This is a genomic window from Flavobacterium limnosediminis JC2902, from assembly GCF_000498535.1.
In the GTDB taxonomy this organism is placed as follows: Bacteria; Bacteroidota; Bacteroidia; order Flavobacteriales; family Flavobacteriaceae; genus Flavobacterium; species Flavobacterium limnosediminis.
Genome location: NZ_AVGG01000001.1, coordinates 1 through 57,671, shown reverse-complemented (window position 1 = coordinate 57,671; position 57,671 = coordinate 1). Strand labels below are relative to the sequence as shown.

Annotated in this window: 54 protein-coding genes and 1 riboswitch (1 of these 55 running past the window's edge); of the genes, 42 read left to right on the top strand and 12 right to left on the bottom strand. The window is 39.1% G+C overall.

The features are described from left to right. Nucleotides 1-570, top strand: partial view of a beta-mannosidase gene (locus tag FLJC2902T_RS00280; RefSeq protein ID WP_035676521.1) — the end only. 1,905 nt of this gene lie to the left of the window's left edge; 570 of the gene's 2,475 nt are visible here — the last part of the coding sequence; its start codon lies off the left edge, out of view; its stop codon occupies nt 568-570. Between the two features lie 59 nt (nt 571-629). On the opposite strand, the gene FLJC2902T_RS00275 is transcribed toward FLJC2902T_RS00280, so the two are convergent. The 3 genes from FLJC2902T_RS00275 to FLJC2902T_RS00265 form a co-directional block, all read right to left on the bottom strand. Beyond that, on the bottom strand, nt 630-995 hold the full coding sequence (locus FLJC2902T_RS00275; protein WP_023577770.1) for a hypothetical protein: 366 nt from the start codon (nt 993-995) through the stop codon (nt 630-632). Nucleotides 996-1,098: 103 nt separating this feature from the next. Continuing rightward, on the bottom strand, nt 1,099-1,713 hold the full coding sequence (locus FLJC2902T_RS00270; RefSeq protein ID WP_023577769.1) for a deoxynucleoside kinase: 615 nt from the start codon (nt 1,711-1,713) through the stop codon (nt 1,099-1,101). Beyond that, on the bottom strand, nt 1,713-2,504 hold the full coding sequence (locus FLJC2902T_RS00265; RefSeq protein ID WP_035676518.1) for a hypothetical protein: 792 nt from the start codon (nt 2,502-2,504) through the stop codon (nt 1,713-1,715). The genes FLJC2902T_RS00270 and FLJC2902T_RS00265 overlap by 1 nt, the downstream gene beginning before the upstream one ends. A 109-nt stretch (nt 2,505-2,613) precedes the next feature. Between FLJC2902T_RS00265 and FLJC2902T_RS00260 the strand changes: the two genes are divergently transcribed. After that, the gene (locus FLJC2902T_RS00260) at nt 2,614-3,501 is read left to right on the top strand and encodes a GLPGLI family protein (protein ID WP_023577768.1); all 888 of its coding nucleotides are present in this window, start codon (nt 2,614-2,616) and stop codon (nt 3,499-3,501) included. A 43-nt stretch (nt 3,502-3,544) separates the two neighbouring features. After that, the gene (locus FLJC2902T_RS00255; protein WP_023577767.1) at nt 3,545-6,319 is read left to right on the top strand and encodes a carboxypeptidase-like regulatory domain-containing protein; all 2,775 of its coding nucleotides are present in this window, start codon (nt 3,545-3,547) and stop codon (nt 6,317-6,319) included. Between the two features lie 355 nt (nt 6,320-6,674). On the opposite strand, the gene metK is transcribed toward FLJC2902T_RS00255, so the two are convergent. Beyond that, complete coding sequence (gene metK, locus FLJC2902T_RS00245; protein WP_023577765.1) at nt 6,675-7,925, bottom strand: methionine adenosyltransferase; 1,251 nt, start codon at nt 7,923-7,925, stop codon at nt 6,675-6,677. A 324-nt stretch (nt 7,926-8,249) separates the two neighbouring features. Between metK and FLJC2902T_RS15645 the strand changes: the two genes are divergently transcribed. The 11 genes from FLJC2902T_RS15645 (at nt 8,250) to FLJC2902T_RS00185 (ending at nt 22,947) form a co-directional block, all read left to right on the top strand. Continuing rightward, entirely contained in the window at nt 8,250-9,188 is a 939-nt protein-coding gene (locus FLJC2902T_RS15645) for a T9SS-dependent choice-of-anchor J family protein (protein ID WP_023577764.1), read from the top strand. Between the two features lie 478 nt (nt 9,189-9,666). Further along, nucleotides 9,667-9,843 carry a hypothetical protein gene (locus FLJC2902T_RS00235; RefSeq protein WP_155958835.1) on the top strand — a complete coding sequence of 59 codons (177 nt, stop codon included), beginning with the start codon at nt 9,667-9,669 and terminating at the stop codon, nt 9,841-9,843. Between the two features lie 42 nt (nt 9,844-9,885). Continuing rightward, nucleotides 9,886-10,326 carry an OsmC family protein gene (locus FLJC2902T_RS00230; RefSeq protein WP_023577762.1) on the top strand — a complete coding sequence of 147 codons (441 nt, stop codon included), beginning with the start codon at nt 9,886-9,888 and terminating at the stop codon, nt 10,324-10,326. A gap of 407 nt (nt 10,327-10,733) precedes the next feature. Beyond that, the gene (locus tag FLJC2902T_RS00225; protein ID WP_023577761.1) at nt 10,734-11,732 is read left to right on the top strand and encodes an alpha/beta fold hydrolase; all 999 of its coding nucleotides are present in this window, start codon (nt 10,734-10,736) and stop codon (nt 11,730-11,732) included. After that, nucleotides 11,729-14,146, top strand: coding sequence for a bifunctional aspartate kinase/homoserine dehydrogenase I (gene thrA / locus FLJC2902T_RS00220; protein WP_035676512.1), 2,418 nt, complete (start codon nt 11,729-11,731; stop codon nt 14,144-14,146). The genes FLJC2902T_RS00225 and thrA overlap by 4 nt, the downstream gene beginning before the upstream one ends. A 25-nt stretch (nt 14,147-14,171) precedes the next feature. Next, nucleotides 14,172-15,374, top strand: coding sequence for a trans-sulfuration enzyme family protein (locus FLJC2902T_RS00215; RefSeq protein WP_023577759.1), 1,203 nt, complete (start codon nt 14,172-14,174; stop codon nt 15,372-15,374). 109 nt (nt 15,375-15,483) lie between these two features. Next, nucleotides 15,484-15,586, top strand: a riboswitch (SAM riboswitch). A 233-nt stretch (nt 15,587-15,819) separates the two neighbouring features. After that, the gene (locus FLJC2902T_RS00210) at nt 15,820-16,806 is read left to right on the top strand and encodes a homocysteine S-methyltransferase family protein (RefSeq protein ID WP_023577757.1); all 987 of its coding nucleotides are present in this window, start codon (nt 15,820-15,822) and stop codon (nt 16,804-16,806) included. Then, complete coding sequence (metH, locus tag FLJC2902T_RS00205; RefSeq protein ID WP_035676509.1) at nt 16,806-19,484, top strand: methionine synthase; 2,679 nt, start codon at nt 16,806-16,808, stop codon at nt 19,482-19,484. Before FLJC2902T_RS00210 ends, metH begins: the two co-directional genes overlap by 1 nt. A gap of 49 nt (nt 19,485-19,533) precedes the next feature. After that, nucleotides 19,534-20,490 carry a methylenetetrahydrofolate reductase [NAD(P)H] gene (gene metF / locus FLJC2902T_RS00200; protein ID WP_023577755.1) on the top strand — a complete coding sequence of 319 codons (957 nt, stop codon included), beginning with the start codon at nt 19,534-19,536 and terminating at the stop codon, nt 20,488-20,490. 628 nt (nt 20,491-21,118) lie between these two features. Beyond that, on the top strand, nt 21,119-22,210 hold the full coding sequence (locus FLJC2902T_RS00190) for an acyloxyacyl hydrolase (protein ID WP_023577754.1): 1,092 nt from the start codon (nt 21,119-21,121) through the stop codon (nt 22,208-22,210). Further along, a complete protein-coding gene (locus FLJC2902T_RS00185) occupies nt 22,207-22,947 on the top strand; it encodes a head GIN domain-containing protein (RefSeq protein ID WP_051364214.1) in 741 nt (246 codons plus the stop codon). The genes FLJC2902T_RS00190 and FLJC2902T_RS00185 overlap by 4 nt, the downstream gene beginning before the upstream one ends. Before the next feature lie 226 nt (nt 22,948-23,173). Here the strand turns inward: FLJC2902T_RS00185 and gldA are convergent, their stop codons facing one another. Further along, nucleotides 23,174-24,073, bottom strand: a complete 900-nt coding sequence (gldA, locus tag FLJC2902T_RS00180) for a gliding motility-associated ABC transporter ATP-binding subunit GldA (protein WP_023577753.1) — start codon at nt 24,071-24,073, stop codon at nt 23,174-23,176. 285 nt (nt 24,074-24,358) lie between these two features. On the opposite strand from gldA, the gene FLJC2902T_RS00175 reads away from it, so the two are divergent. The 11 genes from FLJC2902T_RS00175 (at nt 24,359) to FLJC2902T_RS00125 (ending at nt 33,123) form a co-directional block, all read left to right on the top strand. After that, nucleotides 24,359-25,186 (top strand): prephenate dehydratase, encoded by an 828-nt coding sequence (locus FLJC2902T_RS00175; protein ID WP_023577752.1) that lies wholly within the window; start codon nt 24,359-24,361, stop codon nt 25,184-25,186. Then, nucleotides 25,183-26,328 (top strand): pyridoxal phosphate-dependent aminotransferase, encoded by a 1,146-nt coding sequence (locus FLJC2902T_RS00170; RefSeq protein WP_035676502.1) that lies wholly within the window; start codon nt 25,183-25,185, stop codon nt 26,326-26,328. Before FLJC2902T_RS00175 ends, FLJC2902T_RS00170 begins: the two co-directional genes overlap by 4 nt. Nucleotides 26,329-26,345: 17 nt before the next feature. Further along, a complete protein-coding gene (locus tag FLJC2902T_RS00165) occupies nt 26,346-27,212 on the top strand; it encodes a prephenate dehydrogenase (RefSeq protein ID WP_035676786.1) in 867 nt (288 codons plus the stop codon). Further along, nucleotides 27,212-28,291 carry a bifunctional 3-deoxy-7-phosphoheptulonate synthase/chorismate mutase type II gene (locus FLJC2902T_RS00160; protein WP_035676499.1) on the top strand — a complete coding sequence of 360 codons (1,080 nt, stop codon included), beginning with the start codon at nt 27,212-27,214 and terminating at the stop codon, nt 28,289-28,291. The genes FLJC2902T_RS00165 and FLJC2902T_RS00160 overlap by 1 nt, the downstream gene beginning before the upstream one ends. Nucleotides 28,292-28,407: 116 nt before the next feature. Further along, complete coding sequence (locus FLJC2902T_RS00155) at nt 28,408-29,400, top strand: hypothetical protein (protein ID WP_023577748.1); 993 nt, start codon at nt 28,408-28,410, stop codon at nt 29,398-29,400. 110 nt (nt 29,401-29,510) lie between these two features. Beyond that, entirely contained in the window at nt 29,511-30,491 is a 981-nt protein-coding gene (rsgA, locus tag FLJC2902T_RS00150; RefSeq protein ID WP_023577747.1) for a ribosome small subunit-dependent GTPase A, read from the top strand. Between the two features lie 19 nt (nt 30,492-30,510). Continuing rightward, the gene (gene dtd, locus FLJC2902T_RS00145; RefSeq protein ID WP_023577746.1) at nt 30,511-30,963 is read left to right on the top strand and encodes a D-aminoacyl-tRNA deacylase; all 453 of its coding nucleotides are present in this window, start codon (nt 30,511-30,513) and stop codon (nt 30,961-30,963) included. Between the two features lie 2 nt (nt 30,964-30,965). Further along, on the top strand, nt 30,966-31,184 hold the full coding sequence (locus FLJC2902T_RS00140; RefSeq protein ID WP_035676496.1) for a hypothetical protein: 219 nt from the start codon (nt 30,966-30,968) through the stop codon (nt 31,182-31,184). Further along, the gene (locus tag FLJC2902T_RS00135; RefSeq protein WP_023577745.1) at nt 31,181-31,507 is read left to right on the top strand and encodes a nucleotide pyrophosphohydrolase; all 327 of its coding nucleotides are present in this window, start codon (nt 31,181-31,183) and stop codon (nt 31,505-31,507) included. Before FLJC2902T_RS00140 ends, FLJC2902T_RS00135 begins: the two co-directional genes overlap by 4 nt. Nucleotides 31,508-31,537: 30 nt before the next feature. Next, nucleotides 31,538-31,900, top strand: coding sequence for a four helix bundle protein (locus FLJC2902T_RS00130; protein ID WP_035676493.1), 363 nt, complete (start codon nt 31,538-31,540; stop codon nt 31,898-31,900). Continuing rightward, nucleotides 31,897-33,123 (top strand): 3-phosphoshikimate 1-carboxyvinyltransferase, encoded by a 1,227-nt coding sequence (locus FLJC2902T_RS00125; protein WP_023577744.1) that lies wholly within the window; start codon nt 31,897-31,899, stop codon nt 33,121-33,123. The genes FLJC2902T_RS00130 and FLJC2902T_RS00125 overlap by 4 nt, the downstream gene beginning before the upstream one ends. On the opposite strand, the gene FLJC2902T_RS00120 is transcribed toward FLJC2902T_RS00125, so the two are convergent. Continuing rightward, on the bottom strand, nt 33,124-33,870 hold the full coding sequence (locus FLJC2902T_RS00120; RefSeq protein WP_023577743.1) for a LytR/AlgR family response regulator transcription factor: 747 nt from the start codon (nt 33,868-33,870) through the stop codon (nt 33,124-33,126). A 4-nt stretch (nt 33,871-33,874) separates the two neighbouring features. Further along, nucleotides 33,875-36,742: a sensor histidine kinase gene (locus tag FLJC2902T_RS00115; protein ID WP_023577742.1), complete on the bottom strand. Its 2,868-nt coding sequence runs from the start codon at nt 36,740-36,742 to the stop codon at nt 33,875-33,877. Between the two features lie 612 nt (nt 36,743-37,354). Here FLJC2902T_RS00115 and queA point away from each other — a divergent pair. The 4 genes from queA to FLJC2902T_RS00095 all read left to right on the top strand — a co-directional run bounded on the left by queA (nt 37,355) and on the right by FLJC2902T_RS00095 (nt 42,495). Then, a complete protein-coding gene (gene queA, locus FLJC2902T_RS00110; protein ID WP_023577739.1) occupies nt 37,355-38,404 on the top strand; it encodes a tRNA preQ1(34) S-adenosylmethionine ribosyltransferase-isomerase QueA in 1,050 nt (349 codons plus the stop codon). Between the two features lie 245 nt (nt 38,405-38,649). After that, nucleotides 38,650-39,945, top strand: a complete 1,296-nt coding sequence (kynU, locus tag FLJC2902T_RS00105; RefSeq protein WP_023577737.1) for a kynureninase — start codon at nt 38,650-38,652, stop codon at nt 39,943-39,945. A 14-nt stretch (nt 39,946-39,959) separates the two neighbouring features. Next, nucleotides 39,960-41,036, top strand: a complete 1,077-nt coding sequence (locus FLJC2902T_RS00100) for an agmatinase family protein (RefSeq protein ID WP_023577736.1) — start codon at nt 39,960-39,962, stop codon at nt 41,034-41,036. A 115-nt stretch (nt 41,037-41,151) separates the two neighbouring features. After that, nucleotides 41,152-42,495 carry an FAD-dependent oxidoreductase gene (locus tag FLJC2902T_RS00095; protein WP_023577735.1) on the top strand — a complete coding sequence of 448 codons (1,344 nt, stop codon included), beginning with the start codon at nt 41,152-41,154 and terminating at the stop codon, nt 42,493-42,495. A gap of 19 nt (nt 42,496-42,514) precedes the next feature. Here the strand turns inward: FLJC2902T_RS00095 and FLJC2902T_RS00090 are convergent, their stop codons facing one another. Genes FLJC2902T_RS00090 through FLJC2902T_RS00080 form a run of 3 tightly spaced genes read right to left on the bottom strand, consistent with a single transcriptional unit; the run spans nt 42,515 to nt 44,767 of the window. Then, nucleotides 42,515-42,877, bottom strand: a complete 363-nt coding sequence (locus FLJC2902T_RS00090) for a cupin domain-containing protein (protein WP_023577734.1) — start codon at nt 42,875-42,877, stop codon at nt 42,515-42,517. 4 nt (nt 42,878-42,881) lie between these two features. Then, nucleotides 42,882-43,250 (bottom strand): DMT family protein, encoded by a 369-nt coding sequence (locus tag FLJC2902T_RS00085; RefSeq protein ID WP_035676489.1) that lies wholly within the window; start codon nt 43,248-43,250, stop codon nt 42,882-42,884. Continuing rightward, nucleotides 43,250-44,767: a helicase HerA-like domain-containing protein gene (locus FLJC2902T_RS00080; protein WP_023577732.1), complete on the bottom strand. Its 1,518-nt coding sequence runs from the start codon at nt 44,765-44,767 to the stop codon at nt 43,250-43,252. The genes FLJC2902T_RS00085 and FLJC2902T_RS00080 overlap by 1 nt, the downstream gene beginning before the upstream one ends. 339 nt (nt 44,768-45,106) lie before the next feature. On the opposite strand from FLJC2902T_RS00080, the gene FLJC2902T_RS00075 reads away from it, so the two are divergent. The 9 genes from FLJC2902T_RS00075 (at nt 45,107) to FLJC2902T_RS00035 (ending at nt 52,267) form a co-directional block, all read left to right on the top strand. After that, on the top strand, nt 45,107-45,937 hold the full coding sequence (locus tag FLJC2902T_RS00075) for a MotA/TolQ/ExbB proton channel family protein (protein WP_023577731.1): 831 nt from the start codon (nt 45,107-45,109) through the stop codon (nt 45,935-45,937). 90 nt (nt 45,938-46,027) lie between these two features. Next, complete coding sequence (locus FLJC2902T_RS00070; RefSeq protein WP_023577730.1) at nt 46,028-46,642, top strand: ExbD/TolR family protein; 615 nt, start codon at nt 46,028-46,030, stop codon at nt 46,640-46,642. 19 nt (nt 46,643-46,661) lie between these two features. Further along, complete coding sequence (locus tag FLJC2902T_RS00065) at nt 46,662-47,231, top strand: ExbD/TolR family protein (RefSeq protein WP_023577729.1); 570 nt, start codon at nt 46,662-46,664, stop codon at nt 47,229-47,231. A 31-nt stretch (nt 47,232-47,262) separates the two neighbouring features. Then, nucleotides 47,263-48,084: an energy transducer TonB gene (locus tag FLJC2902T_RS00060; protein WP_023577728.1), complete on the top strand. Its 822-nt coding sequence runs from the start codon at nt 47,263-47,265 to the stop codon at nt 48,082-48,084. A 223-nt stretch (nt 48,085-48,307) separates the two neighbouring features. Then, nucleotides 48,308-49,225 carry a substrate-binding domain-containing protein gene (locus tag FLJC2902T_RS00050; protein WP_023577726.1) on the top strand — a complete coding sequence of 306 codons (918 nt, stop codon included), beginning with the start codon at nt 48,308-48,310 and terminating at the stop codon, nt 49,223-49,225. 28 nt (nt 49,226-49,253) lie between these two features. Further along, nucleotides 49,254-50,927, top strand: coding sequence for a tetratricopeptide repeat protein (locus FLJC2902T_RS00045; protein WP_023577725.1), 1,674 nt, complete (start codon nt 49,254-49,256; stop codon nt 50,925-50,927). A 25-nt stretch (nt 50,928-50,952) separates the two neighbouring features. Next, nucleotides 50,953-51,144, top strand: a complete 192-nt coding sequence (locus tag FLJC2902T_RS16160) for a hypothetical protein (protein WP_155958834.1) — start codon at nt 50,953-50,955, stop codon at nt 51,142-51,144. A 55-nt stretch (nt 51,145-51,199) separates the two neighbouring features. Beyond that, complete coding sequence (locus FLJC2902T_RS00040) at nt 51,200-51,832, top strand: 7-carboxy-7-deazaguanine synthase QueE (protein WP_035676485.1); 633 nt, start codon at nt 51,200-51,202, stop codon at nt 51,830-51,832. Nucleotides 51,833-51,859: 27 nt separating this feature from the next. Continuing rightward, nucleotides 51,860-52,267 carry a DUF2059 domain-containing protein gene (locus tag FLJC2902T_RS00035; RefSeq protein ID WP_023577723.1) on the top strand — a complete coding sequence of 136 codons (408 nt, stop codon included), beginning with the start codon at nt 51,860-51,862 and terminating at the stop codon, nt 52,265-52,267. A 72-nt stretch (nt 52,268-52,339) separates the two neighbouring features. Here the strand turns inward: FLJC2902T_RS00035 and FLJC2902T_RS00030 are convergent, their stop codons facing one another. After that, entirely contained in the window at nt 52,340-53,050 is a 711-nt protein-coding gene (locus tag FLJC2902T_RS00030; protein ID WP_023577722.1) for a class I SAM-dependent methyltransferase, read from the bottom strand. A 92-nt stretch (nt 53,051-53,142) separates the two neighbouring features. On the opposite strand from FLJC2902T_RS00030, the gene FLJC2902T_RS00025 reads away from it, so the two are divergent. From FLJC2902T_RS00025 to FLJC2902T_RS00015, 3 genes are read left to right on the top strand one after another with little or no spacing between them, the layout of a single operon-like run. Continuing rightward, nucleotides 53,143-53,640 (top strand): YkgJ family cysteine cluster protein, encoded by a 498-nt coding sequence (locus FLJC2902T_RS00025; RefSeq protein WP_023577721.1) that lies wholly within the window; start codon nt 53,143-53,145, stop codon nt 53,638-53,640. 34 nt (nt 53,641-53,674) lie between these two features. Continuing rightward, a complete protein-coding gene (locus tag FLJC2902T_RS00020) occupies nt 53,675-54,088 on the top strand; it encodes a PH domain-containing protein (protein WP_051364213.1) in 414 nt (137 codons plus the stop codon). Nucleotides 54,089-54,090: 2 nt separating this feature from the next. Beyond that, the gene (locus tag FLJC2902T_RS00015) at nt 54,091-54,456 is read left to right on the top strand and encodes a bleomycin resistance protein (protein WP_023577719.1); all 366 of its coding nucleotides are present in this window, start codon (nt 54,091-54,093) and stop codon (nt 54,454-54,456) included. Nucleotides 54,457-54,643: 187 nt separating this feature from the next. On the opposite strand, the gene FLJC2902T_RS00010 is transcribed toward FLJC2902T_RS00015, so the two are convergent. Beyond that, nucleotides 54,644-55,861 carry an exo-beta-N-acetylmuramidase NamZ family protein gene (locus FLJC2902T_RS00010; protein WP_023577718.1) on the bottom strand — a complete coding sequence of 406 codons (1,218 nt, stop codon included), beginning with the start codon at nt 55,859-55,861 and terminating at the stop codon, nt 54,644-54,646. 5 nt (nt 55,862-55,866) lie between these two features. Here FLJC2902T_RS00010 and FLJC2902T_RS00005 point away from each other — a divergent pair, with 5 nt between their 5' ends. Continuing rightward, nucleotides 55,867-57,099, top strand: a complete 1,233-nt coding sequence (locus tag FLJC2902T_RS00005) for an ABC transporter permease (RefSeq protein ID WP_023577717.1) — start codon at nt 55,867-55,869, stop codon at nt 57,097-57,099. Nucleotides 57,100-57,671: the final 572 nt, after the last annotated feature.

Here is a 57,671-nt window from a genome sequence, read left to right as displayed (position 1 = left end):
GATTATTTGGGCAATTGGAAAGCTTTTCATTATCAGGTGAAACGAAGCTTTGAAGATGTTTTGCTTTCGGTTGCAGAAGAAGAGAATCAGTATAAAGTCTATGTGGTTAGCGATGAACTGACTCCGAAAAAAGGAAAACTTCAACTGGAACTGTTAGATTTTAAAGGGGCTGTTTTATGGAAATCGGCTTCGGAAGTTCAGGTAGAAGCAAATACAAGCAAAGTGTATTATGCGATTGACAAAAAAGAGTTTGGGAAGTTCAATCCCAAACAGTCTGTGCTTTCCGTGAAGCTTGTTTTGTCTGATACGGATGTGAAATTGGCGTTGTTTTATTTTGAAAAACCAAAAGATTTAGAATTGAGCGAACCGAAAATCACAATCAGACATTTAAGTGATAATGCGGTTGAAGTGACTACGGATGTTTTGGCTAAAAATGTTTTTTTAAATTCCGATAAAGGACATTTCAGCGATAATTATTTTGATTTGTTACCTGGGGAAAGGAAAGTCATCGGCACAACAAAACCGACGAAAGATTTTACGTTTAAATCGTTGTTCGATACATTCAAATAAAAAAAGCCTCATGATTCGAGAGGCTTTTCTGTTTAAAGTAATTGTTGATTTTAGTGAAATTACGGTGTTGTAGTTATACCCATTACATATAACACAACCAAAGCAATTTTGGCAGTTCCTCGTGTTGCATCCGCGGAGGCTGTATTGTCGACTGAATTAATGCTTTGTATTTCGTTTTTATGCATGGGGGTTTTTACTATTTGATCTCTGACTTCAGTGAGTCCGTAATAGGTGCCGTCTGACATTTGTATTTTTTTAAATTTGTGTGTTTTTTTGTCAGCGGTAATTACTTTTACCTTTTTGTTGGCAGTGACAGCTTCATCCAAACTCATTGGAACCTTTTCGTAGGTATCACAACTTTGCAAAAACACAAGCAGAACTGTGAAAAAACTTACGACTTTTGCTTTTTTGTAGAGTGTTTCCATACCTCAAAGATTTAAAATTGAAAATCAGTGAGCATTAGTATTTTTATGTAAAAGAGATATATAAAGTTACAAAAAAAGCCCCACAATCAGGGGGCTTTTCTGTTTAAAATAATCCGTTTATTTCGGCATCAATGCGGTTGATTACGCTGCCCAAGTCTTCCGGGTTGTTAACGAAATCTACGTTGTCCACATCAATAATCAGTAATTTTCCTTTGTTATAGGTTTGTGCCCATGCTTCATACCTTTCGTTAAGACGGCTCAGGTATTCAATGGAAATAGTGTTTTCGTATTCACGCCCGCGTTTGTGAATTTGGGATACCAGATTGGGAATGGAACTTCTCAGATAAATCAATAAGTCGGGTGAGCCAACAAGATTTTCCATCATTTCGAATAAGGTGGAATAGTTCTCGAAATCGCGATTGCTCATCAGCCCCATGGTATGTAAATTCGGAGCGAATATGTGCGCATCCTCATAAATGGTTCGGTCCTGAATGATTTTTTTTCCGCTTTCACGGATTTGCAGTACCTGACGAAAACGGCTGTTCAGGAAGTAAATCTGCAGATTAAACGACCAACGATCCATAGAGTGGTAAAAGTCATCCAGATACGGATTGTCCACCACGTCTTCAAAATGTGGTTCCCATTTGAAATGTTTGGATAAAAGTCGGGTTAAAGTAGTTTTTCCGGCGCCAATGTTTCCTGCTACAGCTATATGCATTATGGTAAAAGTATTTTATAATTCCTGATTTCGTTGTTGGTAAAAATAGATAAAATTTGGTCTTTATAATAAAAACTGTCAAAGCTTTTTTCAGCAATCGGAAGGATTTGTGAAGTTTCTTTTTCCAGGTCGTAAATACTTAAAATAGTCCCTTTTTTTAACAGTACTTGTTTCGAAGAGATAAGTTGCATCGCATCAAAATCCGGAACCTTTCCGAGAAAATTGATTTTACCGAAAAGATTGGAAGCAAAGAGTTCCTGATCCTTGTTAATCCAATAAAAATAATTGTAATCCGATTGTGTGGCTGTAATGGGGGATTCAAAAGTAACCGTAATGGGATTGAACGTCCTTTTGAGATAATTGTATAGGCCGAGTTTCTGGCTTGCAAAATCGAACAGCCAAAGCTGGTTTTGGGACGCCATTCTTATCCATTGCGGCTGAAGTTCCGGATTGGTTTCCGAAAAAATGATTTTAACCGTTTCATTCAGTTGATTGTCCAATAGCACCACAGCGTTCATTCTTTTGTAAAACAGCACCAATTGCAACGGATTCTGGAGGTCGACCTGATCGATTTTTCCCAAAGAGATGTTTTTGTACTCCTGTTTTGTTTGATTGCTTTCTTTTCGGAGAACATTGTCTGTCAAAGTATAATTGTTGCCGAAAGCATCGCGTCCGATATAAGTTTGTGCCTCTGTTTTAAACGTTCCGACGTGCTTTAAAGAAATGTCATTCGGCTGACAAAATCCGGAAAACACACTTAGGAAAACAATGATTTTTATTAAATGTTGCATAAAAGCCAAAGTACAAATAAACCTTTTATAAAAACAGTAGTCTAACAAGATATTTTTGTAACAAAAAGTGGTTTCAATCGTCTTATCAATCTTAAATAACTAAAACATCATGAAAAATTTTTCATTTGCATTACTAGCATTACTTTGCTCAACGGTAGCTTCATTTGCTCAGGATTTTCAGGGGATGGCCGTGTATGAATCGAAAACAAGCACAGCCGATTTCAAGGCCAGGATGGACGGAAATAAAGAGATGACTCCGGAAATGAAAAAAATGATGGAGGAACGTATGAAGAAAATGTTCGAGAAAACATTCATTCTTAACTTTGATAAAACCAGTTCCATCTATAAAGAAGAAGAAAAATTAGAGGCTCCCGGACAAAGTGCCGGCCGTTTCAGAATGATGGGTTCCATGATGGGTGGAGGAGGAACCTACTATAAAAATGTAAAGGAGAAAACCTATACGGTGGATAAAGAATTCATGAGCAAAGAGTTTTTGGTGGTTGATTCCTTGCCGAAGCTAAATTGGAAGTTGAGCGGTGAGACAAAAAAAATAGGAGACTATACCTGCTATAAAGCCACGGCCATTAAACCGGTGAGTGCTTCCGATTTCAGAAACGCGCGTCTTAAAAAAGAAGAGGAGGCAAAAAAAGGGGAAGAATCCAAAGAGAAAAAAACAAATTTCATGGCTGAATTTGATATGCCGAAAGAAATCGAAATTACGGCATGGTACACTCCTGAAATCCCAATCAATCAGGGGCCTGAAGGTTACTGGGGATTACCGGGACTGATTTTAGAAGTAAACGATGGAAAAACCGTTATCATGTGTTCGAAACTGGTTATGAATTCGAAAGAGAAAGTAGAAATTAAACCGTCCAAAAAAGGAAAAGTAGTAAGCCAGAAAGAATACGATGAAATCGTAGTAAAGAAAATGGAAGAGATGCGAGAGCAATTCCAGACACAAGGCGGCAACAGAGGAGGAATAAGGATGGGGCATTAATTTAGTAACCCCCAATATTTAATTTTTATTCCCACTACTTTTTATGAAAAACATATACCTTGTTGTTCTGCTTTTTATAACAACAATAGCTTCCGCACAGGATGTGAAATTTGAAGGAGTCATCAAAGATACCACCGGTGTGGCTTTGGAGATGGCAAATATTATGGCCGTTAATCAGGCAACAAAAGCCATGGACGGTTATTCCATAACGAATGATAAAGGACGTTTTCAGATTTCGTTGAGTCCCAATACCACCTACGATATCAAGGTAAGCTATGTCGGTTATCAGCCTTATGCGACTACTATAAAAACCACAACCCAAAACATTATAAAGAATATTGTTCTGAAAGAAGGAACGATGCTTCAGGAAATCGAAATCGTGAAGGAAATGCCTGTTTCTATTAGTGGTGACACGATTATTTACAATTCGGATTCTTTCAGAAACGGTACCGAGCGGAAGTTAGAAGACGTCCTGAAAAAACTACCCGGAGTAGAGGTGAACAAGGATGGTGAAATTCAGGTGGAAGGCAAGAAAGTGCAGAAAATAATGGTGGAAGGCAAGGATTTCTTCGACGGAGATACCAAAATCGCAACCAAAAACATCCCTGCCGATGCTTTGGATAAAATTCAGGTACTTCGAAATTATAACGAAGTCTCCAATCTGAAAGGGCTTGAAAATAACGAGGAAAATGTAGCAATTAACATCAAACTGAAAGAAGGGAAAAAGAATTTCTGGTTTGGTGATGTCACTGCGGGAATCGGTGTCGGCCATGAAGAAGACCGGCATATTGTAAATCCGAAATTGTTTTATTATAATCCGAAATACAGCATCAATGTAATCGGTAACTTTAACAATATTGGTGAATTGCCGCTGACCATGCAGGATTATTTCAAATTTACCGGCGGATTCAAAAGTATGATGAAACGCGGTGGAACAAGTTTTAATGTGGCGTCCAACGATTTGGGAATAATGGGTCTGCGCAATAATCAGGCAATGGAAATTGATACGAAATTCGGAGCAGCCAATTTCAGTTATAATCCTTCAAAAGCATGGACGATAAGTGGTTTCGGGATTATGATGGGAAGTCAGACCGATTTGCTGACCAATGTGAAATCGACACGTATTGATCAAGGTAGTAATTCAACCACGTTCAATGACGAAACGGCGGCTACGAAACAAGACAGTAAATTAGGATTTTTTAAATTGAGTTCGAGCTATGTGCCTTCGGAAAAAGTACATTTTGACTACGATGCTTTGATTAAAGGATCCAAACAGGATGAAAATACGGCATTGATTTCCAATTCGACAATTACGAATAATAGTAATGGGACGTCGGTTCCGCAATACAATGATGTGTATTCGCAAAAGAAACAAAATCCGTTCTCTCTGAATCAGAACCTGAACTATTACTATACACTGAACGACAAGCATGTTTTTGCTTTTGAAATGCAGCATTTGTATCAGGACGAAGACCCTTTTTATAACGCAAATCTGGAAGTGTTGCCTTTTGCTCCTTTGTTAACCGGTTATATAGACGAGGGAACAGGGGTTCGTGATGATGTAAGTCAGAACCGTTTTGTTAAGACTAACAAAGTGGATACTAAGTTTGACTATTATTACATGGTAACGCCTAAGAGTAATATCAATTTCACTTTCGGGAATACTTATTCGTATCAGAATTTCAACTCCCATATTTTTCAGATTCTGGACAACGGTTCTCAGAATGATTTGAATGATCCGGCGAATAACAATGATGTGAATTATGCCTTTAATGATGTTTTTGCAGCCTTGCATTATAAGTTCATGACGGGAAAATTCACGTTCAATCCCGGATTCAGTGTGCACAATTATAATACCAATGATGAGCAGCTGGGAACTTCAAATAAGAACTCTTTCAGCCGATTCCTACCTGATTTCTACGCGCTGTGGCAATTGAAAAAATCAGAAACGCTGACGTATAATTATTCCATGACCAATAATTTTACCGATATTAATAAATTGGCCGAGGGGTATGTGTTTTCAAATTACAACAGTTTGTTTGGAGGAAATCGTATGCTGGAGAATTCGCTTTCTCAGGTGCATTCCCTGCGTTACTTCAAATACAACATGTTCAATTTCGAAAATATTTTTGCGAATCTTACCTATTCAAAACAAGTGGATGCGATAAAAAGCAAAGTGTTGTTTGTGGGAATTAATCAGATTTCATCATCGGTTAACATGGATTCTGCTTTTGCAGATGAGACCATTTCGGGTAGCGGAACTTACGGACGTTCTTTTCTTAAGTATTACAAAGCTTCTTTCGGCGCGAGCCTGAATTGGAGTAAGTTTAACAATATTCGTGTTGGTATCGATGGTGATGCCGATCCGAACAACAATCCGTCCGAAGTACAAACCACAGAATCCTATACGCAAAATTATAATCTGAAATTCTCAACCAATTTTAAAAAGATTCCGAATCTGGAACTTGCTTATAATTATACCGTAAACGATTTTTCGAGCGATACTTTTTATGTCGACAGTCCGTCGGTAACGTTAGAATATTATTTCCTGGATGCTTTTTCGTTTACTTCGGAATACTCCTTCTATCACAACCGAAACAAATCGGAAACCTCTGATACGGAATATGATTTCTTATCGGCCTCGTTAATGTATCAGAAGAAAAACAGCAAATGGGAGTGGAAATTATCGGGAACGAATTTATTGGATACGCAATCAATTAATGACAGTAGTTTTAGTCAGTTGGGAGGAACAAGCAGTTTTTCAACGTATGCCGTTCAGCCGCGTTATCTGATTTTGAGTCTGAAATATGCGTTATAGATTTTTAAATGTATGGAAACGAAACACGAAAAAATTGTAAAGATCACGAAGAGAATTGTTTTCATAAGTCTTGGGTTAATGTTTGCAGTAAGGTATTTTGATAATGGAAACTATTCTGATAAAAGTGTTTACATTACTGTTGGACTGGCTATGATGTCCTCGCTCGCTTTTTTGTACCGACTGAATTTCGAGATAAAGAACAAGCTATTTGATGTTAAGAAGAATCTGCCTTCAATAATTTTTTTGGTACTGACAATAGTGATTTTTATTCTTTTTTATATTTATGATATTGAATAAAACAAAAAAACCATCCGCCGAACGGATGGTTTTTTTTATGCTTGAACTTTAGGTTGAATTACAATCCGAAAGCTGTTTTTACTTTGTCTGTGAAATCTAATTTCTCCCACGTAAATAACTCAACGGTAACGGTTTTGCTTAAGCCCCCTGGAGCAGTAAAAGTTTTGGTGACGGTTTCCGGAGTTCTTCCCATGTGTCCGTAAGCAGCCGTTTCACTGTAAATAGGATTTCTTAATTTCAAACGTTGCTCAATAAAGTAAGGACGCATGTCAAAAATACTTTCCACCACTTTGCTGATTTCTCCGTCAGTTAAGTTAACCTTTGCAGTTCCGTAAGTGTTTACATTGATGGATGTTGGCTCAGCCACACCAATCGCATAAGAAACCTGTACTAAAATTTCTTCAGCCACTCCTGCAGCCACTAAGTTTTTAGCGATGTGGCGCGTAGCATAAGCTGCAGAACGGTCAACTTTAGAAGGATCTTTTCCGGAGAAAGCACCACCACCGTGAGCGCCTTTTCCGCCATAAGTATCCACGATAATTTTTCTGCCTGTTAAACCGGTATCGCCGTGAGGACCTCCAATTACGAATTTACCTGTTGGGTTGATGTGGTATTTGATAGCGTCATTGAATAAATGAGCGTACTGTGGATTTTTAGCAATTACTCTGGGAATCAAAATTTCAATGATATCCTTTTTGATTTTTGCTAACATTGTCGGTTCATCGGCAAAATCATCATGTTGCGTGGAAACTACAATGGCGTCAATACGAACCGGTTTGTTATCGTCAGAATACTCTAAAGTAACCTGAGATTTAGCATCCGGACGTAAGTAACTGATTTCATTGTTTTCTCTTCTTAGGTCAGCCAACTCCTGTAATAACTGATGCGATAATTTCAATGCTAAAGGCATGAATTCCGCTGTTTCATTGGTGGCATAGCCAAACATCATTCCCTGGTCACCCGCACCTTGTTCTTCTTTGCTTGCTCTGTCAACTCCTTGGTTAATATCGGCAGATTGCTCATGAATGGCAGATAAAACACCACAAGAGTTTGCTTCGAACATGTATTCGCTTTTTGTATAACCAATTTTCTTGATTACATCTCTTGCGATAGTTTGTACATCTAAGTAAGTGTTTGATTTTACCTCACCGGCTAAAATTACCTGACCTGTTGTAACTAACGTTTCACAAGCTACTTTAGACTCAGGGTCGAATGCCAAAAAGTTATCAATTAATGCGTCTGAAATTTGATCCGCAACTTTGTCAGGATGTCCTTCACTCACTGATTCTGACGTAAATAAATAAGCCATAATTAAATTGTTTTAAATTTAAGCGAGGAAAAATAATTGCAGGATTTGCCTAAGGAGTAGTAGTTACTGCTTTAGCATTTTTTTGATACCGAAGTAATTCCGGTGTCAGAGGTTGCAATCAGTTCAAATTTTTCCTCTTGTTTTCGTTTGCAAATGTATGAAACGATTTTAGATTTCAAATTAAATTTTGCTTTTTTAGTTGATTTTGTTTGAAAAGTAAAATACAGGATAAGGTTTTTAAATCTAAAAAGAATCTGTGCTACTTGTTATTAGTATAAAAAATCGTACATTAGGAACTTCTAATCTTTTAAAAAAAACATCGGTATGAGAAAAAAATTACTTTTATTAGGTTTTGGATTTGCTTCTGTTTTGGTTAATGGGCAAAATTTGTTCAATTTTGGATTTGATGGTACTACAGCCAGTATGATTGCGGCAGGTTGGCAATCTACAAATCAAAGTTCACCGGTAGGGGCTGGAACCTGGCAAAATGCGGCTTTTACATTGCCACTTACAGGTCCCATATTTGGGAGTGGAAATACAACTACTATTCCTGTAGGTCAAGCAGGGGGTAATAACTCTTTTGCGTTGGTGAATTACACAAGTACAACCGGTGCGGGAACAATTAGTAACTGGTTAATTACACCGAATATCAATGTTATGAATGGAGACGTCATTACTTTTTGGTCAAGAAAAGGGACTGATGGAACGACTGACTATCCGGATCGATTGGAGTTAAGGATGAGTACCGCGGCTTCTACTGTGGTGCCTTCGGGAGGTTCGGCTGATCTGGGAAGTTTTACCACTTTGGCGTTAACAATTAACCCAACTTTGGCGGCAGGATTCGTTTATCCAAAAGTATGGACGCAATATTCCTATACGGTAACAGGTGTGCCTACGGCAACCAACGTGAAATTTGCATTCAGATATTTTGTGACGAATGGAGGGCCTTCCGGTGCTAATTCCGATATCATAGGAATTGATTCTTTCTCTGTAAACAGAACAATGGGTACAAACGATTTTTTTGCTGAAAACTTTTCGATTTTTCCAAACCCTGCTTCGAGTGTGTTGAATTTTTCGACCAAAAACAGTGCTCAAATCGAAGCAATCCAGATTTTAGATCTGAACGGGCGTATTGTAAAGACCAATGTGTTGAATGGGGTTTCTGAAGCTCAAGTAAATGTATCCGAATTGAATTCAGGGGTGTATTTTGTTGATATTACATCGAGTGAAGGTAAAGCGACTACTAAGTTTGTTAAAAATTAAATGGATCGCTTTTGAATATCCATTCGCAATTAAAAATGTTAAAATTTACTTTTTTGTTTGGTCATGTAAAAATTAGTTCTCAATTTTGCAGCATCAAATAAGAGAAAAAATGAACTCAATTAAACGAAATATGTATACTTGTAAGTGGAAATCATCCGCAGAGTGCGCTATTGTTTAAATTGAAAGTCAAAATCAAAATATACAGTTAAAGCCTCTGCAAACCGCAGGGGCTTTTTTTTTGAGTATATTCTGAAAAAAAGTAAACTGAAAAAAATTAAAAATGAAAACAATAACAACCAATAATAAGTTTATTAAACGTATGAAGTGCAATTATATGTACCACATGCACCATTATTGTTACCGACATCGGATGAGTTAATCTCAAGTTATAGTTCAAACTGTAAAAGTCCTTTTGGTAACGAATCCGAAAGGACTTTTTTATTTTAAAATCAATTTCAATCAAATAAAAATTTATATCATGACAGCTTTAAAAAACAAAATAAAAAGAATACAATCGATAGTTTCATCCATAGAAAACGCACAGAGCAGTTTGTTGGAAACACAGTTCTTAACAGTGAATGAGGACGCAGTCGCCGATTCAGAATTACTGATCTTACAGATCAATGCTGAGGAAAACGAATTCCTGTTTATCTAATTCCAAAACGAAAAACCAGAAGGTATAAGTAATAGCATAGTGGTGATAAAAGGAGTTTCGGGGCTCGACAATCAGTTTTTGGTAAAAACCAACGACTTCAATGTAACCATCAGTAATTCGGTTGCAAGGGAATCCGGAGAAGGGCCAAGTCCAACAGATTATTTACTCGCAGGTTTTGCCGGCAGTATTAATGCGGTCGGTTTAATTGTCGCGAAAGAATTGGGTATCGAATTGCAATCGTTGGAAGTGGAAATTATCGGAGAATTGGAGACCAAAAAAATAAACGGGATACAGACGCGTTCCAGGGCCGGTTTCAGAAAAATTGATGTGGTAGTAAAACCGATTTCAGATGCGCCGCTCGTATTGTTGAAAGAATGGATAGATACCGTAAAAGGAAGATGTCCGCTACGCGACAATCTTATTAATTCGACGCCAGTGATACTGACTTTAGTAAAAGAATACAATCAGCACGATGCTGCTTAGTTAATAATTGTTTTGTTTGTTTTTAAACTGCCTCCCGATGAAATTTTGACGGAGGCGGTTTTATTTTGAAGAAGAAACAAACGAGAGGGTTGTCAAAGTGGTAACTGAAAAAACAACTGAAAATAAATTTAAAACTGAATAAATTCGGAAAAAAAAACCGTTTTATTTTTTTATTTAGAAAAAATATCTAAATTTGCAGCACCATAAAAAAATAGAAATGAGAAGAGTTGAGCAAATGATCATGTGTATGATGTGGAAAGAACTTCCGCAGAGGGCGTTTTTTGCTTAATTCTATCAAATGAATTTACAGCTAAAACCTCTGCTTTGCAGAGGTTTTTTTATGGAAAAAAGTAGAGATTTAATTTAGTATGCTGTGAAAGCAGGTTGTTTTTTAAAGAAAAGTAAATATGAGCGCATTAAAAAAAACAGATATTTTTGACTTCACCTTGCAAAACGGGGTGAATAAAAGCTGGTTGCCTTTGTATTATCAGGTTTTTGGTCAGCCAATCGGAACGGCTCCGGTGGTTTTGGTGAATCATGCTTTAACCGGAAATTCTCAGGTAACCGGAGAAAAAGGTTGGTGGAATGCATTGATCGGCGAAAATAAAATCATCGATACTGAACTGTATACGGTAATCGCCTTCAATATTCCCGGCAATGGTTTTGATGGCAATTCTGAAGATCTGATTCCGAATTACAAAGATTTTACTGCAGAATATATAGCCAAACTTTTCTGGAAAGGACTGAATTCATTGGGAATTTATCGACTCTTTGCGGTAATTGGCGGAAGCTTAGGAGGAGGTATTGCCTGGGAAATGGCTTTTTTACAACCGAATAATATTCAGCATTTAATTCCGATTGCTTCTGATTGGAAAGCTTCGGATTGGCTGATTGCGAATGTTCTGGTGCAGGATCAGATTCTGAATAATTCCAGCAATCCCATTCATGATGCCCGAATGCACGCCATGTTGCTGTACCGAACGCCGGAATCGTTAAAGGCAAAATTCAACCGAACCAAAAACGACAATCAGGATTTGTTTCAGATAGAAAGTTGGTTGCTGCACCACGGGAAAAAACTGGAGAGCCGTTTTGAATTAGCCGCTTACAAACTGATGAATCACCTCTTGAAAACCATTGGAGAAAATATGGATAGCGAACAGTTGTTGGCTTTTGCCGAAGAAACCACCACCCAGATTCATCTGATAGCCGTGAATTCCGATTATTTTTTCACCGCCGACGAAAATCGGGAAACATTTGAGATTTTGAAAAAAGTAACAAATCAGGTTTCTTATAATGAAATCCAATCCATTCACGGACACGACGCTTTTTTAATCGAGTTCGAACAATTAAGCGGTATTCTTAAAAACATATTTGCAACTACTAAACTAAAAACTATACTAGCATGAAAATTTTAAAATTCGGCGGAAAATCGTTAGCCTATGGCGAAGGTTTTGATAAAGCCATCAGCATTATTTTAGACAAAGTCAAGAAACAGGAGAAAATCGCAGTAGTCGTTTCGGCGATCGGAAATGCAACGGACGAACTGGAGGAAATTCTGGAAAAAGCCAAAAAAAATGAAGTCTACCGCGAACAATTGGAAAACTTCAAAAACTACCAGAAAGGAAATTCATCTGCCGATCTGACTTCAGAATTTACCCTTTTGGAAAAATTATACGAAGGCGTAGCGCTTTTAGGCGATTACAGTAAAAAAATCAAAGACAATGTGTTGGCACAAGGCGAAGTGATTTCAGGAAAAGTGGTAACCCAAGCACTGAAAGAAAAAGGAATCAATGCCAATTTCTCCGATACGCGCCAACTGATTAAAACCGATGCGAAATTCGGCAACGCCCAACCGGTCGACGCGATTTCACGTAAAAACGTACAGTCGCATTTCAAAAGCAACAACGGAACCACTGTAAATATCGTAACGGGTTTTATCGCTTCGAGCACCGATAACGAAACCACCACTTTGGGCAGAAACGGAAGTAATTTTACCGCTTCATTGTTAGCTAATTATCTTGAAGCCGAAGAACTGCAGAGCTTCACACATGTAGACGGCATCTTCACCGCGAATCCCGATTTAGTGCCGGACGCCCAGAAAATCGATCAGCTTTCTTTTGAAGAAGCGAACGAGATTGCCACTTTTGGTGCGACGATTCTTCACGCGAAAACCATCATTCCGCTTATCGAAAAGAAAATTCCACTCCGAATTTTAAATACCTTCAACCATACGCACAACGGAACATTAATCAATTCCGAAAATTCAAGAAAAGGTATCAAATCGCTTTCTGTTTTGGAAAATGTGACGCTGGTAAATTTAGAAGGCCGCGGTTTGTTAGGGAAACCCGGAATTGATGCCCGTATTTTCAGGGCTTTGGCCCAAAATAACATCAGTGTGAGTATCATTTCGCAAGGGTCTTCGGAGCGTGGTATCGGTTTGGTAGTGGAATCCAAAGACGCCCAAAAAGCAAAAGATGCGATTGAAGCTGAATTCGAATTGGATTTCTATACCCACGATGTAAGCAGTGTGTATCTGACCGAAAATGTGTCGGTGATTTCGATTATCGGACAGGAATTGGCGACCTTCAATAAACCATACGACGCCTTAATCCGCAATCAGATTGTTCCGATTCTGTTTAATAATACCGTAACTGGAAAAAACGTGAGTTTGGTGGTGGAAAGAGTTCAGCTTAAAAAAGCGCTGAATGTCATTCACAGTGAAATTTTCGGCATCACCAAAAAAGTAAACCTGGTGGTGTTCGGACACGGAACCGTTGGGAAAACCTTAATCAACCAATTGTTGGAAACCCGCGAAAACATTATTCAGCGTAAAGGAATCGAATTGAATATCGTGGCGATTGCAAATTCCCGTCAGTTTATTTTTGATGCCAAAGGGGTTTCCAAAAAATGGCAATCGGAATTGGAAAGTTCCACTCAAAAATCATCCATCGAAGGAATTCTAAAAGCGGTAAAAGAACATCATTTAGGAAATCTAATTGCTGTCGATACCACAGCAAGCAAAGATTTCGTAACCAATTATGTAGAGTTGATTAAAAACGGATTCGATCTGGTTTCAGCCAATAAAATTGCGAATACCAAAGAATATAGTTTCTATAAAAACCTGCGCGAAAACCTTCATTTTTACCAAAAGAATTATTTATACGAAACTAATGTAGGTGCTGGATTACCGTTAATTGATACGATTCGTCTGTTGCACCATTCCGGTGAGAACATTACAAGAATCCGTGGTGTTTTTTCGGGAACGCTGAGTTATTTGTTCAATACGTTTTCAACTTCCGATAAAAACTTTAGCGACGTGTTAAACGAAGCGATTGAAAAAGGTTTCACTGAACCCGATCCACGAGAAGATTTAAACGGAAACGACGTAGGGCGAAAATTATTGATCCTAGCCCGAGAATTGGATTTAAGCAACGAATTCTCCGAAGTGAAAATCCAAAACCTGATTCCCGAAAACCTGAGAGAAGGCAGTGTTTCCGAATTCCTTGCCCGATTGGAAGAACTGAACCCGATTTATCTGAACACCAAAAACAATCAGGCTGAAAATCATGTGTTGCGTTATGTGGGAGATCTGTCCGGCGATTTATCGGTAGAAAACGGTGCGAGTCTAGAAGTGAGTCTGGTTTCCGTACCGAAGGAAAGTTCGCTGGGACAATTAAAAGGATCCGATTCCATTTTTGAAATCTATACCGAATCTTACGGAGAGCATCCTATCGTAATTCAGGGCGCCGGAGCGGGAGCGGCCGTAACTGCGAGAGGAGTTTTTGGCGACATTTTACGATTGGCAGAAAAAAGTAAATAATTATAATACACAACAACAATATACAATGAGCAATTCAGAATTCGGCTTCGAAACCCAAGCCATCCGCACCCAAACCGAACGTTCCCAATATCTGGAGCATTCCGTTCCGTTATATTTGACCTCCAGTTTCGTTTTTGAAGATGCGGAGGATATGAGAGCGTCCTTTACTGAGGAGAAGGAACGTAATATTTACAGCCGCTTCAGTAATCCAAACACCTCGGAATTCGTGGAAAAAATCTGCAAAATGGAAGGCGCCGAAGCGGGTTATGCTTTTGCGACGGGAATGGCGGCAATCTATTCCACTTTTGCGGCGCTGCTAGAATCTGGCGATCATATCGTTTCGGTGGGAAGTGTTTTTGGTTCGACACACACCTTATTCACTAAATACTTTCCGAAGTGGAACATCACCACAAGTTATTTCGATATCAACAAGCCGGAAACGATTGAGGATTTTATACAACCCAATACTAAAATCCTTTTTGCAGAATCACCAACCAATCCGGCTGTGGATATCATCGATTTGGAATTATTAGGGCAAATTGCCAAAAAACACAACCTGATTTTAATCATCGACAACTGTTTCGCCACGCCGTACCTTCAGAATCCGATTCAATTCGGAGCCGATTTGGTAGTGCATTCCGCTACGAAATTAATCGACGGTCAAGGAAGAGTTTTAGGTGGAATCACGGTAGGTCGCGAAGATTTGATTCGTGAAATTTATTTGTTTTCAAGAAATACCGGTCCGGCCCTGTCGCCATTTAATGCGTGGGTATTGTCAAAAAGTCTGGAAACCCTTCCGGTTCGCGTGGAAAAACACTGCGAAAACGCCTTAAAAGTAGCCGAGTTCTTGGAAAACCATCCGAATGTGAATAAGGTGAAATATCCATTTTTGAAATCGCATCCGCAGTATGAAATCGCCAAAAAACAAATGCGTTTGGGTGGAAATATTGTAGCGTTTGAAATCAAAGGCGGCATCGAGGCTGGTAGAAAGTTTTTGGACAAAATCCAGTTGTGCTCGCTTTCGGCAAATTTAGGCGATACGCGAACTATTGTTACGCATCCGGCATCCACGACGCACAGTAAATTATCGGAAGAAGAACGTCTGGCGGTAAGTATTACGGATGGATTGGTGCGTGTTTCTGTAGGATTGGAAACCGTTCAGGATGTTATCAATGATTTGCAACAGGCTTTGGGTTGGTTTTTAAGAATAAAAAACTATAAAAAATAGTAGTTGTAGAGTATAAATCTGATTTTATGTAAAAATAAGATGTAATATGGAAAATATTTCTAAATATGAATTTTATTATTACATTTGCACCGTTCTTATACACACTGAACCGTTATCACGAAAGCTGGAGGGAATAGACCCAATGAAAGCTTAGCAACCTCCAACAAGGAAAGGTGCTACATTCTAACTCGCCTCGGCGGTATAGATAACAAAGAGTATTTTCTTAAATATTCTCCCTGTATTTCCTGATAACTTTTTTATGTGATTTTTGGAGCGAATGGCTTGCGCTTTTTTGCAGTCCATGTTCCCGCTATCCGCTATATTTTTATACCTGACAGGTTTCGAAAACCTGTCAGGTATAAAAGATACCGCTACTATCGGGGCTAGTTAATGAATTTTGTGAATCTCTGGGTTTCTTTGTGAAACTCCGTGAAATAATAAAGATATGTCAAAAATACACGAAGCCATAAAAAACCGAATCCTAATCCTCGACGGAGCAATGGGGACGATGCTGCAACGCTACAAATTCGAAGAAGAAGATTTTCGGGGAGAGCGTTTCAAAGATTTTCCGCATCCGTTAAAAGGGAACAACGATTTGTTGTCGTTAACCCAGCCCGAAGCCGTAAAAGAAGTGCACCGCGCCTATTTTGCTGCCGGAGCCGATATTGTCGAAACCAACACGTTTTCGGGAACCACTATCGGAATGGCTGATTATCATCTGGAAGATCTGGTGTATGAGTTAAACTATCAATCGGCAAAAATAGCCAGAGAAGTAGCGGACGAATTCACCGACAGACCACGATTTGTAGCCGGTTCCATCGGACCAACCAACCGAACGGCGTCCATGTCACCCGATGTGAACGATCCGGGATTCCGTGCCGTAACGTTTGACGAACTGCGAATTGCCTACAAAGAACAGGTAGAAGCGCTGATTGACGGAGGAAGTGATATTTTATTGGTGGAAACCATCTTCGATACGTTAAATGCAAAAGCGGCCTTATTCGCCATCGAAGAAGTAAAGGAAGAACGAAATATAGATATTCCCATCATGGTGTCCGGAACGATTACGGATGCTTCAGGCAGAACCTTGTCCGGGCAAACCGTGGAAGCCTTCTTAATTTCGATTTCACACATTCCGTTGTTGAGTGTCGGATTCAATTGCGCTTTAGGAGCCGATCAGTTGAAACCGTATTTAAAACGACTGGCACACAATACTTCGTTTAATATTTCAGCGCATCCCAATGCAGGATTGCCTAACGCTTTCGGTCAGTACGACCAAACTGCGGAAGAAATGCAGGCATTAATCAAGGAATATTTAGACGATAATTTAATCAATATCATCGGTGGTTGTTGCGGTACCACACCGGAACATATCAAGCTAATTGCTGAAGTAGCCGCCAATTACAAACCAAGAATACTGGAGGAAGCATAATGAGCGAAGGAGCAAGCAATAAATATTTAAAACTATCGGGACTGGAACCTTTAATCGTTACTCCCGAAACGAATTTCGTGAACGTAGGGGAACGTACAAACGTAACCGGTTCGCGAAAGTTTTTGCGTTTAATCAAAGAAGAAAACTACGAAGAAGCACTTGATATCGCCCGTGCCCAAGTGGAAGGCGGCGCGCAGATCATCGACATCAATATGGATGAAGGAATGTTGGACGGCGTGTATGCGATGACCAAATTCCTAAACCTGATTGCTTCCGAACCAGATATTTCAAGGGTTCCGGTAATGATTGACAGTTCGAAATGGGAAATCATTGAAGCCGGACTGAAAGTTGCACAAGGAAAATGTGTGGTGAATTCCATCAGTTTGAAAGAAGGTGAGGAAACGTTTATCCATCATGCCAAATTGGTGAAACGCTATGGCGCGGCAGTAATTGTGATGGCTTTTGACGAAGTCGGTCAGGCCGATAACTACGAACGCCGCATTGAAATCTGTAAGCGTTCCTATGATATTTTAGTAGATAAAGTTGGCTTTCCTGCCGAAGACATTATTTTCGATCCCAACATTTTTCCAGTTGCAACCGGTATGGAAGAACACCGTCGCAATGCCTTGGATTTCTTTTTAGGAACCAAATGGATTCGCGAAAATCTTCCTTATGCCAACGTGAGCGGAGGCGTGAGTAATGTTTCGTTCTCGTTCAGAGGAAATGATAAAGTACGTGAAGCAATGCATTCGGCGTTTTTGTACCACGCGATTCAGCACGGAATGACGATGGGAATCGTAAATCCGGAAATGTTGGAAGTGTACGATGAAATCGATAAAAATTTATTGGAACACGTAGAAGATGTATTGCTCGACAGACGCGATGATGCTACAGAAAGACTTCTGGAATTGGCCGAAAGTTTCAAAGGTGATGTAAAAGTCAATGAAAAGCAGATTCAGGAATGGAGAAGCGGTTCCTTACAAGACCGAATCACACATGCTTTGGTAAAAGGAATCGATGAGTTTATCGAAGTGGATGTGGAAGAAGCCAGACAAACGGTTGCAAGACCTATCGAAGTGATTGAAATCAACCTGATGACGGGGATGAATGTGGTGGGGGATTTGTTCGGTAGCGGAAAAATGTTTTTGCCACAAGTAGTGAAATCCGCCCGTGTGATGAAAAAAGCTGTTGCGTATTTGTTGCCTTATATAGAAGCGGAAAAAGACGGAAAATCATCAAGTGCCGGAAAAGTACTGATGGCTACCGTAAAAGGCGATGTGCACGATATTGGTAAAAATATCGTATCGGTGGTTTTGGCCTGTAATAATTTCGAAATCATCGATTTGGGGGTGATGGTGCCACCGGAAAAAATCATCGAAACAGCGATTAAAGAAAATGTGGATATCATCGGGTTGAGCGGATTGATCACGCCATCATTAGATGAAATGGTGTATCTGGCCAAAGAAATGGACAAGCGTAACATCAAAATTCCAATCATGATTGGAGGTGCTACCACATCCAGAGCGCATACGGCAGTAAAAATTGCTCCGGAGTACCGTGAAACCGTGGTGCATGTAAACGATGCTTCACGAGCGGTAACCGTGGCCGGAAATTTATTAAACAAGGATAAAAAAATATACGCAAGTACCATCAGATCGGAATACGAAACGTTCCGCGAAACATTTTTAAACCGCCAACGCGATAAAAGTTATCTGAAAATCGAACAGGCAAGAGCGAATAAATTACAGTTGAACTGGGAAGAATTCCAACCCAAAAAACCAAATTTCATTGGCGTAAAAACCATTGAAGTGAAACTGGGTGAATTGGTTCCGTACATCGATTGGACGCCGTTTTTTCAATCTTGGCAATTGTTCGGAAAATATCCGGCCATCTTAACCGATAAGGTAGTTGGCGAACAAGCGACGATTTTGTTCGACGATGCACAAAGAATGTTGCAACAGCTGTTGGAAGAAAACTGGTTAACGGCAAAAGGAATTTACGGCATTTTCCCTGCGAATCAGGTGAATGATGACGATATCGAATTGTATGACGAAAACGGAAACGTGTTGGAGACATTCCTAACGCTTCGTCAGCAATCGCAAAAAACCATAGGGGCGCCTAATATAGCACTGTCTGATTTCATTTCCCCAAAAGAACTTAGAAAAGAAGATTACATGGGCGCCTTTTGTGTTACAACCGGTTTCGGTGTGGATGAAAAAGCGAAAGCCTTTGAAGAAAACAACGACGATTACAGTTCTATTATGGTGAAGGCATTGGGGGATCGTTTTGCAGAAGCGTTCGCCGAATATTTGCACGAGAAGATTCGTAAGGAAATTTGGGGCTACGCCACTGATGAGGTGTTGAGTAACGACGACCTTATTTCCGAAAAATACAAAGGAATCCGTCCAGCTCCGGGCTATCCTGCCTGCCCAGACCATTTGGAGAAACCAACCATTTGGAAACTTTTAAATGTGGAAGAAAACATCGGCGTGACATTAACGGAAAGCATGGCAATGTGGCCGGCTTCCTCGGTTTCCGGTTATTATTTTGGCCATCCGGAAAGTAAGTATTTCGGACTCGGAAAGATAAAAGAAGACCAAGTGCGAGATTATGCCAAACGAAGAAATTGTACGTACGAACATGCCGAAAAATGGCTGAATCCAAATATTGCTGATTAACGATTTCTGAGGCAAGGCATAACTCATAATTTATAATTCATAATTACGAATGAAAGTAACACAACATATAGAAAACGCCAACGGGAAACCCTTATTTTCCTTTGAAATTTTACCGCCTCTAAAAGGGCAAAACATCAAGTGCATTTTTGATAACATTGAGCCTTTGATGGAATTCAAACCACCTTTTATTGACGTAACCTATCACCGTGAGGAATACGAATTCAAGGAATTGCCAAGCGGATTATTGGAAAAGAAAATCGTAAAAAAACGTCCGGGAACGGTGGGTATCTGTTCGGCGATTCAGAATAAGTATCAGGTGGATGCCATTCCGCATATTTTGTGTGGTGGTTTTACCAAAGAAGATACCGAAAACTTCCTGATTGATATGGATTTTCTCGGAATTGATAATGTGGTTGCTTTACGTGGCGATGCCGTGAAAAGCGAAATCTACTTCAAACCGGAAAAAGAAGGACATTCGTATGCTTCCGAACTGGTAACGCAAATCAACAACCTGAATAACGGAGTTTATCTGGATGCCGATTTGCAAAACACCAACAAAACGAGTTTCTGCATCGGGGTGGCGGGTTATCCGGAAAAACATATGGAGGCTCCAAGTTTGGACAGCGATATTTATTTTTTAAAGCAGAAAATTAAGAATGGTGCCGATTACATCATTACACAGATGTTTTTTGATAATCAGAAGTTTTTTGAATTTGTAGACAAATGCCGTGCAGCCGGAATCACCGTTCCGATTATACCGGGACTGAAACCGATTTCTACCAAGAAACAACTGAATCTGATTCCGCATCGCTTTAAAGTGGATTTGCCGGATGATTTGATTATGGAAGTGGTGAAAGCGAAAGATAATGAAGCGGTTTCGCAAATTGGAATTGAATGGTGTATTGCACAAAGCAAGGAGTTGGCAAAAGCCGGTATTCCGGTACTGCATTACTACTCGATGGGAAAATCGGATAACATCCGACAGATTGCCACTGAGGTTTTTTAAAAATATATTTCCCCAATATAAACAATGCCCAACCTGCAAGGTTTCAAAAACCTTGCAGGTTTTTTATTTAATTATCGATAGATAAAATGAAATTATGTGTTAGAGTGAAATTACCGGGAGTAGTCTTTAGATTGTGTAAACACGCGTTAGATAGAAATAAACACGTGTTAGATAGAAATAAACACGTGTTAGATAGAAATAAACACGCGTTAGATAGAAATAAACACGCGTTAGATAGAAATAAACACGCGTTAGATAGAAATAAACACGCGTTAGATAGAAATAAACACGCGTTAGATAGAAACAAACGCGTGTTAGATAGAAACAAATTCACATAAAAGCGAAACAAATACGTACCATAGTGAAATTCCACTACCATTATAGTAAATAATGTGGTATGTCCTTTCTATTAAAGGCGGTACAGCTTTCCAGGGTTTTTACATTCCTGAAACAAAAATGGCTGGCTCTTCAGCCCTGATTGCAGTGTAAATCCTGTTCTTGTGAGATTGCCCTGCAAGCTCGCAAGAACAGATTGCAACGGAAAGCAGGAAAAGGGTTTCCAAAAATGCCCGAACCATTCGCTCCAACAAAATAATCTGTTATATTTGCCTGATTTTCAAAACCCACAATGCGATCACTAACCTATATTTTAGTTCTTTTTTCGATTACCCTCTTGGCGCAGGAAAAAGAAATGAAACAATTCTCGGTGGATGCGAATTACTTTTACGGAAGTATTTTGCCGCATCATACTAATATCATGCATCTTATAAAAGGGCATCCGGAAGGTACGGTTATAGGTTTTAACCGAAAAACCTTCGGATCACAAAAATGGGAAGCGTGGTACAATTATCCGGATTACGGACTTTCATTCCAGTATCAGGACAACAAAAATCCGGAGTTAGGAAATTTATACGGTTTGTATGCGCATTTGAATTTTTACTTTTTAAGCCGAAGAATGCAATTGCGCGTGGGACAAGGGGTGACGTACAATACCAATCCGTATGATCGGGAAACCAATTACCGCAATTTGGCGTATGGCGCGCGTTACATGCCGTCGACCTATTTTATGCTGAATTATCACAAACCCAATATCTGGAAAGGTTTCGGGATTCAGACGGGTGTTAATTTTGTGCATCATTCCAATGCCAATTTGCAGGCGCCTAATACGAGTACGAATACGATTGCCTTCAATGTGGGGGTGAATTACGATATTGAAACGAAAGATTCTCTTAAATACATTGTGCATCCTAAAGAAAAATTCACCGAACCGATTCGCTATAACGCCGTTTTCAGGACTGGCGTTAATGAAAGCGATGTGGTAAACAGTGGTCAGTATCCTTTTTATGTGGCTTCCTTGTATGTTGATAAACGACTCAATCATAAAAGCGCCATTCAGGGAGGAACCGATTTTTTCTGGATGTTGTATTTGAAAGAGTTCATCCGTTACCAGTCGATTGCTTACTTTGAAAACAATTATGATGGTGATGATGATTACAGAAGAATAGGTGTTTTTGTCGGACATGAATTATTTATCAATAAATTAGCGATAGATACTCAGTTTGGCTACTATATCTACGACCCTTCGGATAAATTCGGACCGTTGTACCAGCGTTTGGGGATGAAATATTATATTACTAAGAATGTGTCGGCAGGCGTGAGTTTGAAAACGCATGTTTCCCGTGCGGAAGCGCTTGAATTTGGTTTAGGGATTAGATTATGAGAACAAAAATAGTTTCAGTTATAGCGGTTGTTTTTCTGTTGGTTTCTTGCAGTTCCGAAGTTATTCCGGGCTGTTTTAGAGAACCGGGGGCTACCATCGCGCGTGTTGATGCCGTTGCTGCGTTTAATGAGATCAACATCGGGCCGGGAATTAATTTGGTAGTGAAACAGGGCGATGTGGCTGAGGTGAAAATAGAAACCGGAGAGCATATCATCGGCGAGGTTACCACCGAAGTTGTAAACGGTATTTTATATGCAAAAAACAATCTGGAATGTGATTTGGGAACTACCATACCGGCACGGGTTACCGTAACCGCTCCGGAAATTACCAAAATTTACTCGTCGTCACAATACGATGTGGTGTCGGACGGTGTTTTGAATTTTCCGAATCTCAACCTGCAACAGGGGTTGTATGGAAAAACGGCTTCCAATATTTTCGATATGAACGTGAATTGCCAGAATCTGGTGGTTGAAAATAACAACACAACGATTTTCAGGATAAAAGGTGTTACGAATTCCTTGAATGTGGCATTTTATTCCGGTGATTCCCGTTTTGAAGGCGCTGGTCTGGTGGTTCAGGAGGTGTATGTTTTTCAGCGCAGTTCCAATGATATGATTCTGAAGCCCGTTAATAAAATTGAAGGGAATATCTACAGTAACGGGAATATTATCTTATTGAGTCGCCCGGCTGTGGTTAATGTTGTTCAGCATTATACGGGGCGGATTGTTTATCAGTAACTGTTTTGTTTTAACCGTAAAGAGCGCAAGGGTTTACGCAAGGTTCGCAAAGTTTTTATCTATTACTGAAAATCCGCGTTGCCTGCATCTGTGTTATCCGCGTTCTAATAAAACAAGTGTTTTAAAAATTAACTTCACGCAGACTGGGCAGATTTTAGCAGACTATTTTCAATATTAAATCCGTTTAATCCGCGTTCCAAAAAACAAGACTGTGCCCGAAAAACTACTATTTCTTGGTTTTCTCGCGGAATATCTGCTCCAGATTTTTACTTTTTAAAGTCAACTGTAACGTTCGGTACCCGTTGTTGTGCGCGAAATCGAAAACGGTCGGACGCATGTCGTCGTTGGTTTCAAAAGTTAATTCCCAAGTAGTATTCTGAATGTTTTTTGAAGATTTCAGATTCGGAATCGTGGCCAGTAAATCGGCGGAGATTGCTTTATCAAATTCCACTTCAATTATTTGTTCTTTCACATCCGAAACCAGATTGTCCAGTTTTTTATCGGTAACGATTTTCCCATTGTTGATAATGATCACGCGGTCGCAAATCGCTTCCACTTCCTGCATGATGTGCGTCGATAAGAAAACGGTTTTGTCTTTTCCGATGTTGCGGATCAGATCTCGGATTTCAACCAATTGGTTTGGATCTAATCCTGTTGTAGGCTCATCCAAAATCAATACATCCGGATTGTGAAGTAAGGCCGTTGCCAATCCCACACGCTGACGGTATCCTTTTGATAATTCGCCTATTTTTTTATGACTTTCCGGTGTTAAACCCGTTAAGACAATCACTTCATCAATGCGTGATTTGGCTACCTTATACACATCGGCATTAAAAGAAAGGTATTCGCGAACGTACAAATCCAGGTATAACGGATTGTGTTCCGGCAAATAACCTACCGATTTCTGTACGTCTTTCGGAGCAGCGGTTACATCATGTCCGTTTACGGAAGCAATACCGGAATCGGAAGTGATATAGGTAGTCAGAATCTTCATTAAAGTCGATTTTCCGGCGCCATTCGGACCTAAAAAACCAACGATCTCTCCTTTTTTTACTGAAAAGGAAACGTTATCCAGCGCTTTTTGTTCGCCGTAATTTTTGGAAATATTCTGAACTTCAATAGACATAACTCGTGATTTGGAGCAAAAATAAGAAGAAAACCAAGTATAAAATGGGCTAAAAACTTAAAATTTTCAAAAAAGAGCTATTCAAAACAAATTTTTACTAAGTTTGTAATTCAAAATCGCTTAAAAAAGCAATGAACACAAATAACACATTTTATAGCAACAATTCTTTTTATTTCTTCTGGAAAGACGAAAGGGATTGTCGTATGGTTATTTAATTGAAAAAATAAATATAATTATCACAATACAATCCCGATGCTTCATCGGGATTTTTTTTTGCTCAAAACTATGGAAACACGAATTGCAATTCAGGGAATCAAAGGCTCTTTTCATCATCAGGTAGCTGAAGAAATTTTTCAGGAAACAACGTTGCTTGACGAGTGCATGTCGTTTGAAAGTCTGGTAGCCAGCCTTAAGGAAAACAAAACGCAAAAGGGAATTATGGCTTTGGAAAACTCCATTGCCGGTTCGATAATTCCTAATTATGCGCTGATTGACAATAACGATTTACATATCATCGGTGAGCATTATCTGGATATTGACATGAATCTGATGGCAATCAAAGGGCAGAAAATTGAAGATATAAAAGAAGTGCATTCGCATCCGATGGCTTTATTGCAGTGCGCTGTTTTTTTTAAGCAATATCCTCACATCAGGCTGATTGAAAGTGGAGATACTGCAGAAACGGCCAGACGGATTAAAGAAGAGAACTTATTGGGAACAGGCGCCGTGGCTGGTCCGATAGCGGCAAAATTGTATGATCTGGAAATCATCGCCTCCGGAATCCATACGGCAAAACCCAATAAAACCCGGTTTGTGATTGTGGAAACGCAGAATACTGAATTTTCAAAGGAACAGATTAACAAGGCATCGGTAAAATTTGAATTGGAAGATACGCCGGGCAATTTATCAACCGTGTTAAACGTAATGAACAACTGCAAACTGAATTTAACTAAAATCCAGTCGATGCCGGTTATCGAGACACCTTTTCAGTATTCTTTTTTCGTCGATGTGGTTTTTGAAAAGTACGAATACTATGAAGAAGCGAAAAGAATATTGGAATTAATGACGAAGCATTTTAAAGTTTTGGGAGAATATAAAAACGGAAGAGTATGATAGTAGCAGCAAAACGATTGAACCAGGTACAGGAATACTACTTTTCGCAGAAATTGCGCGAAGTGGGTAACCTGGTTGCGGCAGGAAAACCGATTCTCAATATGGGGATTGGAAGTCCGGATTTGAAACCTTCAACGAGAGTTATTGAAGCGATTCAGAATTCGATGACGGATTCCAAAGCGCATCAGTATCAGAGTTATCAGGGCTTGCCCGAACTGCGAAAAGCGATGGCCGATTTTTATGCCGAAAACTTTAATGTTACAGTTGATTTTGCTTCGGAAGTTTTACCGCTGATGGGATCTAAAGAAGGAATCATGCACATTTCACTGGCTTTTTTAAATGAAGGCGATGCTGTTCTGATTCCGAATCCAGGTTATCCGACGTATACTTCGGTAACGGAATTGGTGGGTGCAGAATCTGTTTTTTACGATCTGAAAGCCGAAAACAATTGGGAACCTGATTTTGAAGCTTTGGAAAAACAGGATTTATCAAAAGTAAAAATCATGTGGGTGAATTACCCGAATATGCCAACGGGCGCTTCCGGAAGTCTGCAATTGTTTGAAAAATTAGTTGCTTTTGCCAAGAAACACCAGATTGTATTGGTTAACGACAATCCGTATAGTTTTGTTTTGAATGCCAATCCGATATCGATTTTGCAGGTGGAAGGTGCTAAAGAAGTAACGTTAGAGCTCAATTCATTAAGCAAGACATTTAATCTCTCCGGTTGGCGTGTGGGCATGGTTTTGGGAAATCAGAAACTGATTGAAGCGGTGCTGAAAGTGAAAAGTAACATGGACAGCGGCATGTTCTACGGAATCCAGAAAGGCGCGATTGAAGCTTTAAAATTGGGAGTGGAATGGTTTGAAAGTCAGAATGAAATTTACGAAAGAAGAAGACTTCTGATTTTTGAATTGGCGAAGAAATTAGGGTGTACGTATGATGAAAAATCGGTGGGCATGTTCGTTTGGGCGAAATTACCAGAAGGCAGTACATCGGCTGAAAAATATGTGGACAGGTTGTTGCATGAAAAAGATCTGTTTATTGCACCGGGGACTATTTTTGGCAGCAATGGAGAAGGATATATCCGATTTTCATTGTGTGTTGATGAGGTATTAATTAAAGAAGCACTAAAACGATTCTGATGGAAAATAACGAAAAGATAAACGTATTTGTTTTCGGTTTGGGACTGATTGGCGGTTCATTTGCTTTGGATTTAAAGGGGATAAACCCTGAGGCGACAATGTACGGAATTGATACCAGTGAAGACCATCTTGATAAAGCCATCGAATTGGGAATCATACAAGAAAAGGCGGTTTTTGAAGATTTGGCACAAGCCGATTGGGTGATTCTGGCAATTCCCGTAGATAAAATGGTGGAAGTTTTGCCCCGAATTTTAGATGTGATTAAGGACGATGCCATAGTTTTAGATGTGGGTTCGACCAAAGAACAGATTTGCAAATCGGTTGAAAATCATCCTAAAAGACGTAATTTTATGGCTGCGCATCCTATTGCGGGAACGGAGTTTTCGGGACCGACGTCAGCTCAACGCGGTTTGTTTATCGGAAAAACGAATATCATTTGTGAAGTCGAAAAAACAGCATCCGGCTTTCAACAAAAAGCCTTGGAATTTTTCGATGCAATCGGGATGCACATCCGTTATATGGATCCGAAATCACATGACAAACATATTGCGTATGTCTCACATTTGTCGCATATTAGTTCTTTCATGTTGGGGAAAACAGTGATTGAAAAAGAGAAAAACGAGCGGGATATTTTTGATATGGCCGGAAGTGGTTTTGAAAGTACGGTTCGTCTGGCAAAAAGTTCGCCTTCGATGTGGACACCCATTTTCAAACAAAACAAAGATGAGGTCTTGCAACCCTTAAGGGAATATATTGACAATCTGAATCGGTTTAAGGAATTACTGGAAAATGAAGATTTCGAGGCAATATATGCGGAGATGCAGCAAACCAACAGAATAAAAGAAATATTAGAAGGTATTCACCTTAAAAAAATGAAATTGTAATGGAAAATAATAAAAATATGCGTGCCTGGTTGGATGATTTCAAATTGTCCCATCCGTTAGTAATCGCAGGACCTTGTAGTGCCGAAACGGAAGAACAGGTTTTAGCCATCGCACACGAATTAAAGAATTCAGACGTGAGTATATTCCGCGCCGGCATCTGGAAGCCCAGAACGCGTCCGGGAGGGTTCGAAGGTATTGGTGAAATCGGACTGCAATGGTTGCAGAAAGCTAAAGCCGAAACCGGTCTGTTAATGGCGGTTGAAGTGGCTAATGCGGCCCATGTAAAAATGGCATTGGAGCACGATATCGATGTGTTGTGGATTGGCGCCCGAACCTCCGTGAATCCGTTTGCGATTCAGGAAATTGCTGATGTTTTGAAAGATACCGACAAAATCGTACTCTTAAAAAATCCGGTGAATCCAGATTTATCCTTGTGGTTGGGTGGATTGGAACGTCTGTACAATGCCGGAATTAAAAAATTAGGTGTGATTCACAGAGGATTTTCGACCTATGAAAAATCCAAATACAGAAACAATCCCGAATGGCAGATTGCAATTGACCTGCAAAATCGTTTCCCGGATATACCGCTTATTTGTGATCCTTCACATATTGCCGGAAAACGCGATATGATATTGGAAGTGTCGCAACAGGCGTTGGATCTGAATTTTGACGGACTGATAATCGAAACCCACACCGATCCGGATCACGCGTGGAGCGATGCGGCACAACAGGTTACTCCTGATGCTTTGAAACAGATTTTCATAGACCTCCGTGTGCGTAAGGAAACCGATGAAGCGGATGATTTCAACAGCCGAATGAATAAATTGCGTACCCAAATTGACGATATAGACGCCAAATTGCTGGAGATTTTGGGCAAGCGTATGAAGGTAGCCGAGAAAATCGGTGCATTGAAAAAAGAGAAAAACGTGGCGATACTGCAAAGCAGTCGTTGGCATGAAATATTGGGGAAGATGGTTTTGGAAGGAGAAGAGAAGGGATTGAGCGAAGAGTTCATACTGAAATTATTCAAAGCCATTCACCAGGAGAGTATTTCGCATCAGGAGAAAGTGATGAAATAATTAATTTAACACTTCAGAAGGAAGTCGTGAATAAACTATGTTTGATAGGTTTTTGTGTCTTAAGATTGTATTATTGTTCTTAATAATTCAATTGTTTAACGTTATAATTTTTAAAAATGAAAAAAGCACTTTTACTCTTTACTGTAGTTTTTTGTTTTGCGCAAGGATCTTTTGGTCAGTTTAAATTTCCTAAAAATGAGGATTGGGTTGTGGCTTCCCAATTGCCTTTAGTTGTGGTTCTCGAAGAAAGAAATCCTGAAAAAATTGAAAAATTAACCAAAAATGAGAAATTTGAAGAATTAAAGATGTATAATTCTTCAATTGACGCTTATAATACTTATATTAAAAAATATGTTGAAATGTATTGGGATAAAAACCTAATACATGGTTTTATGACTGAAAAGGAGTATGCGGTTTTTGAAAAAAATAAGGAGAATAAAAGGAAGTTTATTTTTATTAAACCAAAATATAATAATAATCATTCAAAAGCAACGAGTTATTACCTGGCAAATGGAAAGGAAAAAATGAATGCGAATCACGTAAATAATACACAAATTTTATTTGGGATGTTAGGGGGAGGCTTTACTGCGACACAGGATGCATTGTCTTCAAAGTCCTTTCCAGATATCTACCATGATTTTTTAAAAACGTTTACTGCACATATTTTTAAAGAATCCGATTTGAAAATAGCTGTTAATTTATTCAAGAAAAGTATGGATGATATTGTAAATGCAGCTCCTGAAACAAAAAAGCTTTCCTCAAAAGAGCAAGTAAAATGGATAAACAGAAACGCAGGTAATGTAAAGCAATTAATACTTCTTGTTGACGAAACTAAACACCCGGAAAGTTTTTTAAGAGAGTTTAAAGCGAAGTATAAGTATAAATATGAAATCGTGACTGAAGAAAGAATTGATCACGCTATTTTAAATAATGAAGACGGTTATGCTTGTTTTCATAATCAATTTTTTCCTAGCATGAGCGGAACAAATTATAATTTGGTCCAAGTTTATGAAACAAAAAGCTTAACGGCGCTTTATTGTGAGTTCCCTAAAAGTTTTAAAATAGAATCTGATGCAGGTGATTTCATCGAAGCGGTTGAAATGCAATAAAGTATTAAATCAGAAAGGACAATCGAATCACAGCCCTTTAGATTTATTAAATACTATCTTTGCAGAAACTAATTAGCATACTGTTCAATATGCTAAGTTCTAATTTAAATATGACAGGAACCGTTTATAAATCTACAGGGAGTTGGTACACAGTAAAAACCGAAGACAATTCGTTTTTAGAATGCCGAATTAAAGGTAAATTCCGAATGAAAGGAATTAAAAGTACCAACCCGATTGCTGTGGGGGATATTGTTGATTATGAACTGGAAGAAACCACGGATGTGACTACAGGGACAATTACCAATATTCACGAAAGAAAGAATTACATTGTTCGTAAATCGGTGAATTTATCACATCAGATGCACATCATTGCGTCTAATATCGACGTGGTTTTTCTGTTGGTTACGATAAATAATCCGCCCACAACGACTAGTTTTATAGACCGGTTTTTGGTTACTGCCGAAGCGTACGGAATTGAAGCTGTTTTGGTATTCAACAAGATTGATACGTTTGACGAAGCCACTCTGGACGAACAATTGTACCTGCAGTATGTGTATTCCAATATAGGTTACAAATGCCTGCGCGTTTCTTCCACCGAAGGAAAAGGAATTGAAGAACTGAAAGCGATGATGAAAGGGAAAGTTTCCATGTTTTCAGGACATTCCGGTGTTGGGAAATCGACATTAGTAAATGCTTTGGAACCAACGCTGAATCTGAAAACTAAGAAAATTTCAGAACAACATCAGCAGGGACAGCATACCACAACGTTTGCAGAAATGTTTGATTTGGCCTTCGGTGCACAAATTATTGACACACCGGGAATTCGCGGATTCGGAATCGTGGATATGGAGAAACAGGAAATTGGGGATTATTTCCCGGAGTTTTTTGCCTTAAAAGACAAGTGTAAGTTCAACAACTGTCTGCATAAAGAAGAACCGCACTGCGCCGTGAAAGAAGCCTTGGAGAAAGATGAAATCGCCTGGTCACGCTACAAAAGTTACATTCAGATTCTGGAAGGGGACGATGAAAATTACCGTTCCGATATTTATGGTGATGATCGTGATGCCAGTGATAAAACGAGACAATCGTAATTCCTAATTCGTAATTGATTTGAAAGCTGTAATACAAAGGGTTTCCGAAGCATCGGTTACCATTGACGGAAATAAAGTTGCCGATATTCAGAAAGGATTGCTGGTTTTAGTTGGGGTTGAAGACACTTCCAACCAGGAAGATATTAATTGGTTGTCCTCGAAAATTGTTAATCTGCGGGTTTTTGGAGATGAAAACGGCGTGATGAACCTTTCCGTTAAAGATATCGACGGTGATGTTATCGTGGTCAGTCAGTTTACCTTGCACGCTTCCACTAAGAAAGGGAACCGCCCATCATACATAAAAGCTTCAAAACCCGATATCGCTATTCCTGTTTACGAAAAATTTGTAGCCCAGATGGAAAGCGATATGGGTAAAAAAATCCAAACCGGAGAATTTGGTGCCGATATGAAAGTGGCATTAATAAACGACGGACCAGTGACTATAATTATTGATACAAAAAATAAAGAGTAGTAATGAAAAAGAAAATTATTTCATTTTGCATTGCGTTCCTTATTAATGGTTTGTTGTTTGGAGTGTTAAGGTATTTGATGAATTCCTTTACTTCATATTTTGATGATGATATTACTTTAAAAGGATTAATTTTTAGTGCTTCTTTTTTTGGTTTTTTCATGGCTATTTTTCAAACTTTAATTATGCCTAGCTTTAATAAGAATAAAATTGATAAACAATGAACCTAAAAAACGCCCAAGCAGAAGTAGACAACTGGATTAAAAACCATGGTGTCCGCTATTTTAACGAATTGACTAACATGGCGCAACTTACCGAAGAAGTAGGTGAGGTGGCCCGAATCATTGCGCGTCGTTACGGCGAACAATCCGAAAAAGAAAGCGATAAAAACAAAGACCTTGGCGAAGAATTAGCCGATGTGGTTTTCGTGGTCTTATGTTTGGCCAACCAAACGGGAGTCGATTTACAGGCGGCTTTCGACAAGAAACTGGATCTGAAAACCAGACGCGATCACGACCGCCATCAGAACAACGAAAAACTAAAATAATGGTGAGTTGTGAATTTTGAATGGTGAATTATGGCAGATAATGTGATTAAATTAAAGTCGTTTGATTTTGCTTTAAGGATTGTAAAGTTGTTTCAGTACCTGAATCAGGAAAAGAGAGAGTATGTGTTAAGTAAGCAATTACTAAGAAGTGGAACGGCAATTGGTGCATTAGTTCGAGAGGCCGAACAAGCCGAAAGTAAGCTCGACTTTGTTCATAAATTTGCAATTGCCCAAAAAGAGGCTAATGAATCGGATTATTGGTTGGAATTATTATTTCAGTCGGAATATTTAAATGAAAATCAGTACAAATCATTAAAATCAGATGTAGTAGAGATAAATAAGATTATTGCTTCAATCATTATTTCGACTAAAAACAGAATAGGAAAAAAATGAATTTACAGCTTCGTTCACAATTCACAATTCACAATTCACAATTAAAATTGTCCGGTTCTAAATCCGAGACGAACCGCTTATTGTTGTTGCAGGCACTGTATCCGAATATTGTTCTGGGAAACAGTTCTGATTCCGATGATTCCGAAGTGATGACAAAAGCGTTGCAGAGTAATGATGAGGTTAAGGATATTCATCATGCCGGAACAGCCATGCGTTTTCTCACAGCCTTTTATGCTATTCAAGAAGGAAAAGAAACGATTTTAACCGGTTCTTCCCGAATGAAAGAACGTCCGATTAAAATTTTGGTGGAAGCATTACGTCAGTTAGATGCCGATATCGAATATGTTGAAAAGGATGGTTTCCCGCCATTGCGAATTATCGGAAAAAAAATTACCAAGAACAAAGTTACTTTAAAGGCAGATGTAAGCAGCCAGTATGTTTCGGCTTTATTGTTAATCGCTCCAAAACTGGAAAATGGTTTGGAACTGACTTTGGAGGGCGAAATTACTTCTGTTCCTTATATTAAAATGACATTGGCGTTGCTGAATGAAATCGGAGTGAAAACTTCTTTTGAGGGCAACACGATTACGGTTTTCCATGTAAAAACAGTAGAGCCAAAAGTGATTACAGTAGAATCCGATTGGAGTTCTGCTTCTTATTGGTATTCTCTTGTTGCTTTATCCGAAATTGGAACTGAAATCACGTTATCGAGTTATAAGCAAAATAGTCTTCAGGGCGATTCTGCTTTAGTTGAAATTTATAAAGACTTCGGAGTAGAGACTGTCTTTGAACAACATCAGATTCATTTGCGTAAAGTGGGGCATTGTCAATTATCCATTGTTAATTATCAATTAAATGGTTCGCCAGATATTGCCCAAACCATAGCCGTAACCTGTTTCGGTTTGGGAATCGGATGCCATTTGACCGGACTGCATACGCTGAAAATAAAAGAAACCGATCGTCTGGAAGCCCTAAAAAACGAACTGACCAAATTAGGGGCGCATGTTTCGGTAACCAACGATAGTTTGACATTGAAACCTTCAACCGAAATAAAAGAAAACATCGCAATTAAAACCTATCAGGATCATCGAATGGCGATGGCGTTTGCACCGCTGGCCCTGAAAGTTTCCATACTGATTGAAGATGCCGAAGTGGTTTCGAAATCCTATACCAATTTTTGGGAAGATTTAAAAAATATCGGTTTTACGGTTGATGCCGTGTAATCAGCGTTTGATAATCTGGATTCTGTCGAGAATGATTTGAGTTTTATCCGGAGACACGGGAATCTGAATGTTGTTTTCCAGTTCCAGAAAACCTCCTTCCGATTTATTGAAGGCAAGCACATGATCAAAATTCACGATATACGATTTGTGAACCCTGATAAAACGGTTATCGGAACATAAAATATCTTCGAAATTCTTCAGATTCCGACTCACAAGACGTTTGGGTGTATTGGTGCAGAATACTTCCGAATAGGCGCCTTCTCCTTTTATGTATTGGATTTTGCCACTGTCAATGAAAATCAGGCTGTTTCCTGACGGGACTGCTATTTTGGTTAAGGTTTCCTGTTGAAGGTTTTCTTTCAGTGCCTTTAGGCTTTCCATTCGCTGTTTTTGCTTTTGTGCTCTTTTGGTGGCTTCGGTCAATTCTTCCGGGACAATGGGTTTCAGTAAATAATCTACTGCGGAAAATTTGAATGCCTGAAGCGCATATTCGTTGTAGGCTGTGGTGAAAATAATGGAGAAATTCACTTCATCTTCATTAAAAAAATCCAACAATTCCAAACCGCTGTGTCCCGGCATTTCGATGTCCAGAAAAATAAGATCGGGCTGTAATTTCCGAATGGCCTTTACGCCTTCAGACAGGTTTTCACATTCTGCAAGCAGTTCCACTGCCGGGCAATATTCTTCCAAAAGAAGGGAAAGTGTTACCCTTGCTCTTTTTTCATCGTCGATAATTATTGCTTTCATAGATTTAATGTGTTATTGGGATGGTGAAAATTACCGTGGTCCCCTCGGGTTGGTTTTCCTGATTTACCTTGTCGATATAATCAATGGAAATATTCTTTTGTGTGTATTGGTTTAATAATTCCACTCTGCTCTGAATGGCTTTTGTGGCAAACGATTTATGGTTTTTGTTTTTAACCGCATTCAGTTCGGCGCTCTTTTTTCTGCCGATACCGTTGTCGTCAATACTTATTTTCAGGATGTCATTTGTTTTTTCAAAAATGATGTGCAGCAGTTTTTCGCCGTGTTTATGGAGCAGACCGTGTTTAACCGCATTTTCAATATAGGGCTGTAACAACATGGAAGGAATTTTAATGCTTTCGGAATCTACATTGTCGCCTACGATTATTTCGTAATTAAAGTCATCTTCAAACCGTGCCTTTTCGATGTCAAGATATAAACGTAATGTTTTTACTTCTTCAGCAACCGTCACGTTTTCTTTTTCGGTCATTTCCAAAATGGTTCGGGTCAGACTCGAGAATTTGGACAGATAATTCACTGCTTGTTTTTTGTCATTGGATAAAATATACGACTGAATGGTGTTCAGGGCATTGTAAAAGAAATGCGGATTCATCTGGGATTTTACGGCCTTCAGTTTCGACTGATTCAGATTTTTTTCCAGATTCACTTTATCTAAGAGTAACTGGTTTCTCTTCTCAATTTTCTGAATTTGCCATTTGTAATACGAAAAGACTAATAAAATAAGGAGTGCTACAGCCAAAACCATTACGATAGGGTTCAGCCATAACGGTTTTTTTATGGTAAATTCGACTTCCTGAACCGATATTTTTTTGTTATCTGAACCGATTTTTAAGGATACAGTGTATTTGCCCGGCGACAGAGTGGATAAAATCAGACTTCGGTTGCTGGGATCCGACTTACGCCATTTTGAGTCATTGATTTTATAGTAAACGTCATATTGTTCGTTTGGAATGAAAGATAAAAGAGAGAAATTTATTTTAATATCATTTTGATCGTGATTCAGATTCGGAATGGAATTAATATCGAAATTTTTATCATTTGCCGAAAACTCATTGATGATTAATTTGGGTTGTACCGTTGCTTTGTATCGGTTTCTTTCTTTTACTATTATTCCTTTAGACGATGCAAAATACAGTTTGTTGTCAATAAAAGTAAGGTCTGTCATCTCGATGTCCTGTGTTAAGTTAATTACTTTTCGGAATCGACCTGTAATTAGGTCCGTTTCATAAATGGCGTTGGCAGTGAATAAATAAAGCGAATTTTTCTCTAAATCAATTTTTTCAATTTTTTCGTTTTGAATCGCTTTGGGTAAAGAATAGGGTTTTATGTGATTGAACCGGTCTACAGTGTATACTTTTTCATTATTCGTAACACCGTACAGGACAGCGTTAAAATACTTTAGTTTAGTGAAATATATTGTTTTGTTGTCGTGTTTGATTTCCTTAGCTCCTTTAAGAGAATAGGCGATTAATCCATTATTCGTGGCATAATAAATGGTTTTATTTACCGGATTGTAGGTTGTTGATTTGGCATTATGGTTTTTGATGAGTTGCGCCTGGTTAAAGTTTGGTGTTGTAGGTGCTTTGTTCTTGTCAAAAACGATATCCCAATTGCTTTTTTCATTATTGTTTACAGCAAAAATTCCCGAAATACTGGTGGCGGCATAACTGAAGTATTTCGAATCGATACGCGAAATTTCCTTAATGGAGATTTTAAAGTCGGAGCGTAATTTGTCTTTGAAATTATGAAATTTTGTAGAAGTGAAAAATAACTGTCTGTTAATGTTGTCGTAGGTTAATTGGTTAATAGTATGATTGCTGTTACCCTTATATATTGAAGATATTGTATTGTCGGACAAATTCATTTTATAGAGTTCGTCTTTTTCGGTACCTATAAATAAAGCTTCCTTTGATGCATCCAGGATAATAGGTCTTGGTGTTAATTCGTAAAGTTTTGTGTCGAAATTTTCAATGAAGTAAAGTCCTTTGTCCAAAGTGGAAATCCAGTAGTTTTTCTGATTATCCATAAAAACATAGGAAATGTTGTCTCCGTTGAAATAGCTTTTGGATTCGTTTGTCCGGGCGTTGATCCTGAAAACACCTTTGGAAGTGCAAAGCCAGTGTTTGTTTTCTATAAAAGCGATATTCTGAACAAAATCTGTAGCGAATGGAAACTGTTTTTTTGTAAAAAGGCCATTTTTGTAAAGATAATAGGTATTGGAAAATTTTGAAGTTATAAATAAGCCGTTTGGTCCTTTTTGCAGCAGTGGGGATTCAAAATCTTTGGGATTTTGCGGTAACGTTGTTGTTTTTTTGTTTCCGTTTTCATCAAATTCATAGAGTCGCTTTCCTAATATGTAAAATTTAATCCCGTCACCAAAGGCGGTCCTGAAATCATTGTAGTCTATCTGGATTTTTTTCTCTAGGGTTAACGTCTTTAAATTGTATATGAAAAGTTGTTTGGACTTTATGGCAAACAACTTATTTTTAATGATACCGTATGAATAATACCCAACGGAAGCCGGTTGGCTTAACGATTTTAATTTTCCTTTTTCGACATAATACAAATAGCCGTCAAAATTCTCATACCAGATTCTTCCGTACGGATCTTCCTTGATGCAGGAGCCCGATTTTGAGGTTTGGAAATCGGCCGTGAAAATTCTGAAAGAGTTCCCGTCATATCGGCAAAGACCTTTTCCGGTGGCAAACCACATGAAGCCGTTGCTGTCCTGAAAAATATCGTACACGCTTTCCGAAGGAAGTCCGGATGCCTTACTGATATTATGGTAGTACGGATTTTGACCGAAAGCAAGGCTAATGGTTAAAACAAAGATTATGGAAAGCAGGAGTCTCAATTGCTTTTTCGGTTTCTAACAAATATAAGGAATTACAATGCTAATTGGTTTGTCGGTTCGGGAAAACCTTTCTTGTAAGTCTTCGATGCAACAGATATGTGTTTTTGTAAGGATTTCGTAAACTGAAACCGTTGTTTGGTTAACTGAAATATTCTCAGGGGCTTAAAATGGTTAATTTCAAACTGATTCTAAAAATGTAATTTCATTAGAAATGCAGGGTTAGTTTTTTTGGGGAAATTAAAAACCTGGAAACATTGATTTGCCGTTAAAAGCAAGTTCGTGTTTCGGGTTTTTATGTTTATGGGCCGACCGTACGGATTCCGAAATCACCTTATTGAATAATCATCGAAGTGCTTTCGCGAACGGTTTCCTCTCATGGGAAAAAGAAAGTTGAAGGAATCTTATCTTAATTACCCTGAAAACTGCAAGGGTGATTTTCAATGCATGCAGATTAGGATTTTTGATCGCAACGATCGGGCTTCAGGAACTTCTTTTTAAAATAAACAGCAAAACACTTGACAAGGCCTCTTTCACGATAGTATATTTGCACTTTATTTATTATTCAGAAGAAACTCTGAATTCTAACTTCTAATTTCAAATTCATAAAAAAACATGAAGTTATCCAATTTTAATTTTAACCTTCCGGCTGAACTTTTAGCCGAATTTCCTGCAGAAAACAGAGACGAATCTCGTTTAATGGTTGTAAACAGAAAAACACAAACCATTGAGCACAAGTTGTTCAAAGATGTGTTGGATTATTTCGGGGAAGGTGATGTGATGGTTTTAAACAATACAAAAGTTTTCCCTGCACGTCTTTACGGAAATAAGGAAAAAACCGGTGCAAGAATCGAAGTGTTTTTGCTGCGCGAACTTAATGCCGAGCAACGTTTGTGGGATGTATTGGTTGATCCGGCGAGAAAAATCCGTATCGGTAATAAATTATATTTTGGAGACGACGATTCGTTGGTGGCAGAGGTTATCGATAATACAACTTCCCGTGGAAGAACGTTGCGTTTCTTATACGATGGTTCGTATGAGGAATTCCGCGCGAAATTATTGGAATTGGGAGAAACTCCGATACCGAAATACATCAATCGTGAGGTAACTCCGGAAGATGCGGAACGTTATCAGACAATTTATGCCAAAGAGGAAGGAGCGGTTGCAGCACCAACTGCCGGTTTGCATTTCTCAAAGCATCTGATGAAACGCCTGGAAATTAAAGGGGTAGAATTTGCTGAAGTGACGCTTCACGTAGGTTTGGGGACTTTCAATCCGGTAGAAGTGGAAGATTTGTCAAAACACAAAATGGATTCGGAAGAATTAAAAATCACTCAGGAAGCATGTGATATTGTCAATAAAGCGAAGTTGAATAAAAAACGTGTTTGCGCGGTGGGTACCACAACGATGCGTGCCATGGAAAGTTCGGTTTCTTCCTCAAAGACTTTAAATTCTTTTGAAGGATGGACCAATAAATTTATTTTCCCTCCCTATGATTTCAGTGTTGCGGATTGCATGATTACCAATTTCCATACACCAAAGTCAACTTTACTGATGATGATTTCAGCGTTTTGCGGACACGATTTGATGCGTAAGGCATATGATGAAGCAATAAAAGAAGGTTATAAATTCTATTCGTATGGTGATGCCATGCTGATTTTATAATTTTAAATAGCATACATTTCGAAAATCCGATCTCTCTGAGGTCGGATTTTTTTTTGGAGTGGGTTTTGCTGTTTTTTAATAAAAAACATTGTTTTTATTAGTTTTTTTGAGAAAACAATAATTTTGTATGCTTTCATAACACTTTAAATAGGAAGGGTTGTAAAAGTGTTGAAAATCAAGCAAAAAATATAATTATGAGTACTTTTTTTTATTACTTTTACGCCCCTATTAAAAACTAATTATCGATGAATTTCGAAAATACACGTGAATTTGCACGAGAACTTGACGCTAAAGACGAGTTAAGAAACTACAGAGACGAATTTATTTTTCCGAAAGTTAACGGGAAACAAGTTATTTATTTTACCGGAAATTCTCTTGGATTACAACCAAAGCGAACCAAAGCTTATGTGGATGAAATTATGAACGACTGGGGCAATCTTGCCGTTGAAGGTCATTTTTATGCCGATAAACCATGGTGGGATTACCACGAACGTTTTGCAGCACCACTGAGTAAAATTGTGGGAGGGCTTCCTAGTGAAATAGCAGTAATGAATACGTTAACCGTTAATCTTCATCTGATGATGGTTTCTTTCTATCGGCCTACTGCGCAAAAATATAAAATCATTTGCGAGGAAAAAGCGTTTCCGAGTGACCAATACATGTTTCAGAGTCAGGTTAAATTCCACGGATACGACCCCAAAGATGCGATAGTGGAAATTAAGCGTCGTGAAGGGGAACACAATATCCGTCTGGAAGATGTTTTGGCTAAAATCGAAGAAGTCGGAGATGAATTGGCGTTGGTCTTAATCGGGGGTGTAAATTATTATACCGGTCAGGTTTTTGACATGAAAACTATTACTGCGGCAGGACATAAATTCGGAGCCTATGTGGGTTGGGATCTGGCACATGCTGCCGGAAACGTTAAATTGGAACTCCATAACTGGGATGTTGATTTCGCTGCCTGGTGCAGTTATAAGTATATGAATTCGGGTCCCGGAAATGCGTCGGGATGTTTCGTGCATGAAAAGCATCATAACAATGCGGATTTGCCTCGATTTGCCGGATGGTACGGTCACAATAAGGAGCGTCGATTTAAAATGGAACCCGATTTTAGCCCGGTTAACGGTGCGGACGGATGGCAAATAAGTAATTTGCCGGTTTTGTCTTTAGCGCCTTATCTGGCATCCGTGGAGATGTTTTCCGAAGTAGGAATGGATAAATTGATAGAAAAGAGAAATCTTCTTACCGCATACCTGGAATTTATACTTGGAGAAGTGGATAAGGAAATCGAAGGAACAGAATTTGAAGTTATCACGCCTGCTAATCAGGACGAAAGAGCTTGTCAGTTGTCTGTTTTCCTTCACGGTCAGGGAAGAACTTTGTTTGAATATTTAATGAAAAGCGGTGTGATTACCGACTGGCGCGAACCGAACGTAATCCGTTTGGCTCCGGCTCCTTTCTATTGCTCGTTTGAAGATATGTATGAATTCGGGCAGATACTGAAAAAAGGAATTTTAGTAAAGGATGAATCCCTGGTTTAATTTGGTTTTATAAAATGACAAAAGAACAGATATTAGAGAATTTTGATCCGTCTCAACCAGGTTTGGCAGATGCTACCGTTTTTGGGTTGCCTTTTTCGGCAGAACAAAGTGAAATCATTGTAATTCCGGTTCCATGGGAAGTAACGGTAAGCTACGGAGCAGGAGCTTCGGAAGGACCGGACGCCATTATGGATGCTTCTTTTCAGGTGGATTTAAACCATCAGGAGTTTCCGGAATTATGGAAATTGGGAATTTATATGGATGAAGCACCAAGTCATTGGGCTAAAAATTCTGAAAAATATAAAGGATTGGCACAGCCGATTATCGAGGCTTTGGAAGCAGGTGAAGATGTTTCGGCATTCCCGGCTTTACAATCGGATTTGGATAAAATAAACAAAGCCTGCAAGGACATGAATGAAGAGGTGAAAAACCGCGTTCTTCATTGGATGAACCAAGGCAAAAAAGTGGTTCTTTTAGGGGGTGATCACAGTACGCCGCTTGGTTATTATCAGGCAATGGCAACCAAACACGATTCATTCGGAATTCTGCATTTGGATGCACACATGGATTTGCGAATCGCTTATGAAGGTTTTACGTATTCCCATGCATCCATCATGTACAATGCGCTACAGATTCCGCAGATTTCTAAAATCGTTCAGGTGGGAATCCGTGATTTCTGTGAACAGGAAGTGGAAGTGGCTCTAAAAGACCGTGTTTTGGTCCATACGGATATGGATTTAAAACAGGAAGCATTCGAGGGGAAAACATGGCAGCAGCAATGCGACCACATTATCGCTTCGTTACCTGAAAAAGTGCTTGTCTCATTTGATATCGACGGAATGTTTCCTTGGTATTGTCCAAATACGGGAACACCGGTTCCGGGAGGATTTTCATTTGAACAGGCTGCTTATTTGTTAAGCCGTCTTGCGGAAACCGATAAGGAAATCATCGGGTTTGACTTGGTGGAAGTGGTACCTGGCGATGATGACTGGGACGGTAATGTAGGTGCACGAATGTTGTTTCACATGTGCGGTGTGTTGGCAAAATCGCAGCAACTTAATGTCGGAAAGAAAATAAAATTCAACAGATAAACTGAAATCCTCCTTAGTGGGGATTTTCTTTTTTTAAGAAAGCGCTTTTCTGATGATTATCAGTTTCAATAAATAATTATTAAGTAAATTTACACTCTATTTCAAGAAAATTTCGATGCAGACTCCCCAAAAAATAGCTGTAGTGGGTTCCGGATTGGTTGGGACACTATTGGCGATTTACCTTAAAAAAGCAGGGCATACCGTTCATGTTTACGACAGAAGTCCCGATATCAGAAACGTTGCGTTTTCCGGTCGTTCCATTAATCTGGTAATGTCAGACAGAGGATGGCGCACTCTGGAGGAAATAGGTCTTGAAGAAGAGATTAAGAAAATCGGGATTCCAGTTGACAAACGCGCCATTCACATGCTTGGCAGCGAACTGAGTTATCAGCACTACGGAAAAGACGGTGAAGCGATTTTCTCATTGTCACGCGGCGTGCTGAATCGCAAAATGGTGGATCTTGCCGAAAAAGCGGGAGTGGAGTTTTTCTTCAACAAAAAAGTGTGGGATGTCACTCTGGCCACGGCAACGCTACATGAGGGCGATACCGAAAGAGGTGAGTGGGAAGAGTTGGATTATGACATCGTTTTTGGTGCCGATGGTGCTTTTTCGAGAGTCCGTCACCGCATGCAGCGTCAGAGCATGTTCAACTATTCACAGGATTTTATCCGCGTAGGTTATAAAGAACTGCACATTCCCGCCAACGAAGACGGAACGCATAAAATAGATAAAAACTCACTGCACATTTGGCCGAGAGGCGAGTTCATGCTTATGGGACTGGCAAATCCCGACGGAAGTTTTACGTGCACGCTTTTCATGCCGCATGAAGGTGAGAATTCGTTTGAGAACCTGAAAGACAAAGAGACATTAGTTGCTTTTTTCGCCAAGCATTTTCCCGATACCAAAGAGGTGATTCCGGATTTGGTGGAGGACTTCTTTAAAAACCCGACGAGTTATCTGGTAACCATGAAATGCTACCCATGGGCGTATGAGGATAAAGTGGCCCTGATAGGCGATGCGGCTCACGCGATTGTTCCTTTTTATGGTCACGGAATGAATGCCGGTTTTGAGGATATTACGATTCTAAATCAGTTGATGGGGAAATACGGTGACGACTGGAAGACCATTTTTGAGGAATACCAGAAATCCCGCAAACCAAATACCGATGCGATAGCCGAACTTTCCTATCGCAATTTCATGGAAATGAGTACCAAAACTGCTGATGTGAAATTTCATCTGCAGAAAAAAATTGAAAAATGGTTCTCGGAAAGACATCCGGACAAATGGATTCCCTTATACAGTAGAGTAACCTTCAGTCATCAACCATATTCAGAGGCATTGGCAGAAGGCGACAAGCAAAATAAAATCATGGAAGAAATCATCAACATGGAAAGTATCGAACAAATCTGGGATACCGAAGTGGTTGAACAAAGAATATTAGAACTGTTAAAAAAATAAAGAGGCATAGCCTCTTTTTTTATGCTTCACGATGTACTAAATCCATACTGAAAGCCGGAGTACAGACTGCAATGTATTCGCACGGTTCCTCAAACGGGTTGGAATACTGCACCCGAACGTTGCGTTCAATTTTAATAGACTGACCGGCTTCCAGAATAACCGTTGTGCCATCAATAATAAATTGCTTTTTTCCTTTAATAATATAGGTGTATTCGTCAAATTCAGGCGTTTGAAAGGGTTCGCTCCAACCTGGCGGTGCAATCATGTGCGCAATGGATATTTCTTTATTGTTCGTAGTTGCTAATCCATGATGTTCTTCTATGACTTTGCCATCAGTAGTGGGAACCACAAAAGGGATTTTTTGAATAAAATATTTTTTCATAAAATTACTTCTTAAATATAAAATACACCGCCAATACCAAAAAGCAAAACCCTACGGCATGATTCCACCGGAACGTTTCATTTTTGAAAAAAAGCATTGAGAAAATCATAAAGACAATTAAGGTGATGACTTCCTGAATTACTTTTAGTTGCATAAGTGAAAAAGGACCGCCATTGCCTTCAAATCCTATTTTGTTGGCAGGCACCTGAAAACAATATTCAAAAAAAGCCAATCCCCAGCTGATCAGAACAATCGTGATTAACCCGGCATTCTCAAACCATTTCAGTTCCTTGAATTTCAAATGGCCGTACCAGGCTAAAGTCATAAAAACATTGGATAAAATCAATAGGCCAATAGTGAAAAACGATCTCATTATTTTTTAAACATTTTCATTAGAATTCCGAATGCCCCGCGGATGAAAGTGGCACTGGTGACCACCTTAACCACTGATTTTCCGATTGTTTCCGTTGTACTTGGTTCGCTTTTTCTTTGCTTTTCTTCGGCTTTGATCGTTTCTTCGGCTTGTGCTTGTTGAGTGGCTTTTTCGATTTTGGCCGTCAGTATTTCATAGGCGCTCTCATTGTCAATCACCTGATTGTATTTTTTGGCCAATTTCGAATTGCTGATAATGGTACTGATTTCGGTATCGGATAATATGTCCATTCGGCTCATTGGGGCACGCATCATACAGGCTACAAGCGGCGTTGGAACCCCTTTTTCGTTTAAAGCCGTTACAAAAGCTTCTCCGATTCCCAATTGGGTAATTACGTCTTCCGTTTTATAAAAATCGGATAACGGATAGTTTTCGGCAGTCATTTTTATGGCTTTCCGGTCATTTGCTGTAAAGGCCCGTAAGGCGTGTTGGATTTTCAGACCCAATTGAGCCAATACGCCTGCCGGAACATCGGTTGGATTTTGGGTGATGAAATAAACTCCAATGCCTTTGGAGCGGATCAGTTTTACGATGGTTTCAATCTGATCCAATAGGGCTTTGCTGGCCTGGTCGAAAATCAGGTGCGCTTCATCAATGAAAATGACCAATTCGGGTCTTTCACTGTCGCCGATTTCAGGCATCTGTTGGTATACTTCGGCCAACAAACTCAGCATGAAGGTTGAAAATAATTTTGGTTTATCTTGAATGTCTGTCAGCCGAATGATGTTCACGTACCCGTTTCCGTTTTCGTCTATACGCATTAAATCATCTATGTCAAAAGACAATTCTCCAAAGAACAAATCACCGCCCTGCTGTTCCAGTTCGATTACTTTTCTCAAAATGGAACCGGTGGATGCCGTTGAAATCCGACCATAATTGGCTTCGAATTCTTCTTTACCTTCATCAGTTGCAAATTGAAGTACTTTTTTGAAGTCTTTTAGATCCAGAAGTGGAATTTTATTATCGTCACAATATTTGAAAATAACCGCGACTACGCCTCCCTGTGTATCGTTCAAGTCGAGGATTCTGGAAAACAATACCGGTCCGAATTCAGAAACTGTGGCACGTAATCGTACGCCGTTTTGTTCTGATAGGGTCATTAATTCCACTGGGAAAGCTTTCGTCTGATAAGGGATGCCGATTTTCGCATGACGTTCGGTTATAAAAGACTTCTCCTCGCCGGCAGCAGCGATTCCTGAAAAATCACCCTTAATATCCATCATCAGCACCGGAATTCCGTTCTGGGATAACTGTTCTGATAAGACCTGTATGGTTTTTGTTTTTCCGGTTCCGGTGGCTCCGGCTATTAATCCGTGACGGTTGATTGTTTTTAAAGGAATTTTTATCACTGTCTCCGGAATGGACTCTCCGTTGAGGATGGCTCCCCCTAATATAATGGCGTCCTCTTTACAGTTGTAACCGTTGTTGATCTCTTGAATGAATTTTTCAGTTGACATATTTCGTAAATTTGTGTGGATTGGACGAATTCAAACCAAATATAGGAATAGTAAAACTAAAGAAAATAATGATATTGTCAGGTAAAGATTAGAAAAAAACGGAAACTTTAAAATAATATAAACAATAAGGCGTTATTAAATTTACATAGACGTAACAAATGTTCGGTAAATTCAAACAAAACTTGTTTTCAGTGTTAAATAATTCTTATGAACAGTTGAAAAAAAACTGATTTTATTTTTTTTTTTGGGTTAAAAACATAAATTTGCGACACTCATAAACAGATTTTTGAATTATGGGACAATAGTTATAATAAAATAGAAAAACTAAAATTAAAAAAAATGACAAACGTATCTAACGAAACTGTTGAAAATGGAGCTAGCGCAAAAGGGTCAAACGTGTTTGCAGGCTTAGCAATTGTAATCTGTTTAGTAATTGGATTTCTAATATGGAAATTCGTTATGGGTCACGCATCTAACTTTGAAAATGGTGATAATACCGGTCACCCGCTACCAGGAAACTATTTAGGAATGGTTTATAAGGGAGGTTTCATTGTACCGATGTTGATGGGCTTGTTTTTAATGGCAGTTGTATTCTCTTTTGAGAGATACTTCGTGATTACAAAAGCGGCTGGTAAAAACAATGTTGAGAAATTTGTTAAAAATGTACAGGTTTTAATCGGACAAGGTAAAATTGAAGAGGCTATCGCTGAGTGTGATGCACAACAAGGTTCAGTTGCTAATGTGGTTAGAGCTGGTTTGACTAAATATCAGGAAGTGAGAAAAGAAGGTTTCGACAGCGAAAAAGCTACAGAAACTATTCAAAAAGAAATTGAAGAGGCTACTTCATTGGAAATGCCAATGTTGGAGAAAAATATGACGATCATTGCTACTTTGGTATCAATCGGTACGTTAATGGGATTATTAGGAACGGTATCGGGGATGATTAAAGCGTTCTCTGGATTAGCTGCTGCAGGTGCTCCTGACCAGGCTGCGTTAGCAACAGGTATCTCTGAGGCACTTATTAATACAGCAACAGGTATCGGTACTTCTACATTGTCTATCATCATGTACAATGTGTTTACATCTAAAATTGATAAATTAACTTACTCTATCGACGAGGCTGGTTTTGCTATCACGCAAGCATACAGACGTATGAAAGCTCGTGTATAATCACGCGCACATTTAGAGAGTTAATTATTAATTTGTTGCGAAGGATGTTGGTATGTGCCACATGTCTTTGTGACTAAAACAAAATCGAAAATGGCAAAAGTAAAAATGTCAAAACAGAGTACGAAGATTGATATGACGGCTATGTGTGACGTAGCGTTCCTATTGCTTTCTTTCTTCGTAATGACATCTACAGCTAAAGTGCCTGAGCCACTTCCGGTTGATACTCCTGCGTCTACAGTGCAAACCAAATTGCCGGATGCGGATTTAGCAACCATTACCATTGGTAAGGAGAAAGTGTTCTTTGGTATGATTGGTCAAGATATCCGTAGAGATGCCTTGGGTAAAATAGCTGAGAAATACAGCGTTCAGTTTACAGAAGAAGAAATAAAACGTTTTTCTTTGATTGACGGATTCGGTGTTCCGGTTGGAAATCTGAAAAAATTGATCAGTCTGACGGGTGAAGAGCGTAACAAAGAAGGTCTGCAGCCGGGGATTCCATATGATTCAATTGATAATCAGTTGAACGAATGGGTTTTGGCAGCGCGTTATGCTACTAAAGAGTTGCATGGTGAGGAGCTTAAAATTGCGATCAAAGCTGACGGTAAAGAAGAATATCCTACTGTTAAGAAGGTGATTGATATTCTTCAGAAACAAAAAGTTAACAAGTTTTTCTTAGTCACCGGTTTGCGAACTGATGATTTTTAATTAAAAAAAATACTGTAAAATGGCAGAATTAAATAGCGGCGATGGCGGTGGCAAGAAGAAAGGTCATGTAAGAAGTAAGAAACAGAATGCGGGTGTCGATTTGACAGCAATGGTGGATTTGGCATTCCTTTTGATTACTTTCTTCATGCTTACAACGTCATTGTCTAAGCCACAGTCCATGAATTTGGCAATGCCGGATAAAGAGGACAAGCCTAAAGACCAACAAGAAAAACTTGATGTGTCTGAAGACAGAACGATGACTTTGTTGTTGGGTGAGAAAAACCAATTGGTATGGTACTACGGTTTGCCGACAGCACCTATTGAAGGACCTACCAAGGTAGGGTACGGTAAAAACGGTGTCCGCAAGGAATTGTTGGCTAAGAAAGAAACAGTTAAAGCCAAGTATGCTTCACAACCAAAGAAGCAGGATTTGATTGTTCTGATTAAGGCAAGTAAAAAATCTACGTACAGAAATTTAGTTGATATTCTGGACGAGATGGCTATCGCAAATGTTAAAATCTATGCGATTGTAGATATAACACCAGAAGAAAACGCAATGTTGAAGAAAGAGGAGATCCTTTCGGAGTAATTTTTTTTCAATCATTTAAAAAGTAAAAATCATGTCAAAATTAAACTTATTTAAGACGGAGTGGATTGATATAATCTTTGAAGGTCGTAATAAGGCATATGGTGCTTATCAATTGCGTTCAGAAAGTCCTAAAACCACATCAAGAGCTTTATTGATTGGAGCCTTTTTGTTTGCTTCTGCTATTGCAGCGCCGGTAATCGAAAACATTATCAGTGCGCGATTGGCTAAGGGTAAAGAGGAAAATATGGACAAAGTAATTGAAACAGCATTATTACCACCACCTCCTCCAAAAGAAGATTTGCCACCACCACCACCACCTGAACCACCTAAATCGGTGAACGATCAGGTAAAATTTCCGCCACCTGAAGTGGTAAAAAAGGAATTGGTTCGTGATGAAGATCCGCCAACAGTGGAAGATTTAAAAGACGCCGATCCTGGTCAAAAGGATATTAAAGGTGATAAAGATGCAGAAATTGTTATCAATCAGCCTGCCGGTGAAGGTGAAAAAGGAAATCAGGTAGTAGAAGCGGATGACAAAACGATATACGTCGCGGTAGAAGTACAGGCTGGTCCAAACGGAGGTATGCCTGCATTCTATAAAAAGTTCGCAAGTTCTTTCAATGCGCCGGAAGTAGATGAAGGTGTTTCTCAGATTCGAGTGATGTTAAGTTTCGTTGTTGAAAAAGACGGAAGTTTTACAGATGTAAAAGTATTGAGAGATCCAGGATACGGTGCAGGAAAAGAAGCTATTCGTGTTTTGAAAAGCATGCCAAACTGGAAACCGGCTATTCAGAACGGTCGTTCGGTAAGATCGCAGTTTACATTACCAATTACCATTCAGGTAGCACAGTAATATGAAATTATTTCAGAATTTTAAACAGAAATCGCCACAACAGCGATTTCTGTTTGTTTTAGGGCTTCTCTTTTTAGGATTATATGTGTTTTTAGGAGTAACTTTGTTTGTCTGGAAAAGCATGCCTGTGGAGATACCCTATACGCGAAGAATTATTTTGGGGGTGATATTAATTGTTTATGCAGCGTTTCGTTTCGTGCGTTTGCAACAAGTTGATCAATAGATGAAAAATTACATTTCAATTGTCCTGCTCATGATATTTTTGGTAGGCTGTAAAGAAAAAAATGCCGCTTCCGCAGAGGCTAGGGAAACCGCAGTGTCGGGCACAGCTACCATATTGGTGGATGAAACCATTTTTCCCGTGATAGAGGATGTTGCCATTCTTTTTGAAAACCAGTATACCCGAACTAAAATCAATTTAGTGAGTAAATCCGAAACAGAGATACTTAACATGATTCAGAAGGATAAGGGGCAGATAGCCATCATGGCAAAAACCCTCGACTCCACAGAAATCAGTTATTACAACAAGGTTCAAAAAGTATATCCAAGGATAACCGAATTCGGTTCGGATGCCGTTGCTTTTATAGCAAATACGAATCGTGTCGATTCCACTTTGGTTTTAAACGATGTGCTGCATCTTTTAAAAGGTGGAAGTTCCGCTAAAATCAAATCACTGGTTTTCGATAATCCGAATTCAAGTACGGTCAGCACATTAAAAACAATGGCAGGAATCAAAGACTTGCCGAAACAAAATGTTTTTGCCATGAATTCCAGCAAAGAAGTAGTGAAATACGTTACGGAAAATGAAGGGGCAATCGGAATTTTAGGAATCAACTGGTTGCTGCAGCCCACAACGGATCTCGCATCGTATGCTTCTAAAATTAAGGTACTGGCTGTTGAAAATGTTAAAATTAATGCAAATAATACGTTTATTAAGCCCAACCAAACTAATATTGCGGATGGAAGCTATCCTGTTACCCGAAAACTTTATTTGTTAAATTTTCAGGGCACTTCTGGTTTAGGCATGGGATTTGCTTCGTATCTTGCAGGACATCAAGGGCAGCGGATTATTTTGAAATCCGGATTGATTCCAAAGCGTTTTCCTACCCGTCAGATTGCGGTAAGGAATAAAGTAGAATAGTAAAGAATAACCAAAAACGAATTTAGAAATGAGAAATGCTAAAGTTTTAAGTTTAGTATTGTCAGCAATCTCAACAGCAGTCTTCGCTCAGGATTTGGAGCAGGCAAAAAAAGCTATTGATGCGGAACAATATGACAAGGCCAAAAAAATATTAAGAGGATTGGTGAAAAACAGTCCAGATAACGGAAAGAATTTCTTCTACCTTGGGGATGTTTACCTTAGGGAAGCGAAGGCGGATTCTGCTGTTATGATTTTTAATAAGGGTCTTGCTGCTAAAGATAAAGGGACTTTAAATTATATCGGTTTAGGGCAAATCGATTTGGATAACAAAAAAGCTTCAGCTCAGGCAAACTTCGACAAGGCAACAGCCAATATCAAGAAAAAAGACGTCGAAGAATTATTACTGGTTGCAAAGGCACATACCAATTCTGAAAACCCGGATTATAAAAAAGCCATAGAGATCACCAATAAAGCGTTGTTGATTGACGACAAAAATCCAATCGCTTATTTAACGATGGGGGATGCCCAAAAAGGCGATAAAAATGCAGGTGAGGCTTTCAGGGCTTATGAAACTGCTTACGAATATGATAAATCATTATTAATTGCCCGCGTTAAATATGCTGCAATTAATAAGGGTGCCAAAAACTTTACAGAAGCTGTTAAATTACTGAACGGTGTTATTGCAACCGATGCGAATTTCGGCCCTGCGTACCGCGAGTTGGCAGAAACCTATTATTTCTGGGGTAGTACTGAGCCTGCGAAATACGACGAATACATCAAAAAAGCATTACAGTATTATGAGAAATACATGAGCTTAACCGATTATTCGGTGGAATCCCGTATGCGTCACGCCGATTTCCTAATCTTAGCTAAAGATTACAAAGCATTGGAGATCGAAGCGAACGAAATGAAAAAACTGGATAAGGTGAATCCGCGTATCTTGCGTTACTTAGGTTATGCAGCGTATGAAAACGGAAATTATGCTGAAAGTTCCAAAGCCATGACCGAGTTTTTTGCTAAAGTGGAACCGAAGAGAATCATCGCTCGCGATTACCTTTATTTAGGATTAACCAAAATGGCCGAAGCTAAAAAAGCGGACGGTACCTATGACGAAAAAATCTTCAACGAAGGTGTGGCCGAATTGAACAAAGCCGTTGAAAAAGACCCGGTAATTGCCAGTGAACTGAACCCGCTTGGTCAGAAAATGTTCAAAGAGAAATTATACAAAAACGCGTCAAGATTATTCGAGGTGGCCATCAAAAACCCGAAATCGAAAAATTACTTCGCGGATAATTTCTACTTAGGATACGCTTTGTACTTCGATTACGATCCGAAAACATCTCCAAAAGACCAATTGGTAAAAGCGGATGCAGCCTTTTCTAAGGTAATCGAATTGAATGCGTCAACTCAGGATGCCCACCTGTTCAAAGCAAGAGCCAATGAGGCGATGGATACAACAGAATCTAAAAAGGTCGCTTTGGTAGCTTATGAAGAATATGTGAAATTGGTGAATGCGAAGGGTGATGCTGAAAAATCAAAACCTGTCGTTAAGAAAAATTTAATCGAGGCTTATACTTTCGTGGGTGCGCATTATGCGAATAGTGCAGACAAAGCCAAAGCAATCGAGAATCTTGAGAAATTGCTGGCCATCGATCCTGCCAATGCTTATGCAACAAAAACGTTAAAAGCGCTTAAAGCTTAATACGATACAAATCAATTCAAAACCGATGACGAAAGTTGTCGGTTTTTTTTTGGAGCGTCCCGATAGCTATCGGGAGGTTTGCGCCTTCTTGCCATCCCTGTTCCTGCTGTCCGCTGTATCTTTTGTGGATCTCGTTAAAAAACGAGATCCACAAAAGGATGCCGCTCCCATCAGGGCTGGGAAAGAACTTTTGGATTCTTTGTTAGCGAACCCTTAAAAAGCTAACAATCTAATTTTCAAATTGCTTACCTTTGCAGACTATTTTATACAAAATGTTGAAAAAAGAAATACAGATAGCGGTGGAAAAAGGCGAAATGCTGCCTTTAATGGAGGAATTTTATACCATTCAGGGAGAAGGGTACCATACCGGAACGGCGGCCTATTTCATCCGTATTGGTGGGTGTGATGTGGGTTGTCACTGGTGCGATGTAAAAGAAAGCTGGAATGCCGAACTGCATCCGCCAACAGCTACCGATGTTATCGTGGCCAATGCCAAAAAATATGCGGAAACCGTTGTGGTAACCGGAGGAGAACCGTTAACCTGGGACATGACGGTTTTAACAACCAAACTGAAAGAACAAAATTTACGCGTACATATCGAGACTTCCGGAGCTTATCCGGTAACCGGAACCTGGGACTGGTTTTGCCTTTCACCAAAGAAAACCAAACTTCCTGTTGATGATGCTTATAAAACAGCGCACGAGCTGAAAGTCATCATTCACAACAAACACGATTTCATTTTTGCTGAGGAGCAGGCTGCTAAAGTTAACGATAAGGCAATTTTGTTTTTACAGCCGGAGTGGAGCAAAAAGGAAGAAATGACACCTTTAATTGTGGATTATGTTATGAATAATCCGAAATGGCGTGTATCTTTACAAACGCATAAATACCTTAATATTCCATAACAGGATATAACCAACAACAAAAAAATAATGAAAAAAGTAATTTTAACGTTCGCATTTGTTTTAGTGGCGAATTTAGGAATGGCACAAACCAATGAAGCCTTCAAAAAAGATGTATTAAAGCTAATTGAAGTTACCGGTTCGGCTGGGCAGATGAAAGTAGCTAAAGACCAGATTCTGAAAATGGTTCCGAAAGAGAAACACGCTGCCTTTTTGGTTGAATTCGAGGCGACCATGCCGGCATTGTATGATAAAATGGCTGAAATATACATGCAGGAATATACTCAGGAAGATATCAAAGCTATTTTGAAATTCTATGAAACGCCAATCGGAAAGAAAATGTCTGAAAAAGCAGGGATAATTGCAGAGAAAAATATGGCAGCAGGCCAAGAGTGGGGAATGGGCTTGCAAGGCATGATGATGAAATACATGCAATAAGAAATCTTAACAATCAATAAAAAAATCCCAAGCTATATTAGTTTGGGATTTTTTTATTTTTAAAATTCAATTTTAAAGGTTTGTCAATCGAGCCAGATAATCATAATGCTCACCTTCCAAAATGAGTTCACATTGTAGTCCGTTGGCATGAGCCGCATTCTGTAGCGTATTGTAATCAATGTACATCCAGTCAAAAGGCTCTTCTTTTTCCCCTTTGTAGGACACATTGAAAACCACTTCTCCGTAATAGGCCGTATCGTTCGGAATCCATTTTCCGCCATCTTCATCCTCATCAAACATGTAAATGATATCCGAACTGTCCAATAGAATCTGACCATTTTCGGTTATCAGTGATTTTAACTTCTGTAGAAATCCTGCAACTTTATTAAGTTTTCCGCACATGCCAGCCCCATTCATCATCAGTAAAATGGTGTCGTAGGTTTCATCATTCAATTCCATCACATTCTGAACCCGGGCATTTTTTACACCGCGGAGTTCACAGGCCTTAATCGCATTGGCGGAAATATCAATGGCAGTTACGTCAAGATTCCGTTCGTTTTGCAGATACAAAGCATGACTTCCGGCACCACAACCAATATCCAATACTTTTCCTTTCGCCAGATCCAAAGCTTTTCGCTCCATTTTTGGCATTTCTTTGTAACCGCGAAACAAGTAGGCAACACTCATTTCATCGGCTTCCGATATGGAGGTTTCGGTAATTAAATCTTCCGGGGAATTACCGGTTTGGTAATCCAGTATGGCTTTTCCGAAAAGGTCTTTCATTGTTGGTAATGTGTTAATGTGGTTATTTGTTTGTCTGAATTGAGTAATTTTGCAAAGTTGTTTTCCGAATAAACGGATAACCGAATACACAAATGCTCAAACCGTCTTTAAACGAAATTCAAAAGTTGGCCAAAGATAAGCATAACGAAAACAAAAAGTATTTCGATAAGCTTAAAAAGAAAACGCCCAAGAATCTGGACTACGTGATGCAGGATCTGCACGATGCCGAATTCAAACGTACAGACTGTCTGGAATGTGCCAATTGCTGTAAAACCACCGGCCCGCTTTTCACTTCGGCCGATATTGAGCGCATAGCAAAACATCTGAAACAGAAACCACAACAGTTTATTGATCAATACCTTCGCATTGATGAAGATAAGGATTACGTATTGCAAAGTGTACCGTGTACGTTTTTGGATGCCGAAAACTATTGCATGATTTATGATGTGCGTCCTAAAGCGTGCCGTGAATTCCCACACACCGACAGAAAGAAGTTTCAGCAAATCTCTAATCTGACACTAAAAAATGTTGCCATTTGCCCGGCGGCCTACAATATTGTGGAAGAAATGAAAAAGAAATTGCCGTTGTAGCAAATAAATTATGTTGGACTGATCCTTTTTTCAAATGATAAAAAAAACATACAAATCCAAAATAGATGTAGGGCTGCCTATATTGATAATTTCAGGTTTGATACCTTCTCTTGTAATAGGTATACGTGAAATGGATTGGGTGATTTTGGTTATTTTGGGATCAAGTGTAGCTTTTTCGTCTTATCTGTTTTTGAACACAGATTACAGTATTACAGATAATAATTTGAATGTAAGATGTGGTTTTATGATTAACAAGAACATTTTGATTTCGGCGATTCGGTCAGTCCAAAAAACAGACAGTATGCTAAACGCTCCGGCATGTTCCTTTACCGATAGGATTGAAGTACTGTACAATCAGTCTGACAGCGTTGTCATTTCTCCAAAAGAAAGAGAAGAGTTTATAAAAGAACTTCTTAAAGTAAATCCGAATATTCAGGTAAAATTGTAATCATGGCAAAATTTAAATCCATCCGTCCCATCTTGTCAACCAACGAACTCAATGAAACCATCGCGTTTTACGTAAATGTTTTGGGATTTACCTGTGCCGAATACAATGAGGACTGGGGGTGGGCCGCATTACATAAAGACGATGCCGAAATCATGCTGGCCAAACCCAACGAACATGTTTCTTTTGAAAAACCAACGTTTACCGGTTCGTTTTATATTAATGTGGTTAATGTGGATGAACTTTGGGAAGCCTTGAGAGACAAATGTAACATCTGTTACGAAATCGAAACCTTCGAATGGGGCATGCGCGAATTTGCTGTTTATGACAATAATGGATATCTGCTTCAATTTGGAGAGGAGATAGTCTAATGAACTTGATGTTCAGATAAAAAAAAAACAAGGTATTTAAAACACAGATTCCACAAATTTGCACAAATTGATCTGTGTAAATCTGTGGAATCTGTGTTTGATTTTTTATTTGTTGACCTTTTGCAGGATGTGTCTGTTAATTGCTAAGAAGTATGAGTTCTGTGTTAGTGCAATCAAGACACTTTTTTTATTCACCATATATAAGGTACGCTTTTCGCATTGTCTTAAAATCAGCAATTCCTTTTTCCCAACTTTTTCTGATTTCTTTTTCGGAAATTCCGGTTTCAATCTGTTGCTGCAGTTTTTTGGTTCCCGCCAACTTCGTAAAAAAATCATTAAAGAATTTTGATTTATCACTCGTGGTCTGATAGGCTTTAATCAGCCATTTCAATTCCAGTTGTTTTACTTTTTCAATCTTCGATAAATCCTCACCATAACAGGTTTTGCCATTATGCGTCGGATCTTTAGCGCCTAAATTCGGACCGGGAACAAAGCTGAAATCGCTTTTAGGTAAGAAAGGTGAGCCGTAAAGCTGAAATTGTTTATCGGTGCCGCGACCCATGCTTATATTGGTACCTTCAAACAAACACAAACTCGCATACAAGTTGATAGCCTGGTCGTTCGGTAAATTCGGAGACGGTTTCACCGGTAAACTGTATGTCATGTTTCGGTTGTAGTTCAAGCACGGAATCACTGTCAGTTTGCATTGCACTCCATTTTTCAGCCATTTTTCACCATTAATCATTTTTGCATATTCTCCAATCGTCATGCCATGTAAAACAGGAATCGGATGCATACCTACAAAACTTGTATGCTCTTTTTCCAGAATCGGACCATCAATAATGCTGCCGTTCGGATTCGGTCGGTCTAATACAATGAGTTGGATGTTGTTTTCAGCACAGGCTTCCATCACATAATGCAACGAAGAAATATAGGTGTAGAACCGCGCACCCACATCCTGTAAATCGAAAATCATAATGTCAATTCCGGCCAATTGCTCCGGTTTCGGTTTTTTATTGTTTCCGTATAGTGAAATGATTGGTAATCCTGTTTTGGTGTCTTTTCCGTCTTTGATCAATTCGCCTGCATCGGCAGTACCACGAAAACCGTGTTCCGGTGCATAAATTTTCTGAATATCGATTTTCTTCCCAAGCAAAAAATCAACCAAATGCGTTTTGTCGGAAAGGATTCCCGTCTGATTCGTTACAATCCCTGCTTTCTTATTCTTTAATAATGGAAGATAAGCGGTGTAATTATCAGCTCCTGTTTTTATTTCAGCTGTTATAAGAGGGTTTTCTTCTTGGTTCTTGCTTCCTGCTTCTCTCCCCTTAATCGAATTTCCACAGGAGACTATCGATAAAACCAAGAATAAAACTGTATTTTTGAGGACCGAATTTGAAATCATATACTTTGAAATTAGAATATTTTATAGCCAAAAGACTTGTTACTACCAAAAACTATAAAAGTAGTATATCTGCACCAATTATAAAAATTGCCATAGCTGCAATTGCCATTGGAATGGTTATGATGATTGTTTCCATCGCAACGGGTATTGGACTTCAGCAAAAAATACGCCAGAAAGTCTCAGCTTTTAACGGTCATGTCATTATTTCCAATTACGACGACAACCAATCGGAAGTCAGCGTGGAGCCGATTTCGATTCACCAGGATTTTTATCCTCAGTTTAAAAGTGTTGAAGGTATCAGTCATATTCAGGCTGTGGCGACCAAAGCGGGAATCATCCGAACCGAAAATGCATTCGAAGGTATCGTTTTTAAAGGTGTCGGAAAAGATTTTCAATGGGAAAACCTGCAGGAGTACATCGTCAGCGGAAAAATTCCCGATCTTAAAAACAATCTGAACCCCGAAGTTGTCATATCCGAATACCTTGCGAACCGACTTCAGTTAAAAGTGGGCGATAAGTTCAATACTTTTTTCATGAAAGAAGAGGGGAAGCTGCCCAATCTTCGTAATTTTAAAATTGTGGGGATTTACAATTCCGGTTTTCAGGAATTCGACGCTGCTTATGTAATAGGGGATATCCGTCATGTGCAACGCATCAACAAATGGCAAAAGGGTGAAGTTGGTGCTTTTGAAGTTTTTGTCGATGATTTTTCCATGATAAAAGAAAAAGGAGAAGAGATTTATGATGCCATACCGCCTACCTATAACAGTATTACCATAGAGGAGAAGTATTTTAATATTTTCGAATGGTTAAAACTGTTCGACTTTAATATTATCGTCATTCTGATTATCATGATTGTTGTGGCTACCATTAATATGGTGGTGGCGTTGTTGGTGCTCATTCTGGAACGTACCCAAATGATCGGTATTCTGAAAGCAGTTGGCGCCAATAATTGGTTAGTGCGAAAAATATTTCTGTACAATGCCGGCCATCTGATTCTTCGCGGTTTATTTTGGGGCAATCTTGTTGGTATTGGCGTGTTGCTTATTCAGAAGTATTTCGGCATCGTTAAACTTAACCCCGAAAATTATTATGTAACAGAAGCACCAGTCGCTATTGATATACCTTATATAGTAGCGCTGAACGTCGGAACCGTTTTGGTTTGTCTTCTGGTTTTGTTAATTCCGTCCTATATAATAACTAAAATTTCTCCGGTCAAAGCCATCCGATTCGATTAGGAGCGAATGGTTCGGGTATTTTTGCGATCCATATTCCCGCTTTCCGTTGCAATTCCTCCGCTGCGCTGCGGGATTTCCACTGCAATCGGGGCTAGGGGAGAGAGGTTGTTACTTTTTTGCAGTCATTTGAATTATGCGGTCAATCCGGTTTGCTGTAATTTCAATACTATAGTTTAATTATGAAGTTATCTTTTTTAGGGTTTCTGTATACGTATATTATAGGTAGCCGATAATGATTTTTCCTCAGTACCTACTATATATAGTGTACCCAAGAGTAATTTTCCTCAGCCCCTTAGTGTCTCAGTGCTTCAGAACCTTTGTTTCTGACAGTGATTTTCCTTAGTATCTTAGCACTTCAATCCCTCGGTACCTTTATATATTGTATAGTCAATTGTGATTTTTCCTCAGTTCCTTAATGTTTCAGTGCCTCAGAATCTTTGCAAGTAACAATGCTTTTCCCTTAGCGCCTCAGTCACTCAGTTCCTCAGCGCCTTTTTTTTAAAAAAAACTTTCCTTCTTTAAGAAATGGTTATCAGTGAGTTAAGGGAAATCTCGAAAAAAAGAATAAAAAA

Bases quoted from the DNA above. Each gene is read 5' to 3' on its own strand.
- FLJC2902T_RS00275 (WP_023577770.1), bottom strand. From the start codon at position 995: ATGGAAACACTCTACAAAAAAGCAAAAGTCGTAAGTTTTTTCACAGTT.
- FLJC2902T_RS00270 (WP_023577769.1), bottom strand. From the start codon at position 1,713: ATGCATATAGCTGTAGCAGGAAACATTGGCGCCGGAAAAACTACTTTA.
- FLJC2902T_RS00265 (WP_035676518.1), bottom strand. From the start codon at position 2,504: ATGCAACATTTAATAAAAATCATTGTTTTCCTAAGTGTGTTTTCCGGA.
- FLJC2902T_RS00260 (WP_023577768.1), top strand. From the start codon at position 2,614: ATGAAAAATTTTTCATTTGCATTACTAGCATTACTTTGCTCAACGGTA.
- FLJC2902T_RS00255 (WP_023577767.1), top strand. From the start codon at position 3,545: ATGAAAAACATATACCTTGTTGTTCTGCTTTTTATAACAACAATAGCT.
- metK (WP_023577765.1), bottom strand. From the start codon at position 7,925: ATGGCTTATTTATTTACGTCAGAATCAGTGAGTGAAGGACATCCTGAC.
- FLJC2902T_RS15645 (WP_023577764.1), top strand. From the start codon at position 8,250: ATGAGAAAAAAATTACTTTTATTAGGTTTTGGATTTGCTTCTGTTTTG.
- FLJC2902T_RS00235 (WP_155958835.1), top strand. From the start codon at position 9,667: ATGACAGCTTTAAAAAACAAAATAAAAAGAATACAATCGATAGTTTCA.
- FLJC2902T_RS00225 (WP_023577761.1), top strand. From the start codon at position 10,734: ATGAGCGCATTAAAAAAAACAGATATTTTTGACTTCACCTTGCAAAAC.
- thrA (WP_035676512.1), top strand. From the start codon at position 11,729: ATGAAAATTTTAAAATTCGGCGGAAAATCGTTAGCCTATGGCGAAGGT.
- FLJC2902T_RS00215 (WP_023577759.1), top strand. From the start codon at position 14,172: ATGAGCAATTCAGAATTCGGCTTCGAAACCCAAGCCATCCGCACCCAA.
- FLJC2902T_RS00210 (WP_023577757.1), top strand. From the start codon at position 15,820: ATGTCAAAAATACACGAAGCCATAAAAAACCGAATCCTAATCCTCGAC.
- metH (WP_035676509.1), top strand. From the start codon at position 16,806: ATGAGCGAAGGAGCAAGCAATAAATATTTAAAACTATCGGGACTGGAA.
- metF (WP_023577755.1), top strand. From the start codon at position 19,534: ATGAAAGTAACACAACATATAGAAAACGCCAACGGGAAACCCTTATTT.
- FLJC2902T_RS00190 (WP_023577754.1), top strand. From the start codon at position 21,119: ATGCGATCACTAACCTATATTTTAGTTCTTTTTTCGATTACCCTCTTG.
- FLJC2902T_RS00185 (WP_051364214.1), top strand. From the start codon at position 22,207: ATGAGAACAAAAATAGTTTCAGTTATAGCGGTTGTTTTTCTGTTGGTT.
- gldA (WP_023577753.1), bottom strand. From the start codon at position 24,073: ATGTCTATTGAAGTTCAGAATATTTCCAAAAATTACGGCGAACAAAAA.
- FLJC2902T_RS00175 (WP_023577752.1), top strand. From the start codon at position 24,359: ATGGAAACACGAATTGCAATTCAGGGAATCAAAGGCTCTTTTCATCAT.
- FLJC2902T_RS00170 (WP_035676502.1), top strand. From the start codon at position 25,183: ATGATAGTAGCAGCAAAACGATTGAACCAGGTACAGGAATACTACTTT.
- FLJC2902T_RS00160 (WP_035676499.1), top strand. From the start codon at position 27,212: ATGGAAAATAATAAAAATATGCGTGCCTGGTTGGATGATTTCAAATTG.
- FLJC2902T_RS00155 (WP_023577748.1), top strand. From the start codon at position 28,408: ATGAAAAAAGCACTTTTACTCTTTACTGTAGTTTTTTGTTTTGCGCAA.
- rsgA (WP_023577747.1), top strand. From the start codon at position 29,511: ATGACAGGAACCGTTTATAAATCTACAGGGAGTTGGTACACAGTAAAA.
- FLJC2902T_RS00140 (WP_035676496.1), top strand. From the start codon at position 30,966: ATGAAAAAGAAAATTATTTCATTTTGCATTGCGTTCCTTATTAATGGT.
- FLJC2902T_RS00135 (WP_023577745.1), top strand. From the start codon at position 31,181: ATGAACCTAAAAAACGCCCAAGCAGAAGTAGACAACTGGATTAAAAAC.
- FLJC2902T_RS00130 (WP_035676493.1), top strand. From the start codon at position 31,538: ATGGCAGATAATGTGATTAAATTAAAGTCGTTTGATTTTGCTTTAAGG.
- FLJC2902T_RS00125 (WP_023577744.1), top strand. From the start codon at position 31,897: ATGAATTTACAGCTTCGTTCACAATTCACAATTCACAATTCACAATTA.
- FLJC2902T_RS00120 (WP_023577743.1), bottom strand. From the start codon at position 33,870: ATGAAAGCAATAATTATCGACGATGAAAAAAGAGCAAGGGTAACACTT.
- queA (WP_023577739.1), top strand. From the start codon at position 37,355: ATGAAGTTATCCAATTTTAATTTTAACCTTCCGGCTGAACTTTTAGCC.
- kynU (WP_023577737.1), top strand. From the start codon at position 38,650: ATGAATTTCGAAAATACACGTGAATTTGCACGAGAACTTGACGCTAAA.
- FLJC2902T_RS00100 (WP_023577736.1), top strand. From the start codon at position 39,960: ATGACAAAAGAACAGATATTAGAGAATTTTGATCCGTCTCAACCAGGT.
- FLJC2902T_RS00095 (WP_023577735.1), top strand. From the start codon at position 41,152: ATGCAGACTCCCCAAAAAATAGCTGTAGTGGGTTCCGGATTGGTTGGG.
- FLJC2902T_RS00090 (WP_023577734.1), bottom strand. From the start codon at position 42,877: ATGAAAAAATATTTTATTCAAAAAATCCCTTTTGTGGTTCCCACTACT.
- FLJC2902T_RS00085 (WP_035676489.1), bottom strand. From the start codon at position 43,250: ATGAGATCGTTTTTCACTATTGGCCTATTGATTTTATCCAATGTTTTT.
- FLJC2902T_RS00080 (WP_023577732.1), bottom strand. From the start codon at position 44,767: ATGTCAACTGAAAAATTCATTCAAGAGATCAACAACGGTTACAACTGT.
- FLJC2902T_RS00075 (WP_023577731.1), top strand. From the start codon at position 45,107: ATGACAAACGTATCTAACGAAACTGTTGAAAATGGAGCTAGCGCAAAA.
- FLJC2902T_RS00070 (WP_023577730.1), top strand. From the start codon at position 46,028: ATGGCAAAAGTAAAAATGTCAAAACAGAGTACGAAGATTGATATGACG.
- FLJC2902T_RS00065 (WP_023577729.1), top strand. From the start codon at position 46,662: ATGGCAGAATTAAATAGCGGCGATGGCGGTGGCAAGAAGAAAGGTCAT.
- FLJC2902T_RS00060 (WP_023577728.1), top strand. From the start codon at position 47,263: ATGTCAAAATTAAACTTATTTAAGACGGAGTGGATTGATATAATCTTT.
- FLJC2902T_RS00050 (WP_023577726.1), top strand. From the start codon at position 48,308: ATGAAAAATTACATTTCAATTGTCCTGCTCATGATATTTTTGGTAGGC.
- FLJC2902T_RS00045 (WP_023577725.1), top strand. From the start codon at position 49,254: ATGAGAAATGCTAAAGTTTTAAGTTTAGTATTGTCAGCAATCTCAACA.
- FLJC2902T_RS16160 (WP_155958834.1), top strand. From the start codon at position 50,953: ATGACGAAAGTTGTCGGTTTTTTTTTGGAGCGTCCCGATAGCTATCGG.
- FLJC2902T_RS00040 (WP_035676485.1), top strand. From the start codon at position 51,200: ATGTTGAAAAAAGAAATACAGATAGCGGTGGAAAAAGGCGAAATGCTG.
- FLJC2902T_RS00035 (WP_023577723.1), top strand. From the start codon at position 51,860: ATGAAAAAAGTAATTTTAACGTTCGCATTTGTTTTAGTGGCGAATTTA.
- FLJC2902T_RS00030 (WP_023577722.1), bottom strand. From the start codon at position 53,050: ATGAAAGACCTTTTCGGAAAAGCCATACTGGATTACCAAACCGGTAAT.
- FLJC2902T_RS00025 (WP_023577721.1), top strand. From the start codon at position 53,143: ATGCTCAAACCGTCTTTAAACGAAATTCAAAAGTTGGCCAAAGATAAG.
- FLJC2902T_RS00020 (WP_051364213.1), top strand. From the start codon at position 53,675: ATGATAAAAAAAACATACAAATCCAAAATAGATGTAGGGCTGCCTATA.
- FLJC2902T_RS00015 (WP_023577719.1), top strand. From the start codon at position 54,091: ATGGCAAAATTTAAATCCATCCGTCCCATCTTGTCAACCAACGAACTC.
- FLJC2902T_RS00010 (WP_023577718.1), bottom strand. From the start codon at position 55,861: ATGATTTCAAATTCGGTCCTCAAAAATACAGTTTTATTCTTGGTTTTA.